Source organism: Quyinboa ferrireducens, from assembly GCF_042436675.1.
Classification (GTDB): domain Bacteria; phylum Bacteroidota; class Bacteroidia; order Bacteroidales; family UBA5342; genus JBHJHP01.
The window spans coordinates 57,672-115,342 of the sequence record NZ_JBHMVA010000016.1; the positions used below are offsets into that span (position 1 = coordinate 57,672).

Annotated in this window: 37 protein-coding genes and 1 tRNA gene (1 of these 38 only partly in view); 19 read left to right on the forward strand and 19 right to left on the reverse strand. The window is 40.8% G+C overall.

The genetic code is table 11. From position 1 onward, the window contains the following. Positions 1-2,522: the 3' portion of a CotH kinase family protein gene (locus ACE01N_RS17790; RefSeq protein ID WP_380591928.1), read on the forward strand. The gene continues 988 nt to the left of window position 1, outside the view; 2,522 of the gene's 3,510 nt are visible here — the last part of the coding sequence; its start codon lies beyond the left edge, outside the window; it ends in the stop codon at positions 2,520-2,522. Positions 2,523-2,591: 69 nt separating this feature from the next. On the opposite strand, the gene ACE01N_RS17795 is transcribed toward ACE01N_RS17790, so the two are convergent. From ACE01N_RS17795 to ACE01N_RS17805, 3 genes are all read right to left on the reverse strand, one after another. Then, positions 2,592-3,542, reverse strand: coding sequence for an aldolase catalytic domain-containing protein (locus ACE01N_RS17795; RefSeq protein WP_380591930.1), 951 nt, complete (start codon positions 3,540-3,542; stop codon positions 2,592-2,594). A gap of 17 nt (positions 3,543-3,559) precedes the next feature. Next, positions 3,560-3,853 (reverse strand): chorismate mutase, encoded by a 294-nt coding sequence (locus tag ACE01N_RS17800; RefSeq protein WP_380591932.1) that lies wholly within the window; start codon positions 3,851-3,853, stop codon positions 3,560-3,562. A gap of 70 nt (positions 3,854-3,923) precedes the next feature. Next, positions 3,924-4,508: a hypothetical protein gene (locus tag ACE01N_RS17805; protein ID WP_380591934.1), complete on the reverse strand. Its 585-nt coding sequence runs from the start codon at positions 4,506-4,508 to the stop codon at positions 3,924-3,926. Between the two features lie 239 nt (positions 4,509-4,747). Here ACE01N_RS17805 and ACE01N_RS17810 point away from each other — a divergent pair, with 239 nt between their 5' ends. The 6 genes from ACE01N_RS17810 (at position 4,748) to ACE01N_RS17835 (ending at position 8,974) form a co-directional block, all read left to right on the forward strand. Next, the gene (locus ACE01N_RS17810) at positions 4,748-5,302 is read left to right on the forward strand and encodes an RNA polymerase sigma factor (RefSeq protein ID WP_380591936.1); all 555 of its coding nucleotides are present in this window, start codon (positions 4,748-4,750) and stop codon (positions 5,300-5,302) included. Beyond that, positions 5,299-5,880, forward strand: a complete 582-nt coding sequence (locus ACE01N_RS17815) for a hypothetical protein (RefSeq protein ID WP_380591938.1) — start codon at positions 5,299-5,301, stop codon at positions 5,878-5,880. Before ACE01N_RS17810 ends, ACE01N_RS17815 begins: the two co-directional genes overlap by 4 nt. After that, complete coding sequence (locus ACE01N_RS17820; RefSeq protein ID WP_380591940.1) at positions 5,852-6,952, forward strand: hypothetical protein; 1,101 nt, start codon at positions 5,852-5,854, stop codon at positions 6,950-6,952. Before ACE01N_RS17815 ends, ACE01N_RS17820 begins: the two co-directional genes overlap by 29 nt. A 17-nt stretch (positions 6,953-6,969) precedes the next feature. Continuing rightward, positions 6,970-7,647, forward strand: a complete 678-nt coding sequence (locus tag ACE01N_RS17825; RefSeq protein ID WP_380591941.1) for a hypothetical protein — start codon at positions 6,970-6,972, stop codon at positions 7,645-7,647. 25 nt (positions 7,648-7,672) lie between these two features. Further along, complete coding sequence (locus ACE01N_RS17830; protein WP_380591943.1) at positions 7,673-8,452, forward strand: head GIN domain-containing protein; 780 nt, start codon at positions 7,673-7,675, stop codon at positions 8,450-8,452. A 102-nt stretch (positions 8,453-8,554) separates the two neighbouring features. Beyond that, positions 8,555-8,974: a thiol-disulfide oxidoreductase DCC family protein gene (locus ACE01N_RS17835; protein ID WP_380591945.1), complete on the forward strand. Its 420-nt coding sequence runs from the start codon at positions 8,555-8,557 to the stop codon at positions 8,972-8,974. A gap of 1 nt (position 8,975) precedes the next feature. Here the strand turns inward: ACE01N_RS17835 and ACE01N_RS17840 are convergent, their stop codons facing one another. Further along, on the reverse strand, positions 8,976-9,683 hold the full coding sequence (locus tag ACE01N_RS17840; RefSeq protein WP_380591947.1) for a hypothetical protein: 708 nt from the start codon (positions 9,681-9,683) through the stop codon (positions 8,976-8,978). Between the two features lie 64 nt (positions 9,684-9,747). After that, a complete protein-coding gene (locus tag ACE01N_RS17845) occupies positions 9,748-10,653 on the reverse strand; it encodes a hypothetical protein (RefSeq protein ID WP_380591949.1) in 906 nt (301 codons plus the stop codon). A 199-nt stretch (positions 10,654-10,852) separates the two neighbouring features. Between ACE01N_RS17845 and ACE01N_RS17850 the strand changes: the two genes are divergently transcribed. The 12 genes from ACE01N_RS17850 to ACE01N_RS17905 all read left to right on the forward strand — a co-directional run bounded on the left by ACE01N_RS17850 (position 10,853) and on the right by ACE01N_RS17905 (position 26,525). After that, complete coding sequence (locus ACE01N_RS17850) at positions 10,853-11,578, forward strand: type III pantothenate kinase (RefSeq protein ID WP_380591951.1); 726 nt, start codon at positions 10,853-10,855, stop codon at positions 11,576-11,578. Further along, complete coding sequence (locus tag ACE01N_RS17855) at positions 11,568-12,842, forward strand: BamG family beta-barrel-assembly machinery protein (RefSeq protein WP_380591953.1); 1,275 nt, start codon at positions 11,568-11,570, stop codon at positions 12,840-12,842. Before ACE01N_RS17850 ends, ACE01N_RS17855 begins: the two co-directional genes overlap by 11 nt. Positions 12,843-12,861: 19 nt before the next feature. After that, positions 12,862-14,253 carry a tetratricopeptide repeat protein gene (locus tag ACE01N_RS17860; protein ID WP_380591955.1) on the forward strand — a complete coding sequence of 464 codons (1,392 nt, stop codon included), beginning with the start codon at positions 12,862-12,864 and terminating at the stop codon, positions 14,251-14,253. A 2-nt stretch (positions 14,254-14,255) separates the two neighbouring features. Beyond that, positions 14,256-14,831, forward strand: a complete 576-nt coding sequence (lptC, locus tag ACE01N_RS17865; protein ID WP_380591957.1) for an LPS export ABC transporter periplasmic protein LptC — start codon at positions 14,256-14,258, stop codon at positions 14,829-14,831. A gap of 46 nt (positions 14,832-14,877) precedes the next feature. Further along, complete coding sequence (locus ACE01N_RS17870) at positions 14,878-16,137, forward strand: hemolysin family protein (RefSeq protein ID WP_380591959.1); 1,260 nt, start codon at positions 14,878-14,880, stop codon at positions 16,135-16,137. A 95-nt stretch (positions 16,138-16,232) separates the two neighbouring features. After that, a tRNA-Phe gene (locus tag ACE01N_RS17875) sits at positions 16,233-16,305 on the forward strand. A 272-nt stretch (positions 16,306-16,577) separates the two neighbouring features. Further along, the gene (locus ACE01N_RS17880) at positions 16,578-16,865 is read left to right on the forward strand and encodes a GIY-YIG nuclease family protein (RefSeq protein ID WP_380591961.1); all 288 of its coding nucleotides are present in this window, start codon (positions 16,578-16,580) and stop codon (positions 16,863-16,865) included. A gap of 222 nt (positions 16,866-17,087) precedes the next feature. Then, positions 17,088-17,375 carry a GIY-YIG nuclease family protein gene (locus ACE01N_RS17885; protein WP_380591961.1) on the forward strand — a complete coding sequence of 96 codons (288 nt, stop codon included), beginning with the start codon at positions 17,088-17,090 and terminating at the stop codon, positions 17,373-17,375. Between the two features lie 401 nt (positions 17,376-17,776). Continuing rightward, positions 17,777-19,402 carry a lipocalin-like domain-containing protein gene (locus ACE01N_RS17890; RefSeq protein ID WP_380591963.1) on the forward strand — a complete coding sequence of 542 codons (1,626 nt, stop codon included), beginning with the start codon at positions 17,777-17,779 and terminating at the stop codon, positions 19,400-19,402. A 300-nt stretch (positions 19,403-19,702) separates the two neighbouring features. Beyond that, a complete protein-coding gene (locus tag ACE01N_RS17895; protein ID WP_380591965.1) occupies positions 19,703-21,469 on the forward strand; it encodes a T9SS type A sorting domain-containing protein in 1,767 nt (588 codons plus the stop codon). 264 nt (positions 21,470-21,733) lie between these two features. Continuing rightward, positions 21,734-24,415, forward strand: coding sequence for a helix-turn-helix and ligand-binding sensor domain-containing protein (locus ACE01N_RS17900; RefSeq protein WP_380591967.1), 2,682 nt, complete (start codon positions 21,734-21,736; stop codon positions 24,413-24,415). 316 nt (positions 24,416-24,731) lie between these two features. After that, on the forward strand, positions 24,732-26,525 hold the full coding sequence (locus ACE01N_RS17905; protein WP_380591969.1) for a cellulase family glycosylhydrolase: 1,794 nt from the start codon (positions 24,732-24,734) through the stop codon (positions 26,523-26,525). A gap of 32 nt (positions 26,526-26,557) precedes the next feature. On the opposite strand, the gene ACE01N_RS17910 is transcribed toward ACE01N_RS17905, so the two are convergent. From ACE01N_RS17910 to ACE01N_RS17975, 14 genes are all read right to left on the reverse strand, one after another. Next, complete coding sequence (locus ACE01N_RS17910) at positions 26,558-29,272, reverse strand: carbohydrate-binding protein (protein ID WP_380591971.1); 2,715 nt, start codon at positions 29,270-29,272, stop codon at positions 26,558-26,560. 69 nt (positions 29,273-29,341) lie between these two features. Then, positions 29,342-30,844, reverse strand: coding sequence for a glycoside hydrolase family 30 protein (locus ACE01N_RS17915; protein WP_380591973.1), 1,503 nt, complete (start codon positions 30,842-30,844; stop codon positions 29,342-29,344). After that, positions 30,841-32,364 (reverse strand): CotH kinase family protein, encoded by a 1,524-nt coding sequence (locus ACE01N_RS17920; protein WP_380591975.1) that lies wholly within the window; start codon positions 32,362-32,364, stop codon positions 30,841-30,843. Before ACE01N_RS17920 ends, ACE01N_RS17915 begins: the two co-directional genes overlap by 4 nt. Continuing rightward, positions 32,365-33,915, reverse strand: coding sequence for a glycosyl hydrolase (locus ACE01N_RS17925; RefSeq protein ID WP_380591977.1), 1,551 nt, complete (start codon positions 33,913-33,915; stop codon positions 32,365-32,367). 29 nt (positions 33,916-33,944) lie between these two features. Continuing rightward, positions 33,945-35,942, reverse strand: a complete 1,998-nt coding sequence (locus ACE01N_RS17930) for a family 16 glycosylhydrolase (protein WP_380591979.1) — start codon at positions 35,940-35,942, stop codon at positions 33,945-33,947. Between the two features lie 4 nt (positions 35,943-35,946). Next, positions 35,947-37,938: a cellulase family glycosylhydrolase gene (locus tag ACE01N_RS17935; RefSeq protein ID WP_380591981.1), complete on the reverse strand. Its 1,992-nt coding sequence runs from the start codon at positions 37,936-37,938 to the stop codon at positions 35,947-35,949. Positions 37,939-37,974: 36 nt separating this feature from the next. Continuing rightward, positions 37,975-40,260, reverse strand: a complete 2,286-nt coding sequence (bglX, locus tag ACE01N_RS17940) for a beta-glucosidase BglX (RefSeq protein WP_380591983.1) — start codon at positions 40,258-40,260, stop codon at positions 37,975-37,977. Positions 40,261-40,590: 330 nt separating this feature from the next. Then, complete coding sequence (locus tag ACE01N_RS17945) at positions 40,591-42,327, reverse strand: sugar-binding protein (RefSeq protein ID WP_380591985.1); 1,737 nt, start codon at positions 42,325-42,327, stop codon at positions 40,591-40,593. A gap of 799 nt (positions 42,328-43,126) precedes the next feature. After that, positions 43,127-44,671 (reverse strand): RagB/SusD family nutrient uptake outer membrane protein, encoded by a 1,545-nt coding sequence (locus ACE01N_RS17950; RefSeq protein WP_380591987.1) that lies wholly within the window; start codon positions 44,669-44,671, stop codon positions 43,127-43,129. Positions 44,672-44,691: 20 nt separating this feature from the next. Then, positions 44,692-47,784 carry a SusC/RagA family TonB-linked outer membrane protein gene (locus tag ACE01N_RS17955; protein WP_380591989.1) on the reverse strand — a complete coding sequence of 1,031 codons (3,093 nt, stop codon included), beginning with the start codon at positions 47,782-47,784 and terminating at the stop codon, positions 44,692-44,694. Positions 47,785-47,820: 36 nt separating this feature from the next. Further along, positions 47,821-49,299: a fasciclin domain-containing protein gene (locus tag ACE01N_RS17960; RefSeq protein WP_380591991.1), complete on the reverse strand. Its 1,479-nt coding sequence runs from the start codon at positions 49,297-49,299 to the stop codon at positions 47,821-47,823. A 9-nt stretch (positions 49,300-49,308) separates the two neighbouring features. After that, positions 49,309-50,793, reverse strand: coding sequence for a RagB/SusD family nutrient uptake outer membrane protein (locus ACE01N_RS17965; protein WP_380591993.1), 1,485 nt, complete (start codon positions 50,791-50,793; stop codon positions 49,309-49,311). Between the two features lie 11 nt (positions 50,794-50,804). Beyond that, entirely contained in the window at positions 50,805-54,071 is a 3,267-nt protein-coding gene (locus ACE01N_RS17970; RefSeq protein ID WP_380591995.1) for a SusC/RagA family TonB-linked outer membrane protein, read from the reverse strand. 22 nt (positions 54,072-54,093) lie between these two features. Next, positions 54,094-56,286 carry a fasciclin domain-containing protein gene (locus tag ACE01N_RS17975; RefSeq protein ID WP_380591997.1) on the reverse strand — a complete coding sequence of 731 codons (2,193 nt, stop codon included), beginning with the start codon at positions 56,284-56,286 and terminating at the stop codon, positions 54,094-54,096. Positions 56,287-57,671: the final 1,385 nt, after the last annotated feature.

The window sequence follows — 57,671 nt, forward strand, 5'->3', positions numbered from 1 at the left end:
GCAGGAATTCTGTTTATACTGATGTTTTTAACTATTTTCCTGATCCAACACCGGAAGCAAAAAACACAACTCAGGGTTATACGTCATTGACAGGTGGTGTGACATTTTCTGCAAAAGGAGGTATATTTTATAACAGTTTGTCACTCTCATTAAGTTCGGACAACGCAAGTGATCATATTTATTACACGACAGATTACACAGAACCTACCAAATCGAGTACACCATACACCGGCCCTATCAGTATCAGTTCAACTATGGCTATACGTGCGGCTGTAATAAACGATGGTGGTATGCCAGGGCCTGTTTGTACAGAGACTTATTTATTCAATATACAACATGACCTGCCTGTTATTTCTCTGGTATCGGAGCCGGATAACTTCTTTGGCTATGAAACAGGCATCTATGTTGAAGGACCAGGACATACATCAAGTGGCGAGAACTGTGATAACGGTCAAAACTGGTGGCAGGACTGGGAACGTCAGGTTAATGTAAGTATGATTTTACCCAGCGGACAACAAGCGTTCTCCCAGGATGCCGGTGTCAAGATTTTTGGAGGATGCAGCCGTAATTTCGCGCAAAAATCCCTTAGCCTGCGATTCAGAAGCAGGTATGGTAAAGAGGGTTTAGATTACAAAGTGTTTGATGAGCTCAACACTGATAAGTTCTATAGTCTCAATCTGCGAAGTTCGGGTAACGACTGGAATCAAACCATGATGAAAGATGCATATGCGAGTCGCTTTTTCCCTGATGAAATTGACAAACAGGCCTATCAGCCTGCTGTTGTTTATATTAACGGCGAATATTGGGGCATTCACAATATCAGGGAACGATTTGACGAATACTATTATGCCACCCACTACGATATTGATCCTACTACGGTAAATATCATGCAGTTTCATGTTAACTGGCTTATAAATCTTGTACAGGGTGATGACCAACACTACCTTGATCTTATGGACTTTATAGAAGATAATGATCTTACGGTACCGGAGAACTATACCCATATTCAACAACAGATGGATGTTGAAAATTTTGCATTATACGAAGCCTGTAATATTGCTGTTAAAAACACAGACTGGCCCGGAAATAATGTAAAGTATTGGCAAAGTTTTGATTATGATACCAAATGGCGTTGGATGACCTTTGATCTTGATTTTGGCTTCAGTGACGTCAATCACAATACACTTACGTTTGCTATGGCCGATAATAACACCGGATGGCCCAATCCGGCATTGTCAACTTACCTTCTCAGAAGGATGAATACCAACGAAGATTTTCAACATGTGTTTATCAATGCATTTGCTGATGTTATCAACACATTGTGGCAATCAGACTATTATTTACCCATCTTCAATAAAATGAAAAGCGCTATTAGCAGTGAGATACCTGCTCACATGTTGCGTTGGAATGGTGATTCCAATGGATGGTCATCAAGAGTAGACGGACTCAAAAATTTTAGTTCACAACGCCCTAATGTGGTTAAAAACTTCGTGCGTAATTATTATGATATCGATGGGATGTACGGCCTGACCCTAACGGTTAATGATGCCGAAATGGGCGACATAAAAGTCAATACAGTTGACCTTGGGAAATACGGCTATCCCTGGAACGGTGATTATTTTAATGATGTGCCGGTGCGGCTGGTAGCAAGACCCAAAAAGGGATATAGTTTCAAATACTGGTCAGGATCTGTTTCATCTACAAAAGATACAGTCTTTGTTACCGCCAATAAATCATCAACGGTTAAGGCGGTCTTTAAAGCCGATCCTTCTTATAAAGAAATCATCATTATTAACGAAGTGTTTTATAAAAATGTAAATGCTCCAACACCGGAAGATTGGGTTGAAATTTATAATAAAGGTGATAATGCCGTTGATCTCTCAAACTGGATTTTAAAAGACGATGATGATGATCATGTATTTATTCTCCCCGAGGGCACTGCGATTGAAGCTAAGGGTTATCTTGTCATATGCCGCAATGCGAGAGCAGTAGCTGATTACTACGGATATGCAATTTCAAAAACCGGTGATTTTGACTTTGGATTTGCTAACGAAGGGGATTGCGTGAGACTTTATAATCAGAAGGAGATACTGGTAGATTCTTTGGCCTATAGTAACCCTGATCCGGATAATAACGGCGCCTTCTCCTATCAGCGTATTGAAAAAAATGATACTGCAGAATGGTTCATGACCGATAATTATGGTACACCCGGCAAAGAGAATGTTTACTGGGGAACACCTGTCGCACATCCTGTTGCCGAAGAAAGTGTATTACTGACAACATATCCAAATCCGTTCCGGGATCAACTTAGCCTGACATTTGAGATCAGCGAAAGAACATTTGTTTCCATAAGTCTTCTCGGACAGGATGGTAAATACATACGGCAGATTGAAGACGGAACATTCAATTCCGGGTCATACACCATAAACTGGAAAGAAGGAGCTGATCTGCCTAAGGGAATGTACATGGTAATAATTAAAACGAATAAGCAGGTAAAAACAGAGAAAGTCATTAAACTTTAAAACCATATACGGTGCAATAAAAAGCCGCCTGAATTTATCAGGCGGCTTTTTACTATACTGAGAATTCTTCTACTCCAGCAATTCATAGTCGTGCATGGATTTCATGAACTTCACAAAATCATTTTTCTCTTCTGAATCCATCCATGCCATTGCACTTCGGGGATGCTCATTCATTGCTCCGGTAATGAGATAAGGAATATGATAACCCCAGTCAATTTTTTCCTGCCAGGGCAGTACCTGTTCCTGTATTGCTTTTAACAACGGAAGTAACCTGTACTTCGGATTTTTAAGGAATGCTATCAGAATTTCAACCGGACAGTTGCCTGCTCCACGTCCCATACCCAGCAAGGTAGCATCAAGATAGGTTGCTCCATCCATTAATGCGGATATGGTATTTGACATGGCCAGTTGCATGTTATTGTGTGCATGAATTCCAATTTCTTTATCCGGCAACATGTCCTTGTATTTTTTCATCAAATGAAGTACGGTTTCACTATACATACTTCCAAAACTATCCACCAGATAAAATACCGGAACTCTTGATTTGGCAACATCTGATAATGCCTCTTCCAGATCCCGTTCATTGACCTTTGATACAGCCATGAGGTTTATGGTTGTTTCATATCCTTTGTCCATACAATGATGAGCCAGTTCTATGGCCTTATCCATTTGGTGCACATAACAGGCTATACGCATCATATCGATAACACTGTCTGCCCGGTTAGGAATGTCTTTAGGATCAATACGCCCAATATCGGCCATTGCTGATATTTTCAGGTTAGTCTCATTATTTCCCATAATGCGTCGCAAATCGCTGTCTGCACAGAATTTCCACGGGCCTACTTCATCACGACTGAATGCGAATTCGCTGCTGATATAACCAATCTCCATATAATCAACACCTGCTTCCACACAGGCATCGTAAACGCCCTTTACAAACTCATCGGAGAACTGCCATTTATTCATGAGGCCACCATCACGAACGGTACAGTCCACTACTTTAATATCCTTTTTATACATGATTTTCGCTTTGATAATTATCGCTTATTAAAAAGATTTAATTCTTTGCTTATGTTATGTTCAACCAGAAATTTATATACGTTTTCTATCATATCCGGAGAAAGTTTGTTTTGTTCTGCCCACACTCTGCGTTGAGCAAAAAGTATTTTCTGACGATCTTCCGCTACAATTTCTTCCTGATTATTTTTAAACCGGACAATCTCCTCAACACATTTTTGTCTTTTTGAAAGCAATTCAATAATGGCAAAGTCGATTTCATCAATGATTGACCGTACTTCCTGAATGGATGTACAATTTGCAGGATTCTTCATAATTAAAATTAATATCCCTGCAAAAATAACAATCTATAACAAACCAGGGCGGTTTGCTTGCAATTTAAAATCATTTTTTATTAGCATCCCTGCTATTCATTCTGATGCCGAATTTTAATGCAAGGTGGTTCATCCTGTAGCTTTGATCTGCGCCAAACTGCGGGAAGCGAATCATGCTGTATTCCACCTTTATGAATGGCTGTATTCGTTCCGGCTTAGTGTAATTAAATCCAAACTCAAACTGGGTCTGATGGCCGAATATACTACCTTCTGTACCTTCCTGTCGCAATTGATTAAGCAAAAGACCGTAACCAATAAAAGGAATAAAATCTCTGTCCTTTCCCAGCTCGTGTCTTACCGTCCATCCGTACGAAAGAATTCTCAGATCCTTTTCATCTTCCTGTCCCATAAGCCAGCTGTAACCTAAAGGAACTGTTATATAAGCCGCTTTTTTCTTATGAAATCCCGAAAGTTGCCAGGCATAGTCCAGTAAAAAATGTCCACCGTTTGACCCGGAATTTTCAAATCCGTTATCAAACGTATAAATATAGCCTGCTTCGATGGTATATTGCTTCGGGACCTTTTCCATTTGCGCATTCATCGAAAAGACTGCCAGAAAAAGTAACAGCGATAGAAGTAATGTTTTTAGTTTCATCCTTATTCTTTTAAAATGACCCGATGAAAATAGTAAAGATTTTTTGATACACGCATGAATAAGAATTTAATATTGGTATTTGTATGCAATTCAGGTAGATCAGCAATGATCCATTATCTCTGTTCACCTAAAAAAACAGGTTATTCGGCTACTTTTTATTTTTTTCTGAAATTTTTTTAGAGACTTTTACAACCCTAAACAATTTTTAGTGTCTATAATAGTGTAAAAGGATGATACCCTTGGCGAAAAAAAGTATTGACATAAATCAGGATGTAATTGAACAATGTTTGCAAGGTGACCGGCAGGCTCAGTTCAGGCTATATTCACTTTATGCCGACAAAATGCTGAATGTTGCCCACAGGATGACAAACAGCAGGGAGGAGGCCGAGGACATTCTTCAGGAATCGTTCATTGATGCATTTACCAGGTTGAACACATTCAGGTTTGAAGCATCATTTGGCAGCTGGTTAAAACGCATTGTGGTGAATAAAACCATTAACCGTTACAGGATGAAAAAACCGGAACTGACTTTTATTGAAAGTTACGATTTTTTTCAGGTACCGGATTTGGAAACAACGGAAGATTATCCGGAAAATCTGACCGTTGAAAAAGTAAAAAATGCCATGAATGATTTGCCTGAAGGAGCCAGGATAGTTTTTGATCTGTATTTGTTCGAAGGGTACCAACATGCACAGATTGCTGATATACTGAACATTTCGGTTTCAACATCGAAAACACAGTACAGGTATGCAAAATTAAAAATCAGGGAATATTTAAAGGAAGAAGTAATATGAAAGAACCGGACAGATTGGAAAAGTTTATCAATGATAACCGCGATAGCTTCGAGGATCTTGAAACATCATCCAAAAGCTGGGAAATGATCTCAGCAAATCTGGATCAAAACGTTGACCGGATTAAATCGCCAGGCGTTTCATGGATCTTCAAAAGAGTTGCAGCTGCGGTTATCATTGTTCTGGCTATGTATGGTGCATATAACATGGTCATAAAAGTGGCTCAGACAGAAATAGCGACAAAAAGTAACAGACATGTTGATCCTGCAATAAAGGAGTATAGCGAAGCAGAAGCTTATTATGCATCGCAGGTTAATACTAAAGTTGCAGAACTCGAACATATTGCGAAGGAGCATCCTGAAGTTATTGCAGAAGTCAAAGAAGAATTTGAGCTCCTGGATAAAGATATGAAAACCATGAAGGGCGATTTGAATGAAGGAATTGCACAAAAGGAAATCATTGAAGCCATGGTTCAAAATTACCGGCTGAAACTAAAGATACTGGAAAATATTCTGGATCAGCTGAATACAAATAATAACGAAAACAGCAGTGATGATGATACACACACGATTCAAACTTAACACACTGATTCTTTTGCTGATGTTACTTATTCCTTCGGGATTAATGGCATCTGGTATAGAAGAAACTCTGATTACGGTCCGTTCATACAAGGTTGATCCGGATACGAAACTCGAGGTCTTCAATAAATATGGGACCATTCATATTAATACATGGCAAAAGGATTCGGTGATAATCAAAGCAAGTGAATATTATAAGGCAGAAGACAAAAAGCAACTGGATAAGCTGAAAAGTTCGGTAGATTTTACCATAACGAAAACACGTTATATTATTAATGTAAAAACCGTTTTTTCTGATCCCGCTAAAGATCTTCTGAATTTTATTCCGCTGGATCTCAAATCCAACACAGAAACAAAAGTGGATCTGGAGATATGGATGCCCGAGACAATTAGTCTGACACTGGAACACAGGTATGGCGATGTTTTTATCGGGACCATGACGGGCGATGCATTTATAGATGTGGCTCACGGTCAGTTCAAAGCATACAACATGTTTGGGAAATTGAAACTGAATGCAGCCTATTGTAATTCCACCATACGCTTTGCAGAAGACGCTATAATATCGGCACGCTTTGGTGAAATGACACTGGATTCTGCAGGCAAAATAAACATTGAAAGCAGGTCGGCAGATATCGTTATTGGAGATGCAAACCTGTTGGAGATAAATGGAAGAAATGATGATATATACATCCAGTCGTGCGATGAACTTCATCTGGACGGTTACTTTTCAAAACTGAACGCAGATGAAATTTCAGGGAACGTGTATTCCAAGACTACATATGGAAACCTGAACCTGAATTTCCCGGAACACTATGAAAAAAGCATCACCATTTATTCCAACTACACGGATATAGGACTCACCTTCGATGCAGAAGATGGGATGCTCCCAGTATCCATTCTACATCAAAAGAGCCGCTTCATGTATTCTTCTTCAAACACCCATCTTAATGAAGAAAAAATAAGTGGTAAAGATGTTATTTATAAATCCACAGGTACAATCGGCACTGGTGGAATGCTGAATGGAAACCTCAGCGTGGAAATGTTTTCAGGTGAATTAAAATTAATTGTAAAATAATCCAAACTAATATAATAATGAAAAGCAGAAGTATACTAGCAGCGATAGTTTTAGCGTTTTTGTTTTTACAAACTACTGTCGCACAAGAAGAAGAAAAAACTGAAGATTTTGTAATTGTTGATCACAGCAAAGACGATTTTAAATCGCTTTTAGGTAATAAAGGAGCCAATGGCGGGTACTTAAGCATTGATATCACCGGTGGAGCAATGGATGGCAACCAGGTATTTGAAGCCGGAGGACGCCTGGGATGGATTATTAACCACAGTTTTGCATTTGGTCTGGCAGGCTACGGTTTTGCACAGAATATAGTGGAAGATCCTGCAACATCCGTCACACAACTTGACCTGGCCGGTGGTTACGGCGGACTGCTCATTGAACCAATCATATGGAGCAAGGAAATTGTACACCTGAGCGTGCCAATGGTTATTGGTATTGGTGGTGCAGGAAAAAACCTTTCAAGCTCAAGATATGACTATACAACCCAGACATATTATGAGAACGGCAACATAGGAGAGAATGATCTTTTCTTTATGCTGCGTCCGGGCCTTGAAGTTGAAGTCAACCTGTCACGTTTTTTCAGAATTGCCCTGGGAGGTTATTATCATCAGGCTTTGGGTTTCCAGCTGGAAGATGTGAGCAGCAGAGCATTAAACGGATTCACAGGCGGGGTCAGCTTTAAATTTGGCTGGTTCTGAAACTATTAATATAAAAAATACGAAGATGAAAAAGATAATTGTATCAATTATAGGATTAAGCGTCCTACTATTAACCTCATGTATAGGTTACTATAAAGCTGACGGACCAATAGAAACAAGAGATTATGCCTTAAGCGACTTTGAAGGCGTGGAACTGGATGGTTCAGGTGACGTATTCATATACTATGGTGAAACATTCAGCGTAGAAGTTACTACGCATTCCGATCTTTACGATTTATTGAATAATTATGTTGTTGACGGCGTACTACACCTCGGTTTTAAAAATGAATTCCGAACCATTAGCTACGATAAACTCCAGTATAAAATCACATTGCCAGAGCTGCACTATGTATCCATTGATGGTTCAGGTAACATTGATGTAATGGACAACTTCAGCATGAATAATGATTTTGCCATGTCCATTGACGGATCAGGAGATATTATGACGCTGAAAATAGCTGCAGACCGTGTATTTGCTGACTTGAACGGCAGCGGAAGTATTACAACAACTGACATCGACTGTCAGATTTTTGATGCCAGTCTCGACGGTTCAGGAAAAATAAGAAGTCAGGGATATGCCAGGAAACAGATTATTAATCTGGATGGTAGTGGCGATATCATTACCGATTACCTTGAAACACTGGAATCATATGTGGATATAAACGGATCGGGCACCTGCAAGGTTTGGGCAACCGATATACTGAATATCCGGATTGATGGTAGTGGCAAAGTATATTATTATGGTGAACCCGAAGTAACCAGCCGCATTACAGGTTCGGGTGATATAGTTCACCTTTACGACTAAACGTTCCCTTAAATTATATCGCAACTCCGCACTGTAATCTGCATAGGTTCCGGTGCGGAGTTTTTTTGGTAAACCAAAGTTCTCTCTGCGGGTTTATGAAATATGAATGTGCCAATAATATTATATGACGGGTATTGTAACCTGTGCAACTTTTCTACAAGGCTAATCCTGCGGTTTGACCGCAAAAGCATTTTCCGTTATGTTCCGTTGCAGTCACCTGAAGGACAAAAATTATTATCAGGCACAGAAGGCATACCCGATACCGTAATTCTTTCGTTCAACAATACGCTTTATTTTAAGTCTGATGCAGTATTGAAAACTGCATGGCTACTCGGATTTCCAGCAAATATATTAGCTGTGTTCTATATTATGCCGGGATTTCTAAGGGACTATTTTTATGACTTAGTAGCCAGAAACCGATACAGGATATTCGGCAAGAAGGATTCTTGCAGGATGACTCCAAAAAAACAAAAAAGGAGACCCAAGCTGTGGTCTCCCATCAAAAATATTAAAAACCAATAACTTAAATTCTGTTCAAAAACTGCTTATGGGCTTCAAGTAAAAATTCGGGGGATAAAGCCGGATTATATACCCTGACCACATCTTCTATTCTGTCGTTGGTATAAAAGAAAGCAAGTGCAAAATCAGATTTTGCCGTTATCCAGTTATATTTTACGCGTTGAACCAATTCTCTGAACTCATTCCATTTCAGGTGATAAGGTAATACAAAGTAACCCTGATCCAGTTCTCCCTCATCAAGATATATGCCTTCCTGAACTACATTCAAATGAAACAGCTTTTTAATGGTCAATAATGCGGTATCATTAATATCCTTAATCTGTTTTTCGAATTTTATACCTACTTTACTGTATACTTCCTGCAATACCGGCACCTGACTGAAGTTATCAAGATTACGCACACGGATAGCATCGTACGACTCATGTGGAAATTTTATTTCCGCATATGCTGCCTCAAAACGCCCTTTAAACAAAGAACGTGCTGCCTGCGTGGCCCGGGCAACTTCTTCAAGTGAAGATTTTCCCTGGATGACAAAGTAAATATACAACGGAGAAGAAAAGTGTGGCCGTTCACTGTAGTATTCCAGATATCCCGGAAATGGTTCAGGGGCCTCCAATACCAGCGTACCTGGAATTTTCTGTGATGATACTGTAGTGAGTTTCTCGTATTTATTCAAGTGACCGTATCTTTCGATCTTTTCGCTTGCATTCATAATACTAAGATTTGGTTAATATTTAATGATATAACAAAACATATTCGCTTTCTGTTTAACTATGTCATAACTTAGGGTTTTTAAATTGTTCCTTAAGTTTTTTCATCACGTCTCTTCTTAATTTAAGCCCTGATCTCATGACATAATCTGAAGAAAAATCCGATTTCTCAGCTAATATTTCTGAAGTTACCAGGTTTGTTTCCCTGTCTTGTTTTACGGATATTATTCTGTTTTGTTTTCCATACAACCAGAATTCTCTGTTATTTTTTTGTAACGCTACTGTTTCTGTCCAATCAGTAAAGTCTGTTTTTAAATCAGAAACATGTGTCCAGTTTGAATCTGCTATCCCCGATTGGTAAAAATCCATCTGCATACTTTTCGAAACGCTATCTTCACGCATCAACGCCAGTACATAAATCTTATCAAGCTTCATACATTGCAAATCCATTATTCTGTGAGCTAAATGCAAAATTTCCAAAGGTGGATCAGAAATTTTATTATCTGTGACCCTGAATAATAAAACATCCGTATCCGTCTTGTTATTCCTGACACAAAATATATTCAACGATTCACGGTTTTGATAAAGCACCCTGATTTTATTCATTCCCGAAAAATCAATTTCCGATCCAATATGACTTTCTATTAAACGCGGATTATCCCAGCTAATTAAATTATCTGAATAGGTCAGCATCAGATAACCTTCAGACCTATGAAGCACATCGTAACGATGACTGCTTTCCTTAAAAATCTGTATTTCACTGGCATGATCAGGCAAGGGAATATTCACCGGACTAGATGCATTGATCATATTCCAATGCAAACCATCTGAACTTTCAGCAAAATAACAGTTGCTGTGATGATCAGGTTTTGACAGGATCATTAAATAATCGTCAGGTGTTAACAAGCGATATATGGTAAGACCAACCAGGGCCAGAGCAGTCAGAATTATGGCTGTATAGTTTATTTTCATACCAGTAACTAAATATTTTACTGTAACCGTTTCATCTGTTCTCCGTTTTAGCAATATTGACAACTGCAAAAACGTTATTGTAGTAAAGCAAATTAAATAAAACCTGATTAATTTATCAAAGATTAACACTTTACTTACGACAGAAATACTTTGTATCTCAGTAAAATAAATACTTTTGTCGTCTTTATATAAACAATTGATGATGAACCTGATAATTGACGAAGGGAACACACGGATTAAGGCAGCAATATTCAGCAAAGAAAAATTGCTGGAAACTCTGACGTGTACATCATCAGATTATGAAGAATTAATACTTCTTACAGAAAAATATCATCCGTACAAATGCCTGATCAGTTCTACTAAAAGTAATCTTTCAGACTTTGCGGATTACAGTGAATCATTCTCACAGTTTATTTTTTTGGATCATACCATAAAAACGCCACTCAACAACCTGTATGAAACTCCGGAGACACTTGGCAAAGACCGTTTGGCAGGAGCTGTTGGTGGGTATCATTTTTATGCAGGAAGTACAATCCTGGTGATAGATGCAGGAACGGCGCTCACCTTCGATTATGTTGATAAGGATGGGAATTATTTAGGAGGGACCATTTCACCGGGTTTAAATATACGTTTAAAAGCGCTGAATGCATTTACATCTAAACTTCCTCTGGTTGAACCTGAATTCTCAGAAAACATTTTGGGTAAAAACACGCATGAAGCCATTCAACAAGGTGTTTTTAATGGAATAACACATGAAATTAACGGGGTATGCTCCGGTTTTTTAGATAATAATCCTCATGGCAAAGTAATTCTGACAGGAGGTGATGCTGTTTTTTTTGAAAAATATGTAAAAAGTACCATCTTTGTAATTCCAAATTTGGTACTGATAGGACTAAACACAATTTTAGAACACAATGCGAATTAAATTTTTATTCTTTACATTTTGTGCACTTATGTTTGTATCTGTTTTAAATGCACAAAACAGTACCAGTTCGCCCTATACAAGGTATGGCTTGGGCTTGCTTGAAACCAATACCTTCGGAAGAGGGCAATCGATGGGGGGATCAGGAATTGCATTGCGTTCCAACAAAACAATAAATCCTTCGAATCCTGCAGCCTTTAGTGCAATTGATACGCTTAGCCAGATCTTTGAGTTTGCATTTTCCGGCCAGCTCTCTCAGTTTAAAGCAGGAAACCTGACGCAATATAATAATGATGTTAATTTCAGTTACCTTGGAATGGCATTTCCGATCTCAAGGAATATCGGGGTATCATTAGGAGCCAGACCAATGTCAAATGTTGGCTATAATTATTATACTGAGGAGGATCTTGCAAATATTGGCGTTACTAAAATTCTTTATAGTGGTTCAGGAGGTGTAACAAATGCGTTCATTGGGGCATCTGCAAAACTCTTTAAATATTTATCACTGGGTGCTAACCTTGAATACCTTTTTGGACAAGTATCCCATGACAGAATAGAGACATTTCCTGATAATTGGGAATATTCGGATTTCTACAGTTATGAAAAACTATCTGTAAATGCACTCCATTACGTTTTAGGATTACAATGTGCCATACCAATCAATGACCAAAATAAAATTATTATTGGCGGGACCTATGAATTTAAGACCTCTTTAAATGCTAAACAGGATTTATTGGAACAGGTAAATATTAAGAACCCTAATACTAATTCAGTTCTGGTTACACGAACCCTTGAATCTAATCTCAACAAACCTATAGGAATGGAAATGCCGGAAGCTTATGGAGTTGGTTTAGCATATGAAATAAAGAATAAACTAACGGTAACCGGCGAATATAAATTGCAGAACTGGAGCAAAAGCGAATTTTATAATGTAACGGATACCTTAGGAAATAAGACAAGAATTTCCGCCGGTATTGAATATATCCCTAACTTTATAGACAGAAACTATTTTAAACGTGTTGAATACAGGCTTGGAGGATTTTACTCAAGTAACTATATAACCGGCCTCGGAGAGGATTTATATAATTTTGGCATGACTTTTGGATTGGGTTTACCACTGAGGTACGAGAAAACAAGATTCAACATTGCATTTGAACTTGGACAGATGAAATCCTCAGGAGGTTCTTTAATTAGTGAATCGTATGGGAAAATAACCATTAATTTTTCATTCAATGATTACTGGTTCTTCCGCAGAAAACTGGAATAATAAATTAATCGTAATAAAAATGAAAACGAAAGTATTTACAACATTAGCATTACTTGCTTTTACGATGACCATGCTCGCCCAGAAAGGAGTGGACGACGGGTCAAAGTATGGTCATGGAGAAGATAGTATAAGATGCACTGGTAATCTATCGCTATTTCACGAATATGCCAAACAAAAGAATTACAAAGATGCTGTTGAACCGTGGACTATATGTTACAACGAATGTCCGGCTGCAAGTATCTACATTTATACCGAGGGGGAAGACATTGTTGAGTGGCAAATCAGCAAAGCTCAAACAGAGGAAGATAAGCAACAGTTGATAAAGTCTTTGATGCAGCTTTATGATAAACGGATTAAATACTATGGTGATCATAAAAAATATCCTGAAGAATATATTCTTGGTAAAAAAGCTTTGTCCTACTATAAATATTATGGAAAGACGCTAGAAGGACAAAAGGAATCTTTAACTCAACTGAAATATGCGATAGATCGCTTGATGAAGAAATTCACAAGTTCTACCGCTTCTATGCTGCTCCAGTGTATAAACACATATAACGGATTAAGTTTTAGTCTTTACGCCCGTAATGAGATAACAGGTGAAGTGCTGTTAGATAATTACGAATATATTCAGAATAAATTAGATGCGATCCATAAGGCAACAACAAAATATGATGGTACTGTTAATAAATTAAGAGAAGCTGCAGAAACAAATTTTGCCAACAGCGGTGCTGCAGATTGTGGAACTCTTGAAAAAATGTATTCAGTTAAGCTTGATGAACTTAGGGACAATAAAGAAGAACTGGAAAAAATCATTAATCTGTTTGATAAATCAGGATGTACTGAATCAGAGACATATTTTAAAGCTGCAGAACTCGAGTTTGATATTGAGCCAAGTCCAGCTGGTGCTGTTGCATTGGCAAGGATGTATATCAATCCAAGCCATGAGGATATTGATAAAGCCATGGAATTTCTGAAACAAGCCGTAAGTCTGGAAACAGATAACGATAAAAAAGCAGATTATCTTTACCTGATGGCCAATATTGAATTTACAAAGAAAAAGGACTACCCGGTTGCAAGATCATATGCGCTAAAAGCTATCGCGGCCAGACCAAACTGGGGCAATCCATATATTCTGATCGGACAAATGTATGCTGCGTCTGCTCAGGCTCAGCAGTTGGGAAGCAAAGATATTGAAAACAGGGCCGGTTACTGGGCTGCCGTGGACAAATTCAAAAAAGCTAAACAGGTTGATCCTTCAAGTGCAGATGATGCAAATAAGAATATAAAAATTTACTCTCAATATTTTCCTGATACCGAAGAAATTTTTATGGAGGAAGGATTCGAACTGAATAAGCCCTATCATGTAGGTGGATGGATCAACGAGACAACAATTTGTACGCCTAAAGACTGATTTTGTTACGATACAAAATTCATATTAAAATATCTGTTATTGCAGCACTTCTATTCTGTGCTGCAATAATTTTTTCAGGTTGCACTAAATCAAAAACACAACTTGTTTCCGAAATTGACCGTACCAAATGGCCATCGGTCAAAGCAATAAATATTGAATCCATTGTTTCAGATTCAGGATATGTAAAGTATATTATTACAGCACCTTTGTACGAAGTATTTGATAAAGTTGACGAGCCATACTGGGAATTCAGCAAGGGACTAAAACTCAAGCGATATAATCATGATCAGGTAGTTGATTCCGAAATAGAATGTAATTACGCCAGGTATCTTGAAAAGGAAAAATTATGGCGGCTGGAAAATAAAGTCTTTGCCCGCAATATTGACGATGAGACTTTTGAAACCGAACTAATGTACTGGGATCAGGAAAAAGAAAAGCTTTATACTGACCAGATGTTAAGGATTACAAACCATAAAACCGGACAGGTTGTTATTTGCACAGGTTTTGAATCTAACCAGAATTTCACGCAGTATTCATTTGAAAAAGTGACCGCCACATTTTTGATAGATATCGAATAATTTGAATTTTTAAATTCTCTTTCTTATTTTCATACAAAATATTGCAATGAGTTCACTCGCTACCATCCTGATCACCGTTACTTTCTCAGCTTTTTTCTCAGGCATGGAAATAGCTTTTGTGGCTTCCAATAAGCTCAGATTCGAACTGGACCGGCAAAAGGGGCAATTCACATCAAACATCCTTTCTATATTTTATGAACATCCACAGCAGTTTATTGCCACCATGCTGGTTGGAAATAATATTGCACTGGTAATTTATAGTCTTCAGATGGCAAAAGTGCTTGAACCGGTATTCTTCAGATATGTCGATTCGGGGCTCGTAGTATTATTGCTGCAGACAATATTCTCTACATTAATTATTCTGATCACAGCAGAATTTCTTCCTAAAACGGTTTTCAGGCTGAATCCGAACCTATCATTAAAGATATTATCGATTCCGCTGATTCTATCTTATATACTCCTCTATCCCGTTGCTTCATTTTCATCCTGGGTATCTGCAAAAATTTTACGGCTTTTCAGAGTTAAATTCGACACATCAGAAGAAAAACCAGTATTTGGCAGAATAGAACTGAATAACCTGCTTGAAGAAACCTATGAAAGTAACCTGGGAGAATCAGCTCCCATTGATCATGATGTTAAAATCTTTCAGAATGCACTGGACTTTTCACGCGTAAAACTGCGTGAATGTGTGATTCCAAGAACAGAAGTTGTTGCGGTTGACATTGAATCCTCTCTTGAAGATTTAAAGCTTCGGTTCATTGAAACCGGCCTGTCTAAAATTCTCATATATAAGGAAAACATTGACCATGTTGTTGGTTATATTCACTCTTCAGAGTTGTTTAAAAACCCGAAGACTTTACGATCAAGGATCATGAATATACCAATTGTCCCTGAAACAATGGCAGCCAGCAAGCTGCTTAAGGTTTTTATGCAGGAGAAAAGAAGCATAGCCGTTGTTGTTGATGAATTTGGAGGAACATCAGGTATTGTGACCATGGAAGATATTATGGAGGAAATTTTCGGTGAGATTGAAGATGAACATGACAGTACCGACCTTCAGATCAATTTGGTTGGAGAAAACGAATATGTTTTAAGCGGACGCCTGGAAATTGACGATGTGAACGAGAAATTAAACCTTGAACTCCCCAAGACAGATGATTTTGAAACTGTGGCCGGATTAATTTTATTCCATTACGAAAATCTTCCAAAGGTTAACGACATTATTGACATTGGCAAGTTTAAATTCAAAATACTGAAAGCAACAGAAAATAAAATAGAATTGGTCAAACTTACGGTTTCTGAATAATTTCTCATTTTTCTGTATCTGGTTTTTGAGAATTTGAAAAAATATCTATATTTGCACCGCTCTTAGCAATAAGAGTTCACACAGCAAAACCAAATGGTGCCATAGCTCAGTTGGTAGAGCAACGGACTGAAAATCCGTGTGTCCCCGGTTCGATTCCTGGTGGCACCACAAAGCGGGAAAAACAATTGTTTTTCCCGCTTTGCTTTTTATAAGAATTTATCCGCGTCCCCGGTTCCCCCGATGCCTCGGGGCTGGTGGCACCACTTTTCACTCACCAAAAACTAATTTCCGTTTCTTGTTTTATTATATCTTCACGGTATTACTTTTCCTTGTTTTTTACAGGCATTGTGGTTGAAACACCTCAATTTATTCCTGAAAGACTGGATTTTGTATGAAGCTTATTTATCGTAATTTTGTTTAGAACCTAAACTCATTTTAAAATGCATTTTGTTTACATCATCTATTCCAGATTAAAAGACAGGTTTTACATTGGGGAAACAAAAGATATTAAGCGCCGATTGGACAAACACAATTCTGGATTTTATAATAATGCAAGTACCAAATTTACTAAGGACTGGAAATTGTTTCTTACTATTAAATGTAACAATCGTTCTCAGGCTCTAAAACTGGAACGATACATTAAGAAAATGAGAAACAGAAAGTTCTACCAAAAACTTCAGAATAATGCCGATATGGTTAACAGCCTATTGACTAAGTTCTCAAATTAATTCGTGCGTCCCCGGTTCCCCCGATGCCTCGGGGCTGGTGGCACCACTTTTATTCACGAAAAACTAATTCCATTTTCTTGTTTTATTATATCTTCACGGTATTACTTTTCCTTGTTTTTTACAGGTATTGTGGTTGAAACACCTCAATTTATTCCTGAAAGACTGGATTTTGTATGAAGCTTATTTATCGTAATTTTGTTTAGAACCTAAACTCATTTTAAAATGCATTTTGTTTACATCATCTATTCCAGATTAAAAGACAGGTTTTACATTGGGGAAACAAAAGATATTAAGCGCCGATTGGACAAACACAATTCTGGATTTTATAATAATGCAAGTACCAAATTTACTAAGGACTGGAAATTGTTTCTTACTATTAAATGTAACAATCGTTCTCAGGCTCTAAAACTGGAACGATACATTAAGAAAATGAGAAACAGAAAGTTCTACCAAAAACTTCAGAATAATGCCGATATGGTTAACAGCCTATTGACTAAGTTCTCAAATTAATTCGTGCGTCCCCGGTTCCCCTGATGCCGCGGGGCTGGTGGCACCACTTTTATTCACCAAAAACTAAGTTCCTTTTCTTGTTTTATTATATTTTCACAGTATTACTTTTCCCTATTTTTTCCAGGCATTGTGGCTGTTGGCAGCGAATATACTTCTAACGCAAGCTCTTATTATATTACTTCCCTCATGATGTGACAAATTCCCAATACTCCCAGATTTAATGGAACTATGTTCTCCCCGGCAATATATTCCCAATTCAGCGAAAATACCCATTTTTTGCTTATAGGTATTTTTACTGTTTTTTATGTTATACATTTGTACAGAACGTTACATACATTTGCAATCATTCAATTTATATTATCTTTATCTTGACTAATTTTAAATAACCTAACAGTTTTATTATGAACATAAAGTTTTACTTCTTATTAAGTTTTCTTTTTCTGGTTTTACTTCCTGCTTCTTCACAGGACTGGAAGACGTACCCCTATGAACCTGAAGGCAGTTTAATTAAATTTCCAAAGGATGAGGGCAGACATACGGCAGAACCAGTGGAATGGTGGTATACAATTGGGCATTTAAAAGGATCGGAAAGCGAAACAAACTACAGTTATATGCTGACCTACTTTTACATGAATTACCCACCTTATCAGGGATTCAGAATATTCAATGTTACGAACGATGATACTGGAGAGTTTTACTCTGATGTTCAGCCTGTCACCTATCCTTTGCTTGCAACGGACAGCCTCAATCTTCTTATAAAAACAGGTTTATTACAAACCGGGACTGAAACGTGGAAAAACAAAACAGACGAAAGCGGAATGATTCCGTTTGAATACGTTTTAAACGCTACCGCTCCAAAGGGTGCATTAAATCTTGAATATATTGCGCAAAAACCACCACTTATTCTGGGTGATGATGGTTACTTCCCTCAGGGTCAGGAAACATATACCTATTACTATTCCCAGACCCTGAATAATGTTACCGGTTCATTTACATTTAACGGAACCACAGAGTCCGTCACAGGAACATCGTGGATTGACAGGCAATATGGTACTTTTAATCCAAGTACAGGCGAAAAATATGAATGGTTCTGCTTACAACTTTCCAACGGAATGGACATTAATGTATGGGATCTGTTTGCAACAGACAATTCAATTCCTGATGATCCAAAATATAAGAATATCTCTGTCTATGTAGATGAAACCAACAGTTATACAAACATTGATTTTCATATTGAACGTCTGGGGTTTTGGTGGAATTCAACAAAGGACGAATGTTATTCCAGAAAATGGAGACTGACCTCTGATCAGAATAATATTGACGTCATTATCACCGCACTGAATAATAATACTGAAGTTAAACTACCATTCCGGTTTTATGAAGGCTCTGTCAGTATTGAAGGAACTGTGAACGGAACAGCTGTAAGTGGGAAAGGATATGCAGAACTGCTTCACACCTATGTGAATCCTGATGTAAGCATTCTTCAACCGGAGAATAACGAGTGGAACAGAGCTATTCCACTATCATGGACTCTGAACAATCCTGATGATGGGAATCCCATAACCTATGATTTATATTACAGTACGGATAACCAGCAGTCATTCTCAAAAATAGACTCAGGATTAACTTCGAATGAATACGTTTGGAACGATGCGAACTTAAGTGTAGGGCAATCCGTCTGGTTTAAAGTCGATGGCTATTCGATTGATACAACACTTACAGGAATGGATACAACTAGCAACGAAATAACTGTAACAACTGCGACTAAACTTGATGAAGAATCGGACCAAAACGATGTAAGTGTATATCCTGTACCGGTTAATGATAAATTATTTGTAAGAATGAACCATTCCATCCATATTAAAAGCTATGCAATATATGATTTGGCAGGAAATAGATTAGTGGGAAATACAATAGCCGACGATGATCAGATTATTATTAATACTGAAAGACTAAATCCGGGTTTCTATTCGATACAGTTTACAAGCAATTCAGGCCATATCAATAAACAATTTATGAAATACTGATAATTAAAGCTCCTTCGGGAGCTTTTTTATTACCTGATTATTGAAACATAATACAAATAACATAATTTAATGCAATCGATTGCAAAATATTCCTAAAATTCTCATCTTTTCAAAATTCAATTCTTATATTTGTGTAGTACTTGGCAAATTTTATAAATATTCATCGAATATTTAACTCAAAAAATACTTTGGACAGGCTCTGTTATTATATCTAACTATCATATGTATGAATGCCATTTAGTTGTCTGATTATTTACAGTGTTTTGACCAGTTTATATAAACAACATTAATCAGCGTAATATGAAACGATTTTCTACTTTTCTTTTTTTATTTTTAGCCTTTGTCATATCAGAGGTACCAGCACAAACACCAGCTTTCCCCGGAGCTGAAGGAGGCGGAATGTATACCGAAGGCGGACGAGGTGGTGCAGTATATTTTGTTACCTCATTGGATGATACAAACACTGGTAATTTAAGTACTCACGAAGGTACATTAAGATGGTGTCTGGGACGATCCGGTGATAAAACAATCATATTTAAGGTTGGTGGAATTATTGAACTAACTTCAAACCTTAGCGTCCCTTCTAATACAACTATCGCAGGACAGACTGCTCCTGGCGATGGAATCTTGATAAAAAACAGTCCTATAAAAGTTACTTCCGCCTGTCTGAGTGCAGTGACTGAATTATCATGTCCTTCATTTACAATTGGAGGAAGCAATATTATCATTCGGTACATCAGAATCCGCCCGGGAGATGATATCGACAACTCTATAAACGCGCCACTTTCCAATATTAAGTTTGAAACGGACGCAATTTTCGGGAGAAGACAAAGTGATATAATCATAGATCATTGCTCTTTTGGATGGGGAATTGATGAAACAGCAAGTTTTTATGACAATAAGAATTTCACCATGCAATGGTGTCTGGTTGCAGAGAGTTTAAGGCAATCGTTCCATCCAAAAGGCAGACATGGATATGGTGGAATATGGGGAGGAAAGGGAGCAACATTCCATCATAATTTACTGGCCCATCACGACAGTCGTAATCCCAGAATGTGCGGCTCACGCTATTCGGACCTGCCTGATCAGGAATTGGTAGATTTCAGAAATAATGTGATTTATAACTGGGGAGGAAACAGTGGCTATGCCGGTGAAGGAGGAAGCTACAATTTCATAAATAACTATTATTCATATGGAGCTGCAACCTCAACCAAGGACAGGATATTTTCTCCAAACGCTGATGATGGCTCTAACAGTCAGCCTGCAGGAGTTTGGGGCACATTTTACGTAAACGGGAATTATACTTACGGATATCCAAATACAACAAGCAACAACTGGAACGGTATTGATCCCAACACAGGAAATGCACCACTTCCAGGAGGCACAATTGATGGCATTAAATCAACTTCAGAATTTGAGGTCCCTTATGTTACGACACACAGTGCTGAAACAGCCTATGATGTAGTACGGGAATACGTAGGTGCCAGTCATGTAAGAGATGCGATTGACTCCCGGGTTATAAACGAAGTAACAAACCGTTTGGCTCCAATGAGAGAATCAAGAAGTTCAAGTCCTAAACCAGGATTTGTTGATACACCTTCTGATGCAGGAGGATATCCGACATATTCATATGATCCGAATAGTGTCCCGGTTGATTCTGATCGTGACGGAATGCCGGATGACTGGGAAAATGATAATGGTTTGAATAAAGATGACCCAACCGACAGAAACACTGTAGGTACAGACGGATATACAATGCTTGAAAAGTACATCAATAGTTTGGTTGCAGATAATGGTCCTGTACCGGTACAAAAAGTCTATTCAGATCCGAAAGGATTCAGTTTGTACCCGAATCCGGCCAGTTCTGAAATTCATTTAACAATTCCGGATTATAAGTCATTCGTGTCTTACAGCATATCTGATATTTCCGGCAAAACAGTTCAAAAGGATCAACTCACCGGAGAATTAGCCAGCAAAGTCAGCATCAATGCACTGGATCGTGGCATATACTTTATCACGATTTCAAACGGAAAACAATATATTACCAAACGGTTTGTAAAACAATAAAACAGAAGGGCTGCGACTTTTCTGAATAGAACCCCAAAAGTTTTTATCTGGCTTTTGGGATTCTATTTTACAAGGAAACTATGTCATTACCCAACCTAGCTTTTTTAAAATCTAAATTCAGAATCAAAACATGTTATACAACGTTCATCCGGCATCATGATATGGCTTGGAGGACATTGATCTAAATACTATATTTGCTTTTAACAAAGAGCTCATTTCACTAACCACTGTACCTTTAACAATAACTATCTTACGTTAAAAGTAATGACCAGAATATGTTTTATCATACTGATTTCCGTTTTCTCCTTTTCCGGAGCATTTGGATATAATTACCTCTCGGTAGTTAAATCCTATGATAAAACAGATTATAATGCAGGTCGCCAGAACTGGGATATTGACATTGATTCATACGGCGTAGTTTATTTTGGAAATACAGAAGGCTTATTGCGGAATATTTACGGCATTTGGGAATTAACACAAACTACCAGCAAGGATGTTATCCGAAGCCTGAAAGTTCAGAACGATACAATTTGGTGTGGTGGCGATGTTGACATGGGATATTTTGTAAAAAGCACCCCCACTAACATGGAATATACTTTTATTGGCAATGCGGAAGGAGGAACAGTTTGGGATGTGGAATGCCTGAGGGAAAAAATCTATTTCCAGACCGAAGGATTAATCATCGTGTATAACAAAAAATCCAAACAACAATCCATTATAAGATCAGGTACAGGATTTTACAACATGACTATCTGGAATAATAAGCTATGGGCTATTTCCAGAGAAGGCAAGATTGGAACAATCGAAAATGACACTTTCAAAATACACTCTAATTTCAATCAGACTCAGGGTGTTGAAATAAGAAAATTATTTGTTCGGAATAATCAACTTTATTTCATCATGTTCAACGGTAAGATGTTTGCGTACGACGGGAAAGAGGTACGACAGATTAACATGCCGGACACCATTGAAGGAATATCCTTTTTTACAGCTTCATCTTATGACAATGAAATTTACAACATTGGCACTATTTCAAACGGATTACTACAGATTGATGAACAGGATAACTCTATTGTAACGGAAGTCAACTCTTCCAATAACCTTATAGACAATACCGTTCTGTCTGTTAAGAAAGCTCCCAACGGAAATATTTGGCTTGGGCTTGATTACGGCATAGCTTATGTGGAATTAAAAAACGCATTAAAACCGATTTTCAATAAAGGAGCAACCTATTATATCAAAGACTATAATAACACTACTTACCTTGCAACCAACAAGGGTTTGTTTTCATCTAAAGCTTATAATCCTTTTACTATTGTTCCGAACAGTGAAGGACAGGTTTGGCGCATACGGGAAATCGACCATCAGCTATACATTTGTCATACACTGGGATTAATGAAAATGATTAATAATAAGCTTGTTAAAATTTATAGCGGCGATGGAGTAATGGATATCGCGCGATTCGGTGGCACCTGTTTCTACATGCTTTCCACATACTCAGGATTGATACTGACTAAAATGACGGGTGATCAGATGCAACCCGTTACATTTGTCAATCATGCCGGTGGAACCAAACTGTTTTACGATGATGTCAATCAGTGCATCTGGTCTGATACGGAAGGAGAACCGGTCAGCCAACATAAACTGGCAGGAGATGGAATGGTAGAACAAAAAAGTTATGATACAATTGAAACATTTTTTGATTTCAATAACAAGATCATATTCTATAACGGCAACAAATTAATGGAATACAGCAATGGTTCCTTCACCGAAATCACGACTCCTCCATTCAATAATATTAACGGACCCGGAATTTCTGCCTTTTACGAAGAAGCAAACGGAAACTCACTGGCATATGTTCAAAATGGTCAACTGGACATGCTGGTCGATCTTCGCGACGGAACCTATTATTCCTATAAGAAGTTGTTGAGTTCAATTGAGAATGCGCTCATGAAACATAATATATTCATCGATATAAAAAACGGTGAACTGCGTATTGGAACAGACAGAGGTGTAACCACATTCAATATTGATAATACATCAAAGCGTGTAACAGGAACACCACCGGTAATTTCCAAAATTGATGTCGGCCAGGACGATAGTGATTTCAAGGAGTATACATACCCCTATATGACTAGACAGCTTCAGTTTTCTGCTGGCGACAAAAACATTATTTTTCACTTCGGAACACAAAAATCATCCAGCGATGTGATTGAATTCCGGTACATCCTTTGGCCGTATGATAATGATTGGTCGCAATGGAGTGCAACTGCCAGCAAAAAAGAATACACAAAGCTAAATGGCGGAACGTACAGGTTCACGGTTCAAAGCAGACTGAATGGTAAAATTACCAAAGAAAGCGAAGTATCATTCGTTATTGACTCCTATTGGTATCAGACTAAATGGGTCATTATACCCTACTCCATTATCTTCCTCCTGTGTATTCTGTTTACCGTTCATATAATGAACCGGTTAAATAAGAAACGAATCCTGACACAACAAAAACTTCATGAACAGGATGTTGTGAAAAGTAATATTGCGATAAAAAATGAACAGTTGCTGCAATATGCTGAAATTATAAGTCACAAAAATCAGTTTTTAATGGAGCTGAAAGAGGGCCTAGAGAAAATGCGTAACAGCGACTCGAAACGATGGGAAAACAAGATTCTTGAAGAAGTCAGCAGTGAAAAAAGAAACTTCTTTTTTCATAAACTTTTCTCAGAGCTGCACCAGGACTTCATCAATCGTCTGACGGAGAAACATACAAATCTTACACCTCACGACGTACGCATTCTTTCGTTCATACGTATCAATCTGGACACCCAGGAAATAGCCAATCTTATGAATATTTCACCTAAAAGTGTTGATGTAACCCGTTATCGTTTAAGGAAAAAGATGGGTCTGTCCCATGAAACTGACCTTAACTTATATATCAGGGAATTATAGTCCGTAAATCTAACGCTTTATATCCATCGTGCCGTAACAAGTCAATTCGTACAGAACATGCGTAAAATGTAAATTTTTCGTATCAGAATATTCGTAATTTCCATGATTATTTTAACTCATAAGGTTGACATTGTGATCATAAGGACCTGAATATCTTAAAAATAATAACATGTGTATAGCACATCCTGCTGAATTCTTTCGTCTGTAGAGAGCAAGTATACTTTGAATTCTGGGATTTTTCCTTTCCCTCAGGTATTTTTGAGTATTGTTTAATATGGATAATACTATATTCATCAATTTGATAAATCTCGGAAATATGGGTAAATATAAATACGTACTGCTTCCCTTTCTTTTTATGATATGCTTTCTGCAGGGATCAAATGCAAATAAAAATGTCAATGGCTTTTTGAAACGCGATGGTCAACGGATCGTAAATACTGAAAGTGAAAACTTCATCTTAAGAGGTGTTGGTCTCGGAGGCTGGATGCTGCAGGAAGGTTATATGTTTCAAACGCCGGTCGGGCCCCAACATAAGATCAGAGCCATGCTGGAGGATCTGACTGACAAGGCTACTACAGATGCGTTTTACGACGAGTGGCTTACAAACTTCTTTACCTGCGAGGATGTACAAAACATCAACGAATGGGGTTTTAATTCCATACGGGTTCCAATGCATTACAACCTGTTTACACTGCCAATAGAGCAGGAGCCTGTTAAAGGGGAGAATACATGGCTTAAAACAGGTTTCAATATGCTTGACAGCCTGCTAAGCTGGTGCGAAAAAAACGATATTTACCTGATACTGGACCTTCATGCTGCACCAGGTGGTCAGGGTAAGGATGCCAATATTAGCGACTACGATCCTGAGAAACCAGCCTTGTGGGAGAGCGAGGCCAATAAAGCTAAAACAGTAGCACTTTGGTATCAGTTGGCAAACAGGTTTAAAAACAGAGTAAATATTGGTGGTTATGACCTTATTAACGAACCCAACTGGGCATTTGAGAACGATGGCACGCATCCAAACGGTTGCGACTGCACAAAAAACAAACCGCTTCTGGATTTATATAAACGTATAACAGATACTATTCGCCTGGTTGACAGGAATCACATCATATTTATTGAAGGAAATTGCTGGGCTAACAACTACGGTGGTTTACATGATCTTGCATCCTACGATGACAACACGGTTTTCAGCTTCCATAAGTACTGGTCCAATAACGATGATAAAAGTATAGAAGGCGTTCTGGACCTTAGAACACAACTCAACGTACCACTGTGGCTTGGTGAAACCGGTGAAAACTCAAACACATGGTTTACTGATATGGTAGAGCAAATGGAGCGTTTGAATATTGGCTGGGCAACCTGGGCATATAAACAAATGGACATTGACGATCCTTATACAATTGTGTCAAAAAGCTGGGATGCCATCATAGACTACAACCCTAAAACCGGAGAAAACAAACCCGGCAAAGAGGAAACTATCATTGCCATGAACGATCTTCTGGAAAATATAAAAACGGAAAACTGCAAATTTAACAGCGACGTTATTTTTGCCTATCTGAATGCTCCTTTTCATCATGAGCGCAAACCATTCAAGGCACACAGTATTCCGGGAACAATATTTGCAGTGGATTACGACTTAGGAACCTTAAATGATGCCTGGAACGACAACGATTATCAGGATCTGCACGTAACCACCGGGAAATATACCGGATGGAATTCCGGCTATACCTACAGAAGCGACGGCGTAGATATCGGTATATGTAATGATCCTATCTCAAACGGTTACTATGTAGGTTGGACGCAGGATGGCGAATGGACAAAATACTCGCTTACAAATGTCACTCCCGGGAAATATAGCATCATTCTAAGGGTTTCAGGAGATACGGGTAAAATAAAAATTACACTTGGGGACCAGAACCTTGAAGTTGCTCCACCCAAAAATAAACATCAAAAACCTGGCGAAGAATGGTATAACCTATCCATTAACGATGTTTACGTTAAAAATGGTGTTAAAGACTTTAAACTGACGTTCACTAAAGGAGGCTTAAATGTGAATTATATTAAGTTTAAGCATCTGTCAGGCGAGCTAAGTCAAATGGAAGATTAACTTAAAACCGGCATCCGTTTAAACTGTATAAATCACTTTTGAACAGATAACTTCAACGTATTTTGTTTGTCGTCTCTGGTTATTCTGATCAGATAAATTCCTGCAACTAGGCTCTCTGTATTAATCTGGCATTCTAAATTTTTAGTTTCAGCTATAAGCAATCTTTTCCCGTTCAGGTGAAGAATTTCAATGGTTTTATTTTCAAAATCTGATCCTGAAAAAACAACCGATATGAGATCTTTTGCAGGATTAGGGAAAAGTTTTATACCTGTATTTAATTCCTTTTTATCAATCGCTGTACCTGTATAGTTTAACTGAAACCAGTTCAGATTAAACTCACTTTGTTTCACCAGGAACCGGAGATAGTAATATCCTTCTTCCAGGTAAACTTCAGAAGTTTGAATATCCCAGCTTTGCCAGCCACCTGTACTTTCGAACTGCATGGTATCCAGGGTAGTATAAATATTTAACGGACCAACCTGAAATTTTATCTCAGCATTGGATTTTTCTGTGGCAACACGATAAATCACACGATAATACCCTGTTCGTGTAACATGTACTTTATAAAGCAGGTAATCATCCGCATTGGCATACGACGTGTTTAATCCGTTTCCGGTATCGGTACAATCTTCCAGTTCAAATCCATGATTCACAAAAAAGTCTTCAGCCTGAATTTTTCCGGGGATACGTTTACTTTCTGCCATCTTTTTAAGAACCGGTTCATCTGAAAACTGTAACAGGTTAATATCGCCTGAATGCACCGATTCTCCGGTGTATGACAGCCGGATATTCTGATCGGAATAAAGCCCCTGAGCTACTGACAGGACCAGGATCATATCTGATGATCCGCTCAGGTTGACTTCATCCACAGATACAGCTTCATCATCAACCAGCAGCACAAAATCGGCCGGGTTAAATGAAACATCCGGAATATCCACGTTCTTATTCACACTCAACAGAATTCCAAACCCATCCTCAGTTGTCTCGGCAGAAATCAGCTTAAACACCACATCGGAAGCAGAACGCGGATTTATGAACTGAAAATAATTCAGGTTCGAACCGCCCCGTTCAAAAACAAGCTTTATTTTAATATCGCCTGCGGGTAAAATAATATCATTAAATGTAGTGGTCTGCCAGTTATCCCAACTTCCGGTAGCCGGAAGCACCAGACTTCCTGATACATTTACACCATTTACTTCAAAATGCACTGATGATCCTCCAGAACCGGATGCATGGCGGATCTGCAGATCATACATGGCAACAGAGTCGCTGTGCATGGAATACTGCATCCACTCACCGTCTTCGGTCCAGCCAACATTGTATCCGTTATTGGGTTCACTATCCGAACAGGCCTCTATATCCACGCCATCATTCCGCATGGACCAGCCATCGTTCCAGGATGAAAAATCCATACTGTAGTTGACCACAACGGCATCTGAATACGCAATTGTATTTTTACCATAATCATATTCCGTAAAGAATACGGGTTCTGTGAGTTTGTGATCAGTGTAAGGCAGCACCTCGTTGGTATGTGGCTGACGGATCATGGCATCAATCACATCATACTGAATAACACAATTCTCAATTTTGTGATTTTCAGCCCAATCCAGAACTGCATCAAAGGCTTCCTGCTCAGTCAGTGCCGGCCCCTCTCCTTTCCAGTAGCGGATCAAACTTTCATAGGCACTGCTGGTTTTTACATTCAGAATGCTGTTAATATCATCCTTTTTGACCGGCCACCACGACCAACCTATATTTTTACTTTCGCATAACTGAATCAATTCTGTAAACCATGTATTTGAATTCTCGCCTGACTCTCCAAGCCAAAGTGGAACATTGTACTGGTTACGCAACTGTATGATCCAGTCCAGATCGTTCGGCCCTGTCGTGCTCCAGTATTTATGGAAACTGTACACCATGTTATCATCCCATGGTGGTTTTAAACCTGAATGGTCATTGGCAAAACTGTTGCCCTCAATAAACAGAATATGGTTTTGATCGACCTTTCTGATGCTATCGGTAATTTCCCCGAACAGTTGCCGCAGCTGTGAGTTATTACCTTCGGGAAAGGTCCAGTTTGTTTCATTTATCAGATCATAGCCCCCAATCCATGGCTCATCGGCATAGCGTTCTGCCAGTTTCTGCCACAGCGCCACGGTTTTCTTCTTGTTATCATTGCTTTCCCAAAGTGACGGTTTGGATGGATCATAATCAGAGATAGCCGCATCTTTGCCCTGACCGCCCGGAGCTCCATGTAAATCGAGAATCAGGTACATCTCATTATCGCCACACCAGTCAAGGAGGGAATCTATCATCGTGAATCCTTTATCAAGCCATGTATTTTCACCCTGAACAGGTTCATCTTCAATGGGAAGGGTAAACCATTTATAATGCATGGCAACCCTGACGCTGTTATATCCCCATATTTTCATGGAATCCACATCGCGACGGGTGAAGTGATTTGACAGCCACACATTGTAGAAGCTGTCTGTTTTTGCCACACCTATGGTTTCAATCAACTTATTTCTGAACTGTGTATGTGTATTTGCAACGCCAACTGTTTTCATCATATAGCCTTCCATGATCATCCAGTTCCCGGTGCCGATGCCCCGAAGAATGACGTTCTCACCGTTTCCATCCACAATCTGCTTGCCGTCTGCATGTAAAAACCCTTCAGCACGAACTTCGGGGCTTAAACATGCGGCTAAAATCAAACTTAAAAAATATATACCCTTTATTATCTTCATTTTGTATCGATTCTTCCTTCTGGTTTAGTACTTAACCTATCACTTTAAACTGTTTACAACATAATCTTTTTAATAGACTACGGTCTGAATAGCTCTGGCCGGAATCTTAACGTTCACAGACTGCATATTCACATACAACAAGTAATCTATGTCCTTATCTGTATCATTCATTACAACGGTCACCATTTTACCATCCGGGTTCCGGAACGATGTACTTTGCAGGAAACTGATACTGGTTGCCGTGCTCACACGTTTGGCCCCTGGTTCAATAAATTTCGAAAAGTGTCCGATGTAATAATAAGCCGGGGTAAAGATCAGCTCCCCGGTCCGCGTATCGGCATGAACCGGAGCAAAACAGAAATTACCGACATGATTGGGTCCGCCATTCTCATCCAGTAAGATATTCCAGTCGGTCCAGCCTACCGTGCCACTGTTAAAATCATGGATCATCGACTCCCCATAACGTTCAGCATTGGGCCAGTACTGGTATTTCTCCGGATCAAACTTCTCGTTACAACCCTCTGTAAACATAAGGTTTTTATCAGGATATGCCTCCCATACTTTTTCAAGATTATCATATTTGGGATCTCCGCCCGACCAGTTTTCGTACCAGTGGAAACCAATACCCCAGACATACTTAGCGGCTTCAGGATCATTTAAAATGGTGTTGGAACGGTTAAAAACAAGATCCCTGTTATGATCCCAAACGATGATCTTCTTGTCCTTTAACCCCTTATTTTCAAACGTTGGCCCGAGGTAGTTTTTCAGGAAATCACGCTCCTCTTCAGCTGTATAAATACAGGATTCCCAGCGTTGAACCGCCATTGGTTCATTCTGAATGGTTACCCCCCAAACGGGAATACCTTCTTTTTCGTAAGCCTCTATAAACCTTACAAAATAGTTGGCCCATGGCTGGTAATACTCAGGCAACAGTTTACCTCCATGCAGCATTTCTCCATTGCTTTTCATAAACGGTGGAGGACTCCAGGGACTGGCATAGGTTGTCAGTTTTCCTCCGGCCGTCTCAAGGGCACGATGAATCATCGGAATCCTGTATTTCATGTCGTGAGCAATGGAGAAAGTCTTTAGTTCCGGATCTTCGTCAGACACATAAGTAAAGCTTTCTGATCCGAAATCAGCACTATGGATAGAGACCCGGAGCAGGTGATATTTTATACCCGTTTCAGCGTAATAGGCGTCCAGCAATTCCTGCTGTTTTTCCTCAGGCAGTTTTGCAAATACTTCGGCTGAGGCATCCGTAATGGCTCCTCCAACTCCCATAAAAGTCTGAAATGTTTTATGCGGATTCACAAATACAGATTTTTCCGTTTCAAGGGCCTGCTTTCCTTTTTCAAATTTATACTCTCCCGTTTTTTGTAACCTTGAACCGGTATGCATTGCCGTGGTGTACACCGTTACTGTTTTCCCTTTAGCCGAAAATAAGTCATCTGTGCGCTTAGCCGTTTCATCCGTTACATGCTTTGTGCCACAAGATGAGAGGATGACTCCCAAAACGGCTGCTCCTATATAGCCTTTCATGTTATGTGTTTTTATTTTGTTTTCTTTTTTCATTTTAAAGTGATTTTAACCCGCGTCATATCATTTCCGGAGGTTATAACCAATATGTAGATTCCTTTAGGATACTGCACCGGATCAACAATTTCATCAACGGAATGCCCCTGATGTATGCTCCGGTAAATGGACTTACCGGTCATATCATACAGTGTAATTCTGCTATTCTTATTTTCAGAACTATACCGCACATGTACCGGACCGGAAGAAGGATTCGGATAAACCTGCAGATTGTTGATTCCGCCTCTTAGTACCTGAGGTTTATGCCCGGTATGTACGTCATATTCGCTGAGTTCAGCAGTAACACTACTGATGCGATCGTTGATAAATGATTTCATATCATCCATGTCATTATGAAAGGTGCTGCTTTCATACCGACTTACATTATTGCGGATACCCAGCCATAATGAATCCAGTGTTGCATTGAGAAAATCCTTCCCCAGATAGCTGTTCAGCGCGCTTTTATATGTTGCGATGTATTGATTCCGAATAAGGGAATCTTTCATCATGTTCCAGACCAGTGGTCGTTCCACCGGTTCCCCCTCCACCTTATTGTAGGGTTCGTAGCCATCAAAATAATGAAATACACTTCCGTTTGTTCCAATGCTGTTAAAGTGGCCTGAACGCTGAAAGGTGGCATCCATATCCCAGGGTATAAAGTGCCACATTTTATCATTTGGGGTCTGGTATAAAAAGTAGTTTTTGGGCCTGAAAGGGTAACCGTCCCAGTGGGCCATGAAATTAGCCACAACCAGGTATTTCAGGAATGCATCCACATCAAAATTCCGGCGAATCATTTCAGCAAACTGATCTTCAGGTGTGTAGTTGATTAAATACGTAAAATCACGGATAGAACTGTAATCAAATTCCTCTTCGTCATTATTGTTGGTTTGCTTGCGGTAATGCAGAAAGTAATCACTGTCAGCATTCCCCAGGAAAGTCAGGTCTGCAAAATACTTGGTTTCATCCGGCATATCGTATGCTGCTTTGTACAGGTCTCCGTTGTTATCGCCAAACGTATCGGTTAACCAGCGTTTATTATCCGGATCCTCATACTGAAGGTATACGCCCTGCCGTTTACCGTTAACGGAAAGAATGACATGCTGAGCGGTAACACAGGGAACCCCGGCTGCATCCATGAGCAGATATGCCAATCGCTGACGCAGGTTTAGCTCGTAGTTAAAATTCCATTCCCTCCGGTTGTTGTAACGATTCAGTTTTGACGTTTTGATTTTCCAGTTTCTGAAGTCGCCCTGCTGCATCAATGTATACAAATAATAAGCACCACGGTAATGTATTTCAACATTATCAATCCTCAGATCATCAGCGGTAAAGTTTCCGTGCACGTCTTCGTTGGTATATGGATGTGATTCCAGTTCATCAATACTATCCTGCTCAATTTCAATATTTACCTGTACAAAATCCTGACTGCTTATACCCTGCCCCATAAAAAAGCAAAGCATGACAGTAACCCCAAAGGGGAACCACGTAAAACGTGTATGTTTTTGTTCAGGCTTCATTTATTGCTTCACAATTTTCTTTAAAATCCGGTGGTTATCAGCATTGACCTCCACAACATAAATACCAGGCACCAGGGTACCCAAATCAATTTGTGTGGCATTCTCCTTTTTCAGCACAGGAATACCGTCAATATTATAAATCTGTACTCTGTTTGCGGAAGCAGATGTGCCGGAAATAGTCAGTACATCATTACCTGATGCATTTAAAATAACGGCAGCGCCCGGCTTCTCATCCAGTTTTTGTACGGTCTGATTCCTGATTTCAAACCAATTCAGATTAAAGCCGCTGCCCAGGGCAACCAGCTTAAAGGTATGTATGCCCTTCAACAGATCGATCGTTTTTGTCTCGGTTGACCAGTTATCCCAGCCATCATTATCCGGAATCTGATGTGTTAAGACAGCTGATCCATCCACATAAACTTTTAGTGCTGTTCTTCGTATTGACGAAACCCGGATATCAAAATTATATGTCCCGTCTGCCGGAACATCTATTCTGTACACCAGATTATCATCTGTTTGTACATCTGTCATGTCCATCACACCATCCTGGTCTGAGGTGCTTTCAATCTTCATTCCCAATGCACGATTATAATCTTCCGCTTCAATCCGTGCAGGAACCTGCACCACTTTTGCGGTATCATGTACCGGCATCGCTTTATAGGTCTGACCCAAATCGGTAAGTTGTCCGTTAGCGCCCAACAAATCGATGTATGGAAAACTCTGAATCCCTCCTGATGTCCGTCCGATAAACCAGGCATACCGGAACACATCCGGACTGTTTTCCAGAAACTCCACAGCCTCCATCATAAATCTGATCTGATCTTCCGGGGAGTTTATGGCATCGTTATATTCCCAGCCTGCGAACTCTGTCAGCCAAATGGGTTTGTTGTATTTTTCAAATAATGAGATATACCATTCCAAAGCACTGGCATGGTTCATATAGCAATGCACCGCAATATGATCAACCTGACAATCGGGGCAGGCCGCAAAAAAATCATCCAGGAACTGAACAGGATCCGTATATGTAGTGCCATTTTCAGATACGCAGCTGTTACAGAAATTAACTGCCGGACCAACAATCTCAAGGTTGTAATCAGCAGCAATGGCTTCCAGCCGTGGCCAGATAGCTGCAACCTGGGATGGTTTCATATTAGCCTGATCCAGAAAGTTGGGCTCATTGAAAGCCAGAAGATATTTGGTTTCCGGATGCTTATCCAGGAATGTCCGCAATTTGCTTTCATTAAATGATCCGTTCCATGTCATTGGAACAAAGCCAAAGCCATAATCGCCGTATACCTCAGCGACAGTGCTCTCCGGTGTTTCTGACCAGTTATACCACCAGGAGACAGCCGGCGCAAGGGTCTCCATATCCTCCGGGGAATGATGGCCATAAGCAATACCCCGTTTTTGTGCATCCGCATCAGGCATTGATATCAGAAGCAGGATAAAGCAAAAAACGCCTGTAACCCGTACGCCATACTTTCTTAATTCATGCATGATACGAATGATATGCACTAAAGGTATTACGGGGTATGGAACTGTCTTTTTCATGTTTTATTTCTGCAACGGATCTTGCGGATTTATAAATTCTGTGATCTGACTTTGATGAATCTTTTTGATGTCCTTTCATATGCATTCCAGAGGGTCAAAATATAGACACCCGCCTCCAGGCTTCCGGTAGAAAGTACCTCGTCAGGTAAAACACGCCCGGACTGTATAATTTTCCCGCTCACACTGGCAATCTGGTACAGGTACTCCGTATCCATGTTGCTAATGTGTAGCCTGTTGGTCACTATCGTGGGAAAAACTGCTAAGTCTGCTACTGATGTGTTTTTATCCAAAAGTGTTGTTGAACGTGTAAAATTCATGTTTGCCATGTTAAAATCTCCATTTATAATTTCCAGTCTCAACATGGTATCTGTTTCAAATAACTGAATATCCCTGATATACATGGAGCGAAACTGCGTCCACGAGCTGGCAGTAGAAGCCACTTTTTCCCCGGTCAGATCGCGCCCGTTCATTAACAGCCGGAAACTGCCTCCACGGGTAAGACCTGCCGTTCTGCACATGATATCGTACAGTCCATCTGCCTCAACCTTCACGCTGTATTCGAGCCATTCTCCCGGAAAAGTCCAGCCGATATTACCGGTACCATCTCCATCTTCTGTATCCACATCTTCATCCTGTCGAAGTCCCGGGCCGTTATTCCCTTCATCGGTATCGTGATATGCAATTCCTTCTCCTCCCTGATCAAAATATACCGACCGTATGTCTCCCGGTATTGTTAGCGGCTGATCCAGATACGGCAGCTGTGCAATTGCATCCACTTCCATTTCAGCACTATCTGTTCCACAGGAATTGCCAATCATTACTTTTAGGGTTCCATCAGTTCCACCCCAGTTCACGACGATCGTACTGGAGTCCTTTTTTTCTGATGTCACGCCCTCTGGCAAAATCCAGGTATAATCTGTATGCGCTGCATGAGGCACCTGGTACACGATGTTTTTCTGATAAGCGCTGACCGAATTTTCCCCAATCATGATGACCTCAGCGAGCTTCACCGGGTAAGCCAGGTTTTTAGTTGAACAGGGTGTGGTCAGCACACACTTTACAGTATCCGCACTACAGCCCCAGTTAACTGTAACCGAAGATGTTCCCTGTCCGGAAATGATTTCAGCACCATCAGGCACCAACCATTCATACTGATATTCCGGATTATTAATCAGGCTGAACTCAGCTCCTTCCTGACGAGGTATCACTTCTGCCGGTCCTTCTATTGCAGGGTCGGATCCAGCCTGATAAACCCTGACATAATCCACCCACATCTGTTGAGGAAAGGTTGTTGATCCATCCGGATTCCCCGGCCAGTTTCCACCGACAGCGAGATTAAGAAGGATAAAAAAGTCATTGTGAAACTCTGACATATGATCAGGCGTAATGCTCACCACTGCATACTGCACATCATCCAAAAACCACTTAATATAGGTTTCGGTCCACTCTATGGAAAATACGTGAAATGCATCGTTAAAAATACCAGTGGGCAACTGTTTTGAACCGCCATACTGCGCATGATTACCACTGGCATCAGACCAGTGTACTGTACCGTAAATTTTATCATCGCGGCCTTCTCCGCCACCTATCATCTCCATGATATCAATCTCTCCGCACGATGGCCAGCCTGTGCCTGTGAAGATATTGTTGCCCATCATCCAGAAAGCCGGCCAGATGCCCTGACCATAAGGCAGTTTTATTCTGGCTTCCATCCTGCCATATTTAAATGACGCTTTATTGTATGAAATCAGACGTGCTGAAGTATATGCTTTCCCAAGGTAGTTTTCCTTGCGTGCCTCAATAATCAGCATGCTGTCAACAACCCTGGAATTATTCAGGTTATCCGTGTAATACTGCAATTCATTGTTTCCTCCGCCGTCGCCGTTTACCTCATGCGTCCATTTGGCAGGATCCGGTGCGCCTGAATAGTTAAACTCATCAGCCCAGACCAGTTCATAACATTGTGCCACAACGCTGGAGAAACCTGCTAAAATTGCAAAACAAAGTATGAGAATTCGTTTATTCATAGTGTTATTTTTTCACCTCCAGAATTCCGGAGAGCATTCTGTCATTTTGACCAATTTGTACAATGTAGATTCCGGCACTCAGTGGCGGTGTTATTTTCAATTTTTCTGACACAGGGACAGGAAGGAATTCGCGATAGACTTTCCTTCCGTCTGCTCCGATAATTTCAATTCTGTTAAACCTGAATCCGGGACTTGTAACAGAAATGCTTCCTGATGTCGGATTAGGATAGAGTTGAAAATGGTTTCCCTTATTATTATTCAGTGCCAGGGCATTGGCATCGCGGAACTCAAATTTATCGATATTAAAAGCACCTTCTATAATTTCAATCCGCATCACCTGTTGTCCTTCCGGCAGCCTCAGTTTATCCTGCGTAACTTCCGTATTTTGATGCCAATCACCCGTTGCAGGAACTGTCCATATCCTGGCCTTACCTCGTTCAAACACCATCCTGAATGTTCCACCATCTTCAGCTGATGCCACATGCGCCGTAATGACATAATCCGTGGTTTTATCAATATTTACCGTATATTCGAGCCACTCATCCGGTTCAACATAAGAAACCTGGAAACCTCCATCGGTACATGCTTCTATATCTACGCCCGTATTTGATCTGAAAGCACCTCCCTGGTTCTCAGGATCCGAATCATGATAAGCATCATCTTCATTCCCCTTGTCGAACTCCTCTGCCTCAATTGTTCCGGGTATTGATAAAGGAGCAGCGTTAAACGGCGCCCTTATAACAGGAGCCACTGCTTTAACAATCTGGGGATAGCCCCATGAAACAACCGTATCGCTTTGATGGGTCATGATACGGAAAAAGTAATCCCGCCCGTCTGTAAACGTTGAGTCTGTAAACCGGTTCACGCCCGGTACAACACTACCTATGGTTATATAATTCCCTCCGGCCAGTTTTCGCTGAATCGTCAGGCTGTCATACGTTTCAGCTTGATTTACCCATGATAATAGCACGGAAGAATCCGGCTGCATTTCAGCTGTAAAATCCGTCACACTTTGCGGTGAATAGTGCAGGATTATGTCATTCCACTCTTTCCACTTCCGTGTTTGCCTCATGTAAACCTGGAACCAGCCATTATCATCCCACACAGTAAATGCAACCTTGCTTTTTATAGCATTTTCAACGAAACAGGCATAATGGCGAAACCTAGAGTTCAGGTCGCTCTCGCCTCCGTCATCGTTAACGTAAGTTGAACCGAATTCACCAAGTAAAACCGGTATACCGGTCTGATCCGACCAGGTATGTACTTTAGTGAATAACGAAGCAATCGCATTCTTGTCCGCCGCAGTCCCCCAGATTCCCTTACCCTGTCCACCGAATTCCCATGGATCATAGGAATGCCAGGTACCAAACAAATACGGATCATCCGGAAAAATGACATCGGGATTGACCATATCGTTGGCTGACGACCAGTTATTACCGGCGAGTACAACAATGCGTGTCGGATTGGTTTTTCGCACAATAGCAAGAACGCGATGATTATACTCATTCACATTGTCAACGGTCCAGCCATTGGGCTCATTCATCAACTCAAAGAACAGTTTATCCGGTTTATCCTTAAATCTCACCGCTACCTGGCTCCATATACTGTCCCAACGTTCCTTTTGTCCTTCATAGTCTTCTTTTACCGGTTCGGAGTGGTGAGCATTGATGATCACAAAAAAGCCCTGATTCAGTGCCCAGTCCACGATGGTCTCCACACGGTTCATCCATGATTCGGAAATTTTATATGGTGCCGATTCTTCGGTATGTGTATACCACCTAACCGGAATTCTTACAGTGCTGTAACCAGCGGCCTTATAATCCTCAAAAAAGTATTCCTGAGCTGCGGGTGCCCAAGAACCTTCCTCCGGTGCTTCCAGTGTATTGCCCATGTTTATTCCCCGTCCCATTTGTTCCAGTGCCTGCTGCGGTGTTATCTGAGCAAACATCCCAAGTGAGAACATGAAAGTCAGGATTGTTCCTGTATATTTCTTCATCAGCATCTGCATTCTCTGTTCTGGAAGAATCGTTTTTTACATTAGTTCAAACTCACCGGTCAGTCCCTTATCAGAACTGGTCCCCACCATCACATCAAACATTCCGGGTTCCACCACAAATCTGCCGTCATTATCATAGAATCCAAGTTCTTTATCTGTCAGGATAAACGATACGGTTTTTGACTCACCGGCTTTCAGCTTATATTTTTCAAATCCCTTCAGTTCTTTAACCGGTCTGGCTACACTTGCAAACCGGTCGCGGATATACAATTGCGTCACCTCTTCACCATCTGTATCTGACGTATTCTTTACGGTTACAGAAACTTTCACGGCTTTTGGATCAGATGCATCCACTTTAAGCCCGGAATAGTCAAAATCGGAATAGCTTAACCCATAACCGAACGGATATAAAGGTGTATTTGCCACATCCATGTAATGGGACCAGAACACATCCGTGTTTGGCCCCGGACGACCGGTATTCATGTGATTGTAATAAATCGGGCACTGACCCACTCTGCGAGGAAATGACATGGGCAGTTTTCCTGACGGATTATTTGCTCCGTACAAGGTTTGTGCAATGGCATTACCCGACTGACTTCCCAGGTGCCATGTCTCCAGGATGGCCGGAATGTGTTCATCAGCCCAGGTAAGAGTTAACGGACGTCCGTTCATCAGTACCAGCACAATATTTTTATTTACGGCATATACGTTTTCGAGCAGTTCCTGCTGTAATCCGGGCAAGCCGAGTTCAGTCCTGCTTCGTCCTTCACCGGTTTGCAGACCATGTTCTCCAAGCACCATTACAACTGTTCCGGCAGACTTAGCCAATGCAACAGCTTTACTGAAACCACTCCTGTCTGTAGTATTAAAGACCAGTTCCGAATTAAATGCGACCGGTCCTGTAACCAGTTTAGCACCTTCGGCATATGCATACTTTGCACCAAACAGATCCAGTCCTTCCAGTACAGAAACTGCCGTGCTGTCATCAGAACCGATCCTCCAGCTTCCAAGCGGACTGGTTTTATCCTCCGCCAGCGCACCTATGACAACTACCTTTTTATTCCTGTCCAGAGGCAGGATATGTCCTTCATTCTTCAGCAGAACGATGGATTTTTTGGCTATATCCAGTGCATCCTTTTGATGATCCGGATGATAGAGCAAATCTTTTTCGCGTTCTTCGCTGCAGTATTTATACGGATCATCAAATAAACCAAGCTCATACTTTACCGTTAAAATGCGGCGTACCGCATCATCCACCACCGCTTCCTTTACCTTTCCGCTTTCAACCAGCTTTACAAGGTATTTTACGTAGGAATAGGATTCCATATCCATATCTGAGCCAGCATTGGCGGCCATTTCAGCTACCTGTTCCAGATCGCTGGCATATCCGTGAGGAATCATTTGCTGACCACTGCCCCAATCCGAGATTACAAAACCCTTAAATCCCCAGGCTCCCTTTAAAATATCCCTCTGTAAAAATGCATTACCGGTTGCCGGAATACCGTTCAGGGTATTAAACGAATTCATCACCGTTTTCACATCTGCATCAACCACTGCTTTAAAAGGTGGCAGAATAATATTGTAGAGCGTGGATGTTCCCACATCAACGGTATTGTAGTCTCTTCCTGACTCTGAAAAGCCATAGCCGGCAAAATGCTTGGCACAGGCGGCCATGGTATTGCTGGCAGCAAGATCATCACCCTGAAAGCCTTTTACCCTGGCAGCACCAATGAGTGAGCCCAGATAAGGATCTTCTCCTGCACCTTCCATAACACGTCCCCAGCGGGCATCTCTGCTGATATCGACCATAGGAGCAAAGGTCCAGTTTTGACCAACAGCTGTTGCTTCAATCGCAGCATTGCGGGCAGATTTTTCTATGGCTGCCAGATCCCAGCTTGCGGCTTCAGCCAATGGTATAGGAGTTAATGTTTTATGCCCATGGATGACATCCAGACCAAAGATGAGCGGTATACCCAAACGCGATTCCTCCACTACTATTCGCTGCAGTTCTCTTGTTGCTTCGGCGCCTCTCACATTAAGCACGGAACCCACCCAACCTTTTTTAAGATGGTCCAGCTTGTTTTTGGCATCTCCTTCAGACGGAGCAGGTCCGGTTGCATCATAAAATCCGTTATACTGGTTCATCTGTCCGACCTTTTCTTCCAAAGTCATCTTTGCCAGAAGCGCTTCTACTTTTTCGTTTATCTCCGGGTCAGTTGAATATCCCACTTTTTTATCTGCACATCCTGCTAAGATTGCAATTACAGAAACCAGAAGGAACGTGAGAATGGATGTTGTTTTCATAAGAGATTTAATTTCCATGTATGATTAGTTAATTTTCAGTTGTTATACGAAATTAAAGTGATTGAAAAGGGGTCGCAAGTTTTTGTATCGTACTTAAACACTACACGATTAATAGCTGACGTTATTAATACCATACCCAAAGACACAAAAAGCTATCTGTCAACCCAATACCATCCCATCTGTATACATACAGCATTACGGATTATACTCAGACATACCACTTTAAAGCCCTTTCATTTCCAAAGCATACAGCTTATTACAGAGCCTCCGGACATCCCCTTTTTACTTCAGGCTTATTCAAAAAAGGCCTTGCTTATGGCAAGGCCTTTTCTGAGAAAACCAATTAATTTATCGTACTAACTTCTGTGTTGAACCATCATCCAGTCGAATGAGATATAAACCTTTACTTAACTCTGAAACGTCAATTTTAGCTACGCCGTTTACAGATCTTTGTTCTGCAACTTTATGTCCTGCGATGCTGTATACTGATACATTGGTATCTTTACCTGCAACCTCTACATTCAGGATATCAGCATTACCCACAGGATTCGGATACATATTGAATTTTGTTGTATTCACTTTCTTCAATCCTGTTTCTACTCCCAGAATTTCTGTATCAGCTTTGCTGATCAGTGATACGCTGTCTATATACACAGTACCATCATCTATGGCTAACAGGAACTGAACTTTTTCTACTGTAGTTTCAGTAATCTGATCGAAAGTCACTTCATACTCGTACCATGTAGGTTCTGTCTGCAGTTCAAACTGCCACTCTGATCTTCCTTCAACGTTTCCAGCAGAACTACTTGCTCCATAGCGGTTATAACCGTTTGCTTCTGTATCTTCAAAGTCGGTTGTTGCCATACGCACCTTCGAAGCCCAGGCTTTAAACTTATAGATATAAGGTATATCAGGTGTTGCATGGAACATGTTAGTTTGATTAAACTGATAATGCCAGTTTGCATCTTTAGCAACAGTTACACATTTCACCACACCGTCTTCCCAAACGTATGTTTCTCCTGATTCAGCGTCTACCCAGCCACCCCAGGCACTCAGGTCAGTATCAAAGTTACCGTTCACGATCAGGTTTGCTTCATCTGCAGTCAAAATCTGATTAGTGATTGTAATGGTTACAGGATCAGAATCAATGTATCCACCATCAGTAGATGATGCATAGATGGTAACTTCTCCATCTCTTACTGCTTTTACCAATCCTGTAGAGGAAATAGTTACGGCATTTGCAGGATCAGCATAATACTTTAATTCCTGATTTGTTGCATTACCAGGATTAACTGTTGCAGTGAGTTGAACTGTACCGTTGTTTACGTCAATTGTAGTAGCAGAAGCATCCAAAATAATCTCATCCACATAAATAAGATCTGAAGGATCAGCAAGTGTTACCAGACCAACATCATCCATATTACTCCAGTTTTCACCCACGGTACCAATGTTAGCCCATACTTTACGTTGTCTTGATCCGGCATCTCCGGCTACATCTCTGTCAGCAATATATACGTCAAAGCCAAACTCGGCTGTCTGAGCCATAACAAAACTACTTTTATCAACGAGTGTTGAGAAAGGAATGAAATATTCAATGGTATAGCTTGGATCTGTGGTTTTAAGGGCATACCTATACGTTTCTTCCTCAATTAAAGCTCCATTGGCATTTTCTTCTGTAATACTTGGGGCAAACTGGTAATGTCCGGTTCCTCCTGTACTTGGGCCCTGACCATCAGCGAGATCACCTTCGTTTACATCAAAATAAACTTCAGCCTTGTCATATGTCCATTCATCTCCACCTGTTTGCGCATACCATGGAACAAGTACATCATCATCCACATAAACCAGCACAAAAATACCACTGTCTGCATACATACCTTTAAAATAAGATGCACCCACAGTAGGTGTTTCACCAGTATAATCTTTGTCAATATCGTACTTGGTTGCATTATCCCAAACCGCATCAATTTCACCGTCCAATACAGGAGCAGTATCAGTTAACCTTGTAAAAACTGCTTCAGGCTGTTGTGCAAAAGAAAAAGCACCAACCAGTAAAGCTGCAAGAATTGTAAAAGTTTTCCTCATAATAATTAGAATTAAGTTATTAATTTTAAGTGTTGCTTTTCAAAAAAAACTTGATGAAACTAAATTATGCAGTTTTAGGGAACCAACATAATAACCCGTCGCTATTTATGCGCTACACTTAAGTAAATCGTGCAATAATTTCATTTACAGCCACACACAAAAATCTGAATTACTGCATGTTACAAATTCAAAAAATCAAATTTTAATCGCCCTTTTTATATATTAAAACCATGTATTGCACACATTTCATTATCGTTTAAGCAACACAAAAGCACTTTATTCCAACCATTGGATACTTCAGTGCAAAAAGGTTAGAATCAGCTTGTTCAAAAAGGTCCTCTCAAAGTATGTTAAACTAAAGGCAAAATCGTATATTATTGCATAACATGAGGAAAATATACGTCATTACAATAGCGAAGAACTCCGCAGTTATATGGATCCAGGTCTAAGCACAAAGGGACACAAAGCATCCTCACCACTATAAAGGAACTAAAATCCTCATAATTAACCGGTAATTTTTAACATCCAAAGTACTTCGTGCAATTATTTTGAGAACAAATGCATCTTCATGGCTTTATATTTAAAACTAGTTTATTAAGTGATAAAACTTAAACATAAATAAATACTTAAGTGGTTCAACAGGTTTACTCAGTCGGCTATATTAAACAACAGGATGCAGAGCAATGAGGTGCCGGAATTAATTTCAGGCATGGTACATAAATGCTAAAAAAAATCCCCTGACGTAAAAATGCCAGGGGCTACAGTTGTTAAGGTTGTGTTTGTATGGACTCCGGACCTGTCAGTGAAATGGCAGGTACCAGTTTTCTTTATTCATATAAAACTGTTTTACATATTCCGCCATACTACTGTCGTATTTTGCAGCAATGATGTTTCCAATATATTCCCCAGGATTGTCACGTCGTTCTGCCACGCGGATCAGATCTGACATGCGCTTTCCTTCAAAGGCACATTCCATGGCTTTTTCCTGAAGAATGAGATCTTCAATCCTTTCTACCCGTTCATTCCCGGTAATCGAATCCGGAATTTCCCTGTTTTGCAACAACACACGGTTTCGTATACCACGGTTTTTACTGAAAGCCGAATAACCTGCCGGTCGTTTGGATAGACTCACACCACTGATCCCGTTATTTAAAAACATGAGGGCCACATCCGACTGACCGTTGCGGTTCAATGCTTCAGCAAGCAGAAGATGCACATCACCTGCGCGTTGAAGCACGATATCAGAGCTGAACGGCTGAGCATCGTCAATATCGTATTTCTTAATAAAGTAATTACCGGAAGAGATCGTATCGTATGTTACGCCCATACCGCGGTATACATCTGCCGTATCGCGCCGGGTAGTAATCTGGGCTTCCATAGAATCCACAAGGACCTGCGAAGGTTTCACCATAAACGAGCGATTTGGAAGCATAAGTTCCACCATGGTATTTACCTGTTTCTGATTGATGGAATACGGTATAACCAGCATGTTTTCAAGTATGGCATTCTCCGCATTAAGAAAGATAGATTCCCAGGCATCTTCATCGTAGGAGGCATCGACCTTATATGCTTCATCACCAGCAATTGCCGGAGCAGATTCCAGGCCAAGTTTCAAATAATATATGGCGTTTTCATAATCCTGTTTCTCCAGATACAATTCCCCAAGCACTGCTTTGTAGTTTGGGAAACCAGGGAAATAAGCCTGATCCCTGGCAACAGATGCGGTATCCTGATCGTAAATCACAGAATCGCTGTTAAACTGACTGATAAGTTTGTCAATAACGTCCGCTTTCGACATCGGTGTCATGCTGCTTAAGTCTTCGGGCAGACTGGTCAAATTATCATCTATTATAACCGCCACACCATATAAACGGGTTATATTAAGATAGCACCATGCTCTTAATCCATACAGGTTTGCACGCATATCGAACAAATAATTCGGTTTAAAATCCCTGTCTTTTTCTTCCGCTCTCTCAATATTCGCAAGCACCTCGTTAACATTAATTATCACCCTGTACAATCCTGAATAATCCAGGTATCGATTATCTGCATTGAACTCCTGGTTATACAGCGCCGCAATATCGCTGCCCGCATTCGGTGTGATATCCATCTGGTCGCTGCGCAATCCGTCCAGCAGAATCAGGTCAGGTGCCACATCCTGAAGGCCACTCAGGGTACCATATAACGATGCCACGGCATCCTCAAGGGTTCGGTAATGCTCATCGGGGGTAATCCGTTCACCAACCGGAACATCAAATATATCGTCGCTGCAGGCTACGGTCAGACTGAATACTGCTGCTAAAGCGAGAAGTCTGAATATCTTATTAAGTGATTCTGATACCATCGTTTTTAATTTTTCCAGAATTATAAATCAAGTTTTAAACCCACAATAAACTTCCTTGTCTGAGGCATTTGTCCGTAATCCAGTCCCATACCAAACACATCGTTTGTATACTGGAACTCCGGATCATAACCGGAATAACTGGTAAAAGTCAACAGGTTTGTTGCAGTAACATAAGCAGTCAGGCCTCTGAAGCCAAATGCTTTTGGGAAATCATAACTTATTGTGAGTTGTTTCAGTCTTACAAATGATGCATCCTCAATCCAGCGATCTGAAAATACCGTGTTACCTGTCGGATCACCAATCGAAGAACGGGGAACAGAATTTGATGTTCCGGGTCCGGTCCACCTGTTTAGTACTGAAACGGACTGGTTGCTGTATCCATACATCGACTCTGTGAGGTATTTCACATAATTGAAGGCATCGTTTCCAACGGCATAATTAAGCTGAGCCGAAAGCTGCAGGCGGTTTAATTTAAAGGCTGTAAATACTCCACCGTATAAATCGGGATTCGGATTTCCGATAACTGTTTTATCCGCTTCGTTAATGATGTTATTATTATCCGCATCATGATATTTTATATCGCCGGCCTGCATAATCTCACCATTCGGTCCGGTAACGGCAGCAGCTTCAGCATCGGTATTAAAGATACCATTGGTCTCGTAGCCGTAAAAAGCAGTCCTGCTGTTCCCTACGGATGTGACCATCTGACCACCGTAGAAGTCGGTGACTATTTTATCTGCCTCCGGATCAATAAACGACAAAGCCGTTATTTCTGACACCGTTTTAGAAGCATTCACGGCCAGTGTCCAGATTACCGGCCCCAGATTCAGACGGGTATCAAGGCTCACATCCAGTCCTGAAATCTTTAGCTGACCATCATTATTATAATATTCAGGATATCCGTAATAAAAAGGCAGTTCCTGTTGCATCAGCAGATTGTTGATATTGGACTGGTAAGCATCAATATGCAGATTAAGCTGTTGTCCGAAAAAGGTAAGATCGGTTCCTACGTTAACCGTATTTTTCCGTTCAATTTCCATGTCAGGATTTGGGATCGCCTCGCGTAACAATACACCAGAACTGTTGAGGCGGCGGGTCACATAGTAGTTTTGAGAATTGTAGTATACAGAACTAAACATGTTCCCTGTTGCAGAATAGGAACCGCGTAGTTTAAAATTATCGACAGGTCGCCATGCCGCTGCCACTGACGGATACAGATTAAACCTCTGATCACCGCTTAATGCTGAGCTGCCATCGTAAGAGAGACCGGCTTCAACAAAATACTTCTGTTTGAAATTATAGCCAAGATTTGCGAAATAAGAGAGCCAGACCAATCCTGTTTCATCACCTCCCACTTCTCTTAAATAGGTATATTTTCCGCCTTTACCCAGACTACTGGTTTCGTCTGAAGCTGTATTCAGGTCAATCGCATAGTTATACTTGTAATTATTTTTCATATAACGCAATCCGGCATTGGCAGTATACGCGTGTCCATTACTGTTTACATTATGATAGGTCGCCATGGTATGGCTTTGCACCGATTGAAACTCGTTGATAAAATACTGCGGACTGTTCTTTGCCGAATCCACCTGAACCAAACCAATATCCGGAAGGAAAATATCTTCGTGTGAGTTGTTGTAGTCTATACCAACCAGTGTAGAAACACTTAGTTTATCGCTGAACTCATATGTGGCTTTCAAAGAACTTACAAAAATATAGTTCACATTTTTTCCGAGTGCGTTCCGGGTTATTGCCACCGGGTTACTCACCGGAAATATATCACCAACATCATCAAGATATGGTAAAACGGCACCTGTCAACGCATCCCGTGCATTGGTCTGCATAATGGATGGTTTAAGCAACGCAGACAGCATAGGGTTTTTAAAATGGCTGTACCCCTGATTTGGTGTTGTGCTGTTAGCCAGTGATATTTTCACATTAGGCTTCACAGAAAAATGGTTTGTAATATTTATTTTACCATTGATGCGCAGGTTGAACCTGTTGTATCCCGTATTATCATAAATACCATTCTGTGCAATATAGCCTGTAGAAATATTGTATGTAGCAATTTCGTCACCACCCTTCAGAAAAAAATGGTACTTCTGCAAAACAGCGGGTTTGAAGATTTCCTTCTGCCAATCGGTACGGTTGTTGTATTTGTAATACCCCAAAGCGGACTGATTGCCATTCAACCATGGATACATGTTGTTGATCTGATCTGTACTGTAACCCTGACCGCCCAGTACCTGATCAAAATAGGTTCTGAACTGATCTGCATTCAACACCTCCAGTGGCTGCGGACTTGAAGCCATACCACTATATGCCGAAAATTTAATGCGGGTACTGGCCTCAGCTTCCTGTTCAGAACTGATATTGATTAAGCCGTTTGAGCCTGCTGAACCAAGAAAAGACAATCCATCTTTCATCACGGTGATATCGGTGATGTCTTCATCATCAATAATATCCATCGGATTCAGGGTAAAGCCTTCCAGAATTCCGTTTTTCGCATAGTTGTAATTATGCAGCATTCCATCGATAAACACCACAGGTTCGTTGGATGCCAGAAGTGATGAACCACCCCGGATATTCATATAGGTCCGCTGGCCCGGCATGCCGGATTGTTGCTGTACATACAAACCCGATATCTTCCCCTGAAGTCCCTGATCAAACGAGCTATTGGTTGTCATCTCCATATCCTGAACCGTGAGCGCCTCCAAAGGAGCAACAACATTCTTAAGCTGTTTATTCTCAAGTGGTGTAATCACAAGTTTATCTTCCGATTTATACATCTCCGGAACAAGATAAACCCGGATTGTCGTCTTTCCATGCACATAGAGACTGCGTTTGGTATATCCCGGCAAATTAAAAATCAGCATGGCATTGGCATCACCTACCCTGATGCTGAATTCACCTTTTTCATCGGTACTGGTGGATATTCCTGAAACGGCATCTGAAACCGATACCATACCCAGTGCATTACCTGTTCCTGATTCAATTACTGTTCCTGAAATATTTACGCTGTCAGTCTGCGCTGTTACATAGCCTGAACCACCCACGATAAACAGAGAGACCATGAGTGCTAAACAGAATATATATTTGCGATTTTTTGTCATTTCAAACTATATTAGATTATGGATCAGATTATTCATTTAGTCAACCGGTGTAAACGTTACTGTGTCCCAGAATAAGCCACCAAACTGAATGGCTACCAGTTTTATTCTATGCCTTTCGGTTTTATCCCAGATAAACGTACCCAGATCAGGCACTTCGCCGGAATTCACGATTCCAATTCTTTCGTCGTCAACGAATACCTCATAGCCCACCTGGTTTTGCCAGATATTGCCGGATACATGGTATTTCCCTTTCATGATCTTAGGCGTAGTGATCTCAATCCACCAGTAGCCCAGCATGTTCAGACAATCATCGTTTAACAGTGTTCCTGTATCGTGATCCTTCCAGTAATACTGTAGATAATCGCCTGACCATTTGATGTACTCAAAGGTATTTTCCCCGTCAAACCATTTCATGTAATACTTACCGAAATAATCGCCCTGCTTCAGATCGAAATAATCTGTGACCTCAAAAATAATCGTAGTAGGACTGGGTGTTTCAACAGGCAGCAGGTTGTTAATGGTATGTAAAGCACCGTTTTTAGCAGGATAATTGGATTCCGGCACATAAAACCCGGTATAGGCTTCTGTTTCAGGATCCAAATTTAGCTTGTAATCATCTGTAATGGTTGCCTTTACATTATTGTCATGCGACAGAATCGGATATAACTGCGATTCAAGATCTGACAGATAATAGGTGTTGGCCATACAATGATATTCCATATAACGGTAGAATCCGTTATTCAGAAAAGTAAGACTATCAGGCGTATCCGTAAACTGATTGATCAACTGATCAATATTTGTAATACCGTAGCGCCGGTATGTTGTATCCGCAATGGCCAGCACAGTAAAGCGTGTTCTCGCCGTTTTTTTACCGTAAGGGAAGGTGATAATTTCCAGGGTATCGCTTAGCCCTGTTCTTTCAAGTCCCTGGGTAAATATTGAATATGACGGATTATCCTTCAAGGTCTGATAAATACTTTTTGTGATGATCGGAATAACCTCGTCCACAACATGGATAAATCCGTTGGCCGTCTCTACGTCCCTGTCAATAATTTTTGCTTTCTTGTTGAGAATAATATCTGCATTCTGGAATTCACTTACAATGTAGTCACCAAGTGCGTTGGTATCGCGCAAGGCACCCAGCCCCACATCACCGGTTGTAATCTGATTGGCTATCAAATGGTTGTAGACAAAGTCATATACCATGTTCGTATCCGGAAAATCGCGAAAAGAAGAATAGCCATTTTCCTGGTAAAATTTCTGGATCGCCTCATCAGTTGGCAGAAACAAGGTAAAAGGTCCGCGTGTACTCAGTATGCGATACAATTTTGTATACTCCAGCATCTTGTTGAATTCCGAAAATTCAGCATTATCGGCTACATACTCTGATATCACCTGGAATTCAGAATCCACTTTCCAGTAGATGGGATCCTTTTTACAGGCAAATAATACGACCAGCAACATTGCCAGAGGCAAAACGGACTTTATGTTATGTAATACTATCTTTTTCATCATGCTTTCTGATTATCTGTCGTAATACGGGTTTTGGATCAAATTCGGATTGGTTCTGATATCCCCTTCCGGAATAGGCAGGTAATAACTGAGGGTATCATAAACCTTAGCCTGCAGAATCGGTTTCTGCTTGATATCGGCACCTGCCAGGATCATGCTTATGATGAGCTGTTTCTGCTCAAAACTGTTGCGTTTGGCAACCCTTAGTACATCGAACCATCTTTTCCCTTCAGCAAGAAATTCTTTGGCCCTTTCTTCCAGTATGGCCGTCCGGAGATCTTCTTTGGTATCAACAGGAGAATGCGAGAGGTTTGCTCTTTCCTTGGTCTTCCGCAGCCACTCGTTGGCTCCGGATACATCATCCAGCTCGTTCAGAGCCTCTGCCTTTATCAGGGTAATATCTGCATACCGATAGTACAGAAAATTCGCATCACGCTGGTTCTGTGAACGTGGAATTCCGGTTTCTATGCTAATGCTTTTATATTTCCTCAGCGGATCCGGATTTCTTGGGCTTGACGGATTACAGGTGCGAATATCCTGTTCTGAGAGCAACAAGGTTAACTGTTGCATATCAGACCGTATTTTTGCCCCTCCGGTCAGTGGAATAAGATCGTTATAAATGGGATTCTCCTGGTAATCCAGGTTATCGTCGTACTGAATTTCAAAAATACTTTCCACCTTTGAGTTACCCGGATAGTATAAACTAAACCAGTTGTCGGCCGGTTCCAGATCGTACAGACCAGAAGCGATAATTGAATCGCAGTAATCTGAAGAAAGCCGGTACTGCTCATCCCAAAGATACACATCAGCCAGCAGCGCCATAATCGCATATTTATTGGCTCTTCCGGTTCTGAATCCCGGTTCAGCATTGCTTCCGAAGAATTCAGTTGTATATGCCATATCCTTGGCTTTCAGCAGATCCTTAATAACCTGGTTTAAAACTTCCCGTTCCGAACTTTTAGGAATAAACATATCTGTTGTGTCCGATAAGGTGGGTTCAATAACCAGTGGAACATCTTTCCACAAACGCACGAGATAAAAATAACTCAGTGAACGAATAAAGAGCGCTTCGGCATCCACACCATCCATCATGCGTTTTGTAAAAGTCTCATCAATTTCAAAAACTTCCTTGTCATAATACATCAGTGTATTGGCAAGGTTAATGGCCTTATAATAGCGTCTCCAGCTTACCGCACCGTTTGTAGGGCTGATATTACTTTCTGCAATGCGTGCATAATCCTGGAACGGAGATATATCGTTGATCACCATAAGATCTGCCCTAAGTTCACCCCATATCAGGTTCTCCATGGATGCATCCCTGAACGCGTTGTACATGGCTCCCATTGCGCTGTACACATCTTCAGTTTTACCCCAGAAGTTTTCCTTCAGTAATTCGTCTTCAGGCATCAGCGTCATCCAGTCGTTACACGATGTGATCATGAGCAACAACATCACTGCAATGGCCACCGGTTTTTTATATATTCTGTCAAACTTCATAGCTGCAATTCTTAAAATGAAACATTTAAACCAAGCATTACTCTTTTGGATGGCGGTGTTCTGCTGTAATCCTTTGGCAGTGTATCCGGCCTGTTCGGAAGTCCGACTTCCGGATCCTGTCCCGAATAGTTTGTCAGTGTAAACAGGTTGTATCCTGTGGCATACACTCTCAGACTTCTCAGGTGAAGCTTTTTCAGGAGAACACTGCTAAAATCATAGCTCAACGATATGGTTTTCAGACGCATATACGATCCATCTTCCACAAACCGGCTTGATCCAAGCCAGTTGTACCCTTTGTTATATAAGGGCCTCGGAACATCGGTAATATCACCCGGATTTCTCCAGTACCAGTTTGTGGCTTTGCTCTGGTTATCGTAGTTATACATTTTTTCGGTATCCATTCGGGTCTGGTTTATTACTTTCTGACCCAGCTTGAAATAGAGGAAGGTATTGAATGTAATATTCTTATACTGAGCCCTGATACCGGTACCACCCATTACTTTTGGGTTCAGGTCGCCTAAATAAACCAGGTCAAGTTCATCAATCTTACCATCATGGTTGATGTCGTCGTATTTGGCATCACCACCTTCAAAGGTATAGCCTTCTGATCCACCCATAATCATTTTTAAGGGTTCGGTCTTATTCAACCCATAAATTGGATCGCCATTTTCATCGCGCACCACAGCATCTTCATTGCTCTGATAAACACCAAGGTAACGGTAGCCAAAGAATCCCCCCAGCGGTTCACCCGGCACCACACTGATTTTGTAATTCCCGTTTGCCAGCATATCACCGTATTCCATGGCAAAGTTCTCCGGCAGGCTGATCACAATATTTTTGTTGGTAGAAAAGTTGGCATTAACGCTCAGTTTAAAAGCCGTCTTTTCAAGAATCTTGTAATCCACCATCACTTCATAGCCCCTGTTTTCCATCTGTCCTTCGTTGATACTCATACTCGTAAAACCGGTATGGGTCGGGATGGCAGTGTTTTCGAGAAACAGGTCCTTGGTGACTTTGGTATAATAATCCAGTTCAACATTTAAGCGGTTTCGTAGTCCATAAAATGATATACCCGGGTTGAATGTCTCCAGGGTTTCCCATCTCAAGCTGGTTAATTCCACGCCATTGGGTTCAACGCCCTGGTAATTGAGATAAGACAGCTGAGCACTTGAATTATAGGTGTTCCAGTAAAGATAGTTTGTATTGGGTGAGTTCCCACTCTGTCCCCAGCTGACACGCAAACGAAAGTCATTGATCCAGGTGGCATCCTCCATAAAACTTTCCTCGTTGATTCTCCAGGCACCTGAAACAGTAGGGAATAAGCCCCAGCGACTATCGGGACTATATTTTGAGTTGCCTTCGTATTTTGCACCCATCGTAGCCAGGTATTTGTCTTTATACTTATAGGCACCCTGCAGGTAGAAACCAAGCGAACGGTATTCGGAAAAATTCTGTCCGATATATTCAATGGTTTTATCACCGGCAGGCAACTGAAGGTAAGGTGATGCCGAACGGCTTGTCTGCTGCTTTTGCCATAGCTGATTGGTTTTCTCGGTATCAACCTGCCCCATTACTGTAAGACTGTGATCTTCTCCCAAAACCGGTGTGTAAATCAGTTGATTATAAGTATAAATGGTGCTTTTCTTTGAAAACTCATCGGATGCTAGGTTGGTTATTTCACTGTCGTAAATGTAACCTACGGCATCGTATGGCAGGAACCTGTGTCTTTTATTATCGAAGATATCGAGGGTGATGGTAGAATTTAAGATCAGGTTGTTTTGAATCCGGTAACGCAATGTAAACAGAGCCCTTGCATTATTTTTTAGCTGTTCGTTCACTCCCAGGTTTGCCAGAGCCACCGGATTATACATATCTCTTGCATTTCCCTGTAAGGTTTCTGCCGGTGTAAAGTAATCGCCAACATGTTCATTGTTTTCGTCCCTGTCGTACACACTCATGTTGGGCATTTTACGGTACGCGATGGATCGAATTAATTTACTTCCGAACTCAGGATCCTCCGCATCGTAAGTATTGTACTGATCGTAACGGGTGTACAGGATATCTGTTTTAAACGTCAGTTTTGACGACAGATCATAGTCGAGCGAACTACGCAAAGTCAGTTTTTTAAGCCCGTTATTGATGGTAGTACCGGTTTCGTTGGAGTGCCCCACTGACATGTTGTACCGTGACTTATCACCGCCTCCACGTACTGAGAACACGTGTTGTTGTGAATTGGCACGCTGCGTAATCTCTCCTACCCAATCGGTTTCCTGAATGAAATTATAATATTGCGACCATCTCGGGTCAAAGGCAATTTCGTTGGCCAGGTTATTGTCAACAAGGGGATTGAACTGATTTGAAAATTCATTACGATCCACATTGTAATGCATCTGCTGAATCAGACGGGAATAGTCGCCTCCGTTAAGCATAGGTAGCGGATCCGGTTCCCAGCCCACAGCATATTTATAGGTATAGTCGAAAATAGGTTTTGATTTGATACCGCGCTTGGTTTTAATCATCAAAACACCGTTGGCAGCGCTTGAGCCCCAGATGGCTGTTGAGGCAGCATCCTTCAGTACCTCTATGCTTTCAATATCCTCGGGTGCCACATCTATCATGTTACCAAACTTTTCGATATCGGCAGTGGCAAAATCGAAGTTTTCATCGATTTGTGAATTATACGGAATGCCGTTGACCACAATCAGTGGTGTATTCCTGGCATTCAGAGTAGCTGTACCACGGATTCTGATATTCAGGCCTGCTCCCGGATCACCGGAAACAGAAGTAATATCGACGTTTGCAATACGCCCCTGTAACATATCCTCCACAGAGCTTCCCATCTGTGTTTCCAGTTCCTTGAATTCGAGGCGCGACACACTGGTGGTCCTGTCCCTGATGGTTGTTATGCCATCGTTGGACATTCGTGAACCGGATACCGATACTTCGTTCAGCGCCGTCGATGAGGTTCCAAGCTCCACATTAATGGTTGTTTTCCCGTTGACCGGAATAGTTTGCTTTTCGTATCCGATATAAGAAAACTGCAGCGGATTATCCGGATCACCCGTCTGAATGACATAGTTACCGTTCATATCCGTAATTGCACCTGTAAGAAAACGTTCGTTTTCATCAATTTCCACTACGTTGACGCCAACAAGAGGTTCCTTTGTTTCGGCATCAACCACCTGCCCTTTAATGATGGTGGTTTGCGCCTGTGCATTTAAAAGACCTCCGGCTAAAGCTATGATAAGTAATCCTGAAATAAGTAAGATTTTTTTCATTTTAAGACTCGTTACAACGTTACTACTGATACTTTAACACGGAGTTAATTTTATGAATCACACTCTTCTGGGCCAGGTTATCTGCTTTGGCATGATCCACTGTGACCACCTGTCCGCTCATATCTGTAACACTGAGGTTATTCATTACATTATTAATAGTCACCGTATAAAACTTAGGTCCGTTGGGGGTTTCCGGTGCTTCTGCCTGCGTTGAAAATGTTCCGCTACCACTGGGATCACCGTTATCGAATGAGACCACATCTTTTACAAAATGATACTCCAGAAATGCAATCAGGGAATCACGGTCCTCAGGAATCAGTCCGGCATCTCTTGCAGCTGCAATGGCGTCGTTGGTTGGTGCAAAAACCGTCCAGGCATCCGAGTTGGAGACAAAGGAAAGTCTTGGAATCAGTTCCTTGGTATCGCTGTCTTTGATACGACGGTTTAAAAGCCGTGAACCATCAAGCAGGGCAGCAAATTCAGATAGTTCAGGATCGAACCATATTAACTTGCCCATGCTGTAATACCTCGATTTAATGGCATTTGTTATGCCATACTGAATCCCTGTTTCGTTGGGTTCCTTACTGTATACAATGGTTATGCTATCGTTTAAATACTGGTTTTCAGGTCCCTGCAGAATATTATTCCGATAGTGCACATAGTTACCTGAACTCATTTCAAGAAATCCATCGCCACTTAAATCTGTCACCTTACTGAAGGTTACATGGTTCTGAACGAACTCTGTCAGCTGATCAGTTTTCATTTTCCGCCAGACTTCGTCGGGACCGTAGTATTCAATCTGATTGGTATTTTTATTATACCGTACATTAGATTTTTCCAGCTCATCGTTTGTTGGTGCAAACAGCGTTACATCCTGGTATCCACTGGCCAGTGTCCGGATCATGCCGGTTTCATTCAGGGCAAACAGAAAAGTGGAATAGTCCTTAATAAAAAAGAGATCACCAGTAACCCCTGTAAATGCATTGGGTTCCAGCACTTTTTTCATGTCGTAAAATACACCGTTGCTACACATATAACCGGAATTGATATCATCGCGGGTTAATGTAAGCGGATCACCAAAATCGTTGAAAAACCCGCGCTCCATTTTCGAAACCAGTCCCAGTGAACGAATCAGATGGCTTCGCAACACATACGACAAGGTGATAAGCGGCACACTGTCAATGCTGCCGTAAGAAGCCAGTAGTTTGTTATTGATATATGGTTCCAGGATATTGTCTTCGGGAATAAACGCACTGTACACATCCTTCATCCTTACCTCAGGGCCATCACCGGGACCTGCATCGTTAGCAATGTTGGGCAGATCAACATACGATTTCTGATAAAAGGTATTCTGATCCTCATCCACTATAGGTAAGCCATAATCGGCAAAGCGTTGCATAAGATCGTAGAACACGCCGTATTTATCGAGATGCTTACGCAGATACTCCTCAATACTGGGCATGGGTGCCACTACCTGATCGAGATAGTAGATAAACCCACTGGACGTTCTTGCTCCCAGTTCATCCGGTTTTGCCGGATTCGGGATCACCCTGGCATTGTGCCAGTTCATGGCCTGACTGGCTAACGGTGAAGCAGCATCGTAAGTACTGTTGGGGTATATAAAGGTATAATCAGAACCATCTGTGGCAGCGAAATAATCTTCGAAGAAATCCTTGCTCCATAGCGGTACATATTTATCTCCGGTATAAATCAGCAAGGAATCACCTTCGAAATCAGTATTGTATTTAACATACTCTGTATAGGGTGTTGAACGGCTTGGTGTTCTTTTACGGAAAAACAGCCCGGCATATTCCCCGTTTGGCCCCTGTTCCTCGCTCCATACGTATTCGTAGATTAACTGATAACGTGAACGTGGATTGACAAGGATATGCAATGTAAACAATTGAAAAGCCTCATCGTCGGTCAGGTCATCCACCGATTCTTTACCAATGGAATGAAAATATTCTGTAAAAGCTTCATCGTTTGGCACAAACAAGGTATACAGAATTTTAGAAACAGATTCAGTATATCCGGCTCTGTCCATTAATTCCAGAAAAATGGTATAATCACCTGCGGCCTGAAGGGTTTCAATATTCGATCCACCCAGCCATGGCGGGTCTTCGTATCTTTCTTTATAGTCCTTACAGGCAAAGAGAGCCAGAAGCGCAAACAGCACTGCAGCTCTTTTTTGGAAAAACCTAAGATTAATAAACATATTCGGATTTTTGTAGTATTATAGTTAGCAAAACATACCCTTAAAATAGCTCAATCGAACCAACTAAAATAGCAAATTATAAGGTTATCATAACAACACTCCCAATTTTCAATTTAACATTTTTTTTGTAATTGGTAACCCGAAAATAAGGCCTTTCCTTAAATGTTATCTGATGAAAACTCATACTTATTCTCTACAATGAAAATTTAATTCATTATATCCGCATTACAGAAGCACCTTAGTTGTTCTTACACTTGCACTTACACCTACAAACCCCAATGAATTCAAAAAAAATATTCCATCACCTTTTGAAGCTGTTTTTTCAGATTTTCATGTAAAAATACCTTGAAAAATAAGTGTCTTAGATACGCTTATCCGCTTTTTATAAAGGTATGGTCCTCACTCATTTTTAGAAAAAATAATCCTCCTTTCGTAAGGCATCCCAGACCTACGGAATCTGCCAAAATTTTGGTTAAATGGTACATTCAATTTTATGACCCTCCCTGGTTATTTAATTACGAATTATGAATACATGCCCCACCCTGGCATTTGACAAACTTGTAAGATTCTATTTACTGCCCTCCCTAAACACTCTCTTCGGTCGGCCCAGGGAGGGGATTTGGACAAGTGATTTTCGTTGGGATGTGATTGAATCAAATTTGCAGGTCTATACTGTCCCTCTTTGTCACGCAGTGTAGCGAAGTGATAGAGAGGGCTGTCTTGTGGAGAACATGGTGGAACTGGAGTCTGGGGTGAGTCAAATAATTCATGACCCACCCTGGCTTTTGGCAAACCTGCAAGCTTCATATTTACTGCCCTCCCTAAACACTCTCTTCGGTCGTGACCAGGGAGGGTATTCGGACGGGTACAGTTGCTTGTGAGGCGATTGGATTAAATTGGATGAATTTGGCAATTAGAAAAGAATGAAAAGTTATAATCGGGTCCGCTTGTATAAACGGTCCCTCTTTGTCACGCAGTGTAGCGAAGTGATAGAGAGGGCTGTCTTGTGGAGAACATGGTGGAACTGGAGGCTGGGGTGAGTCAAATAATTCATGACCCACCCTGGCTTTTGGCAAACCTGCAAGCTTCATATTTACTGCCTTCCCTAAACACTCTCTTCGGTCGTGCCCAGGGAGGGTATTCGGACGGGTACATTTGCTTGTGAGGCGATTGGATTAAATTGGATGAATTTGGCAATTAGTAAAGAATTGAAAAGTTATAATCGGGTCCGCTTGTATAAACGGTCCCTCTTTGTCACGCAGTGTAGCGAAGTGATAGAGAGGGCTGTCTTGTGGAGAACATGGTGGAACTGAGGACTGGGGTGAGTCAGATAATTCATGACCCACCCTGGCTTTTGGCAAACCTGCAAGCTTCATATTTACTGC

What these genes read in the sequence shown, in the direction of transcription:
- ACE01N_RS17795 (WP_380591930.1), bottom strand. Translation starts at nt 3,542, where the DNA reads ATGTATAAAAAGGATATTAAAGTAGTGGACTGTACCGTTCGTGATGGT.
- ACE01N_RS17800 (WP_380591932.1), bottom strand. Translation starts at nt 3,853, where the DNA reads ATGAAGAATCCTGCAAATTGTACATCCATTCAGGAAGTACGGTCAATC.
- ACE01N_RS17805 (WP_380591934.1), bottom strand. Translation starts at nt 4,508, where the DNA reads ATGAAACTAAAAACATTACTTCTATCGCTGTTACTTTTTCTGGCAGTC.
- ACE01N_RS17815 (WP_380591938.1), top strand. Translation starts at nt 5,299, where the DNA reads ATGAAAGAACCGGACAGATTGGAAAAGTTTATCAATGATAACCGCGAT.
- ACE01N_RS17820 (WP_380591940.1), top strand. Translation starts at nt 5,852, where the DNA reads ATGATGATACACACACGATTCAAACTTAACACACTGATTCTTTTGCTG.
- ACE01N_RS17825 (WP_380591941.1), top strand. Translation starts at nt 6,970, where the DNA reads ATGAAAAGCAGAAGTATACTAGCAGCGATAGTTTTAGCGTTTTTGTTT.
- ACE01N_RS17830 (WP_380591943.1), top strand. Translation starts at nt 7,673, where the DNA reads ATGAAAAAGATAATTGTATCAATTATAGGATTAAGCGTCCTACTATTA.
- ACE01N_RS17835 (WP_380591945.1), top strand. Translation starts at nt 8,555, where the DNA reads ATGAATGTGCCAATAATATTATATGACGGGTATTGTAACCTGTGCAAC.
- ACE01N_RS17840 (WP_380591947.1), bottom strand. Translation starts at nt 9,683, where the DNA reads ATGAATGCAAGCGAAAAGATCGAAAGATACGGTCACTTGAATAAATAC.
- ACE01N_RS17845 (WP_380591949.1), bottom strand. Translation starts at nt 10,653, where the DNA reads ATGAAAATAAACTATACAGCCATAATTCTGACTGCTCTGGCCCTGGTT.
- ACE01N_RS17850 (WP_380591951.1), top strand. Translation starts at nt 10,853, where the DNA reads ATGATGAACCTGATAATTGACGAAGGGAACACACGGATTAAGGCAGCA.
- ACE01N_RS17855 (WP_380591953.1), top strand. Translation starts at nt 11,568, where the DNA reads ATGCGAATTAAATTTTTATTCTTTACATTTTGTGCACTTATGTTTGTA.
- ACE01N_RS17860 (WP_380591955.1), top strand. Translation starts at nt 12,862, where the DNA reads ATGAAAACGAAAGTATTTACAACATTAGCATTACTTGCTTTTACGATG.
- ACE01N_RS17870 (WP_380591959.1), top strand. Translation starts at nt 14,878, where the DNA reads ATGAGTTCACTCGCTACCATCCTGATCACCGTTACTTTCTCAGCTTTT.
- ACE01N_RS17880 (WP_380591961.1), top strand. Translation starts at nt 16,578, where the DNA reads ATGCATTTTGTTTACATCATCTATTCCAGATTAAAAGACAGGTTTTAC.
- ACE01N_RS17885 (WP_380591961.1), top strand. Translation starts at nt 17,088, where the DNA reads ATGCATTTTGTTTACATCATCTATTCCAGATTAAAAGACAGGTTTTAC.
- ACE01N_RS17890 (WP_380591963.1), top strand. Translation starts at nt 17,777, where the DNA reads ATGAACATAAAGTTTTACTTCTTATTAAGTTTTCTTTTTCTGGTTTTA.
- ACE01N_RS17895 (WP_380591965.1), top strand. Translation starts at nt 19,703, where the DNA reads ATGAAACGATTTTCTACTTTTCTTTTTTTATTTTTAGCCTTTGTCATA.
- ACE01N_RS17900 (WP_380591967.1), top strand. Translation starts at nt 21,734, where the DNA reads ATGACCAGAATATGTTTTATCATACTGATTTCCGTTTTCTCCTTTTCC.
- ACE01N_RS17905 (WP_380591969.1), top strand. Translation starts at nt 24,732, where the DNA reads ATGGGTAAATATAAATACGTACTGCTTCCCTTTCTTTTTATGATATGC.
- ACE01N_RS17910 (WP_380591971.1), bottom strand. Translation starts at nt 29,272, where the DNA reads ATGAAGATAATAAAGGGTATATATTTTTTAAGTTTGATTTTAGCCGCA.
- ACE01N_RS17915 (WP_380591973.1), bottom strand. Translation starts at nt 30,844, where the DNA reads ATGAAAAAAGAAAACAAAATAAAAACACATAACATGAAAGGCTATATA.
- ACE01N_RS17920 (WP_380591975.1), bottom strand. Translation starts at nt 32,364, where the DNA reads ATGAAGCCTGAACAAAAACATACACGTTTTACGTGGTTCCCCTTTGGG.
- ACE01N_RS17925 (WP_380591977.1), bottom strand. Translation starts at nt 33,915, where the DNA reads ATGAAAAAGACAGTTCCATACCCCGTAATACCTTTAGTGCATATCATT.
- ACE01N_RS17930 (WP_380591979.1), bottom strand. Translation starts at nt 35,942, where the DNA reads ATGAATAAACGAATTCTCATACTTTGTTTTGCAATTTTAGCAGGTTTC.
- ACE01N_RS17935 (WP_380591981.1), bottom strand. Translation starts at nt 37,938, where the DNA reads ATGAAGAAATATACAGGAACAATCCTGACTTTCATGTTCTCACTTGGG.
- bglX (WP_380591983.1), bottom strand. Translation starts at nt 40,260, where the DNA reads ATGGAAATTAAATCTCTTATGAAAACAACATCCATTCTCACGTTCCTT.
- ACE01N_RS17945 (WP_380591985.1), bottom strand. Translation starts at nt 42,327, where the DNA reads ATGAGGAAAACTTTTACAATTCTTGCAGCTTTACTGGTTGGTGCTTTT.
- ACE01N_RS17950 (WP_380591987.1), bottom strand. Translation starts at nt 44,671, where the DNA reads ATGGTATCAGAATCACTTAATAAGATATTCAGACTTCTCGCTTTAGCA.
- ACE01N_RS17955 (WP_380591989.1), bottom strand. Translation starts at nt 47,784, where the DNA reads ATGACAAAAAATCGCAAATATATATTCTGTTTAGCACTCATGGTCTCT.
- ACE01N_RS17960 (WP_380591991.1), bottom strand. Translation starts at nt 49,299, where the DNA reads ATGATGAAAAAGATAGTATTACATAACATAAAGTCCGTTTTGCCTCTG.
- ACE01N_RS17965 (WP_380591993.1), bottom strand. Translation starts at nt 50,793, where the DNA reads ATGAAGTTTGACAGAATATATAAAAAACCGGTGGCCATTGCAGTGATG.
- ACE01N_RS17970 (WP_380591995.1), bottom strand. Translation starts at nt 54,071, where the DNA reads ATGAAAAAAATCTTACTTATTTCAGGATTACTTATCATAGCTTTAGCC.
- ACE01N_RS17975 (WP_380591997.1), bottom strand. Translation starts at nt 56,286, where the DNA reads ATGTTTATTAATCTTAGGTTTTTCCAAAAAAGAGCTGCAGTGCTGTTT.